Origin of the sequence: Paenibacillus kribbensis, from assembly GCF_001705305.1 — a bacterium.
In the GTDB taxonomy this organism is placed as follows: domain Bacteria; phylum Bacillota; class Bacilli; order Paenibacillales; family Paenibacillaceae; genus Paenibacillus; species Paenibacillus kribbensis_B.
Map to the genome: position 1 here is coordinate 1 of NZ_MCBP01000002.1, position 57671 is coordinate 57671.

At 42.7% G+C, this 57671-nt stretch carries 39 protein-coding genes, 1 rRNA gene and 1 pseudogene (1 of these 41 running past the window's edge); 8 read left to right on the forward strand and 33 right to left on the reverse strand.

Going from position 1 to position 57671, the window contains the following annotated elements; all coding sequences use genetic code 11:
• From BAZ21_RS03345 to rfbC, 11 genes are all read right to left on the reverse strand, one after another.
• Nucleotides 1-79 (reverse strand): 16S ribosomal RNA (locus BAZ21_RS03345); the annotation flags it as partial.
• Between the two features lie 390 nt (nucleotides 80-469).
• Entirely contained in the window at nucleotides 470-2485 is a 2016-nt protein-coding gene (gene ligA / locus BAZ21_RS03350) for an NAD-dependent DNA ligase LigA (protein WP_068497089.1), read from the reverse strand.
• A gap of 87 nt (nucleotides 2486-2572) precedes the next feature.
• Nucleotides 2573-4897: a DNA helicase PcrA gene (gene pcrA, locus BAZ21_RS03355; RefSeq protein WP_068497090.1), complete on the reverse strand. Its 2325-nt coding sequence runs from the start codon at nucleotides 4895-4897 to the stop codon at nucleotides 2573-2575.
• Between the two features lie 42 nt (nucleotides 4898-4939).
• Entirely contained in the window at nucleotides 4940-5650 is a 711-nt protein-coding gene (locus BAZ21_RS03360) for a heptaprenylglyceryl phosphate synthase (RefSeq protein ID WP_068497092.1), read from the reverse strand.
• 261 nt (nucleotides 5651-5911) lie between these two features.
• A complete protein-coding gene (locus BAZ21_RS03365; protein ID WP_068497094.1) occupies nucleotides 5912-7312 on the reverse strand; it encodes an undecaprenyl-phosphate glucose phosphotransferase in 1401 nt (466 codons plus the stop codon).
• On the reverse strand, nucleotides 7309-8217 hold the full coding sequence (locus tag BAZ21_RS03370; protein ID WP_068498000.1) for a glycosyltransferase family 2 protein: 909 nt from the start codon (nucleotides 8215-8217) through the stop codon (nucleotides 7309-7311). The genes BAZ21_RS03365 and BAZ21_RS03370 overlap by 4 nt, the downstream gene beginning before the upstream one ends.
• A 272-nt stretch (nucleotides 8218-8489) precedes the next feature.
• Nucleotides 8490-8582 carry a putative holin-like toxin gene (locus tag BAZ21_RS30175; protein WP_219727884.1) on the reverse strand — a complete coding sequence of 31 codons (93 nt, stop codon included), beginning with the start codon at nucleotides 8580-8582 and terminating at the stop codon, nucleotides 8490-8492.
• 186 nt (nucleotides 8583-8768) lie between these two features.
• Nucleotides 8769-9764, reverse strand: coding sequence for a glycosyltransferase family 2 protein (locus tag BAZ21_RS03375; protein ID WP_256019597.1), 996 nt, complete (start codon nucleotides 9762-9764; stop codon nucleotides 8769-8771).
• 97 nt (nucleotides 9765-9861) lie between these two features.
• Nucleotides 9862-10737, reverse strand: a complete 876-nt coding sequence (gene rfbD, locus BAZ21_RS03380; RefSeq protein WP_068497096.1) for a dTDP-4-dehydrorhamnose reductase — start codon at nucleotides 10735-10737, stop codon at nucleotides 9862-9864.
• 1 nt (nucleotide 10738) lies between these two features.
• Nucleotides 10739-11758 (reverse strand): dTDP-glucose 4,6-dehydratase, encoded by a 1020-nt coding sequence (gene rfbB / locus BAZ21_RS03385; protein WP_068497099.1) that lies wholly within the window; start codon nucleotides 11756-11758, stop codon nucleotides 10739-10741.
• Nucleotides 11759-11799: 41 nt separating this feature from the next.
• Nucleotides 11800-12345, reverse strand: coding sequence for a dTDP-4-dehydrorhamnose 3,5-epimerase (gene rfbC, locus BAZ21_RS03390; RefSeq protein ID WP_068497101.1), 546 nt, complete (start codon nucleotides 12343-12345; stop codon nucleotides 11800-11802).
• Nucleotides 12346-12428: 83 nt separating this feature from the next.
• Between rfbC and BAZ21_RS03395 the strand changes: the two genes are divergently transcribed.
• Nucleotides 12429-14303 carry a hypothetical protein gene (locus tag BAZ21_RS03395; protein ID WP_068497103.1) on the forward strand — a complete coding sequence of 625 codons (1875 nt, stop codon included), beginning with the start codon at nucleotides 12429-12431 and terminating at the stop codon, nucleotides 14301-14303.
• A 61-nt stretch (nucleotides 14304-14364) separates the two neighbouring features.
• Here the strand turns inward: BAZ21_RS03395 and BAZ21_RS03400 are convergent.
• The 8 genes and pseudogenes from BAZ21_RS03400 to BAZ21_RS03435 all read right to left on the reverse strand — a co-directional run bounded on the left by BAZ21_RS03400 (nucleotide 14365) and on the right by BAZ21_RS03435 (nucleotide 25430).
• A pseudogene (locus BAZ21_RS03400) lies at nucleotides 14365-15468 on the reverse strand (acyltransferase family protein).
• Nucleotides 15469-15535: 67 nt separating this feature from the next.
• Nucleotides 15536-16264 (reverse strand): sugar phosphate nucleotidyltransferase, encoded by a 729-nt coding sequence (locus tag BAZ21_RS03405; protein ID WP_068497105.1) that lies wholly within the window; start codon nucleotides 16262-16264, stop codon nucleotides 15536-15538.
• A 13-nt stretch (nucleotides 16265-16277) separates the two neighbouring features.
• A complete protein-coding gene (locus tag BAZ21_RS03410; RefSeq protein ID WP_068497107.1) occupies nucleotides 16278-17414 on the reverse strand; it encodes a hypothetical protein in 1137 nt (378 codons plus the stop codon).
• A 68-nt stretch (nucleotides 17415-17482) separates the two neighbouring features.
• Complete coding sequence (locus BAZ21_RS03415; RefSeq protein WP_256019603.1) at nucleotides 17483-21319, reverse strand: glycosyltransferase; 3837 nt, start codon at nucleotides 21317-21319, stop codon at nucleotides 17483-17485.
• Between the two features lie 42 nt (nucleotides 21320-21361).
• A complete protein-coding gene (locus BAZ21_RS03420) occupies nucleotides 21362-21775 on the reverse strand; it encodes an adenylyltransferase/cytidyltransferase family protein (RefSeq protein WP_007432629.1) in 414 nt (137 codons plus the stop codon).
• Entirely contained in the window at nucleotides 21772-23310 is a 1539-nt protein-coding gene (asnB, locus tag BAZ21_RS03425) for an asparagine synthase (glutamine-hydrolyzing) (RefSeq protein ID WP_068497110.1), read from the reverse strand. Before asnB ends, BAZ21_RS03420 begins: the two co-directional genes overlap by 4 nt.
• 13 nt (nucleotides 23311-23323) lie before the next feature.
• Nucleotides 23324-24631, reverse strand: coding sequence for an ABC transporter ATP-binding protein (locus tag BAZ21_RS03430; protein ID WP_068497112.1), 1308 nt, complete (start codon nucleotides 24629-24631; stop codon nucleotides 23324-23326).
• Nucleotides 24632-24641: 10 nt separating this feature from the next.
• Nucleotides 24642-25430, reverse strand: a complete 789-nt coding sequence (locus BAZ21_RS03435; protein ID WP_068497114.1) for an ABC transporter permease — start codon at nucleotides 25428-25430, stop codon at nucleotides 24642-24644.
• 149 nt (nucleotides 25431-25579) lie between these two features.
• On the opposite strand from BAZ21_RS03435, the gene BAZ21_RS03440 reads away from it, so the two are divergent.
• Nucleotides 25580-28039, forward strand: coding sequence for a Wzy polymerase domain-containing protein (locus BAZ21_RS03440; protein ID WP_068497116.1), 2460 nt, complete (start codon nucleotides 25580-25582; stop codon nucleotides 28037-28039).
• Nucleotides 28040-28153: 114 nt separating this feature from the next.
• On the opposite strand, the gene BAZ21_RS03445 is transcribed toward BAZ21_RS03440, so the two are convergent.
• From BAZ21_RS03445 to galU, 4 genes are all read right to left on the reverse strand, one after another.
• A complete protein-coding gene (locus BAZ21_RS03445; RefSeq protein WP_068497118.1) occupies nucleotides 28154-29494 on the reverse strand; it encodes a lanthionine synthetase C family protein in 1341 nt (446 codons plus the stop codon).
• Nucleotides 29495-29497: 3 nt separating this feature from the next.
• Nucleotides 29498-32707, reverse strand: coding sequence for a lantibiotic dehydratase (locus BAZ21_RS03450; protein WP_068497120.1), 3210 nt, complete (start codon nucleotides 32705-32707; stop codon nucleotides 29498-29500).
• Nucleotides 32708-32775: 68 nt separating this feature from the next.
• Nucleotides 32776-32952: an FDLD family class I lanthipeptide gene (locus tag BAZ21_RS30180; RefSeq protein ID WP_218061413.1), complete on the reverse strand. Its 177-nt coding sequence runs from the start codon at nucleotides 32950-32952 to the stop codon at nucleotides 32776-32778.
• A 100-nt stretch (nucleotides 32953-33052) separates the two neighbouring features.
• Nucleotides 33053-33943, reverse strand: coding sequence for a UTP--glucose-1-phosphate uridylyltransferase GalU (gene galU / locus BAZ21_RS03455; protein WP_068497121.1), 891 nt, complete (start codon nucleotides 33941-33943; stop codon nucleotides 33053-33055).
• A 187-nt stretch (nucleotides 33944-34130) separates the two neighbouring features.
• Here galU and BAZ21_RS03460 point away from each other — a divergent pair, with 187 nt between their 5' ends.
• Nucleotides 34131-35159 carry a glycosyltransferase family 2 protein gene (locus BAZ21_RS03460; protein ID WP_068497124.1) on the forward strand — a complete coding sequence of 343 codons (1029 nt, stop codon included), beginning with the start codon at nucleotides 34131-34133 and terminating at the stop codon, nucleotides 35157-35159.
• 62 nt (nucleotides 35160-35221) lie between these two features.
• Nucleotides 35222-35608 (forward strand): GtrA family protein, encoded by a 387-nt coding sequence (locus BAZ21_RS03465; RefSeq protein ID WP_256019960.1) that lies wholly within the window; start codon nucleotides 35222-35224, stop codon nucleotides 35606-35608.
• A 148-nt stretch (nucleotides 35609-35756) separates the two neighbouring features.
• On the opposite strand, the gene BAZ21_RS03470 is transcribed toward BAZ21_RS03465, so the two are convergent.
• The 3 genes from BAZ21_RS03470 to BAZ21_RS03480 all read right to left on the reverse strand — a co-directional run bounded on the left by BAZ21_RS03470 (nucleotide 35757) and on the right by BAZ21_RS03480 (nucleotide 42131).
• Nucleotides 35757-38267, reverse strand: coding sequence for a U32 family peptidase (locus BAZ21_RS03470; protein ID WP_068497128.1), 2511 nt, complete (start codon nucleotides 38265-38267; stop codon nucleotides 35757-35759).
• A 651-nt stretch (nucleotides 38268-38918) separates the two neighbouring features.
• Complete coding sequence (locus tag BAZ21_RS03475; RefSeq protein ID WP_068497130.1) at nucleotides 38919-40835, reverse strand: stalk domain-containing protein; 1917 nt, start codon at nucleotides 40833-40835, stop codon at nucleotides 38919-38921.
• A 48-nt stretch (nucleotides 40836-40883) separates the two neighbouring features.
• Complete coding sequence (locus tag BAZ21_RS03480) at nucleotides 40884-42131, reverse strand: S1C family serine protease (RefSeq protein ID WP_068497132.1); 1248 nt, start codon at nucleotides 42129-42131, stop codon at nucleotides 40884-40886.
• Nucleotides 42132-42441: 310 nt separating this feature from the next.
• On the opposite strand from BAZ21_RS03480, the gene BAZ21_RS03485 reads away from it, so the two are divergent.
• Nucleotides 42442-44067, forward strand: coding sequence for a nitrite/sulfite reductase (locus BAZ21_RS03485; RefSeq protein WP_068497134.1), 1626 nt, complete (start codon nucleotides 42442-42444; stop codon nucleotides 44065-44067).
• 112 nt (nucleotides 44068-44179) lie between these two features.
• On the opposite strand, the gene BAZ21_RS03490 is transcribed toward BAZ21_RS03485, so the two are convergent.
• The 3 genes from BAZ21_RS03490 to uvrB form a co-directional block, all read right to left on the reverse strand.
• The gene (locus BAZ21_RS03490; protein ID WP_068497135.1) at nucleotides 44180-45391 is read right to left on the reverse strand and encodes a hypothetical protein; all 1212 of its coding nucleotides are present in this window, start codon (nucleotides 45389-45391) and stop codon (nucleotides 44180-44182) included.
• Between the two features lie 411 nt (nucleotides 45392-45802).
• Nucleotides 45803-48664, reverse strand: a complete 2862-nt coding sequence (gene uvrA, locus BAZ21_RS03495) for an excinuclease ABC subunit UvrA (RefSeq protein ID WP_068497137.1) — start codon at nucleotides 48662-48664, stop codon at nucleotides 45803-45805.
• A 174-nt stretch (nucleotides 48665-48838) separates the two neighbouring features.
• Nucleotides 48839-50830, reverse strand: a complete 1992-nt coding sequence (gene uvrB, locus BAZ21_RS03500) for an excinuclease ABC subunit UvrB (protein WP_068497138.1) — start codon at nucleotides 50828-50830, stop codon at nucleotides 48839-48841.
• Nucleotides 50831-51037: 207 nt separating this feature from the next.
• Between uvrB and BAZ21_RS03505 the strand changes: the two genes are divergently transcribed.
• Nucleotides 51038-51868 (forward strand): flagellar motor protein, encoded by an 831-nt coding sequence (locus tag BAZ21_RS03505; protein WP_068497141.1) that lies wholly within the window; start codon nucleotides 51038-51040, stop codon nucleotides 51866-51868.
• Entirely contained in the window at nucleotides 51852-52664 is an 813-nt protein-coding gene (locus BAZ21_RS03510) for a flagellar motor protein MotB (protein WP_068497144.1), read from the forward strand. Before BAZ21_RS03505 ends, BAZ21_RS03510 begins: the two co-directional genes overlap by 17 nt.
• Nucleotides 52665-52901: 237 nt before the next feature.
• Here the strand turns inward: BAZ21_RS03510 and BAZ21_RS03515 are convergent, their stop codons facing one another.
• On the reverse strand, nucleotides 52902-53129 hold the full coding sequence (locus BAZ21_RS03515; protein WP_068497146.1) for an aspartyl-phosphate phosphatase Spo0E family protein: 228 nt from the start codon (nucleotides 53127-53129) through the stop codon (nucleotides 52902-52904).
• A 232-nt stretch (nucleotides 53130-53361) separates the two neighbouring features.
• A complete protein-coding gene (locus BAZ21_RS29485; RefSeq protein ID WP_068497148.1) occupies nucleotides 53362-54744 on the reverse strand; it encodes a DNA-binding protein in 1383 nt (460 codons plus the stop codon).
• 253 nt (nucleotides 54745-54997) lie between these two features.
• On the opposite strand from BAZ21_RS29485, the gene BAZ21_RS03525 reads away from it, so the two are divergent.
• Complete coding sequence (locus tag BAZ21_RS03525; RefSeq protein WP_068497149.1) at nucleotides 54998-55381, forward strand: helix-turn-helix domain-containing protein; 384 nt, start codon at nucleotides 54998-55000, stop codon at nucleotides 55379-55381.
• A gap of 83 nt (nucleotides 55382-55464) precedes the next feature.
• Here BAZ21_RS03525 and BAZ21_RS03530 read toward each other — a convergent pair whose 3' ends face one another.
• Nucleotides 55465-56862, reverse strand: coding sequence for a helix-turn-helix domain-containing protein (locus tag BAZ21_RS03530; protein WP_068497151.1), 1398 nt, complete (start codon nucleotides 56860-56862; stop codon nucleotides 55465-55467).
• 70 nt (nucleotides 56863-56932) lie between these two features.
• Nucleotides 56933-57671: the 3' portion of a helix-turn-helix domain-containing protein gene (locus BAZ21_RS03535; RefSeq protein WP_068497154.1), read on the reverse strand. 635 nt of this gene lie beyond the right edge of the window; 739 of the gene's 1374 nt are visible here — the last part of the coding sequence; the start codon falls outside the window, past its right edge; its stop codon occupies nucleotides 56933-56935.

Below are 57671 nucleotides of genomic sequence, written 5' to 3' on the forward strand. Positions count from 1 at the left end.
CTAAATAATCCCGCTCGACTTGCATGTATTAGGCACGCCGCCAGCGTTCGTCCTGAGCCAGGATCAAACTCTCCATTAAAGACCAACCGAGGTTGGTTATAGAAAGAGCGATTAGCTCATTTTTAATGCTAGCGATTCTTCTTTATAAAAAGAAGAAATCTTTATTTTCATCATCCATTTGTTCAGTTTTCAAAGAACTTGTCTGTTCTCGTCTGTTCAACGAGTCAGGAATTAGATCATATCATATCGGTCGCTTTCTTGTCAAATCTTTTTTTGATTTTCTTTTCAGCAACCTCTACTTTGAGAAAAGTTACTCTCAAAGCAACGTCTAATAATGTAACATGCCTAAAGCTATTTAGCAAGCATTTTTTGAAAACTTTTTATATAGCTTTTATGCCTACCTCTGAACAGTCAGTAACAAAACAGCCATCCCGTCCTCAAACGGAATGGCTACTCTCATTGCAAACTATTACTCTTGCTCCAGCAATCTGATGAATTCATCCTCATCTTCTATGGTTTCGATTCCGAGCTGTTGGGCTTTGGCCAGTTTACTCCCGGCCTTTTCACCAGCTATGACTAAATCCGTCTTTTTCGATACGGATCCAGCCACCTTGGCTCCCAGCGCCTCCAGTCTGGAAGCCGCTTCGTCACGCGTAAGCTGATGCAAGGTACCTGTAAGCACGACCGTTTTGCCACTGAAGAAGCTGTCTGTCTTCTTTAGCTGTGGAGCTTCAGGAGCTTGGGCCTTCACTCCCAGCGACAGCATCTTTTCAATCCCCGCCTGTGTAAATGGATCGGCGAAGAACGCAACGATGCTTTCGGCTACAATCCCTCCCACATCCGGTAGTTCTATCAGTTCTTCCACGGTAGCGGACATGACCTTATGCAAATCACGGTAATGTTCAGCCAGCATGCGTGTTGTCGCTTTGCCGGTATTCGGTATACCCAGAGCGTAAAGGAAGGAAGCCAAATCTCTTTCTTTACTCTTCTCAAGTGCTGCTAAGAGGTTATTGGCTTTTTTCTCACCAAACCGCTCCAGCTTCACTAGATCATCATATTGGAGTCCATACAAATCCGCAGGCTCGCGTACTTCCAGCTCGTCATGCAGCTGGATCGCTGTTTTATCGCTGAATGTTTCAATATCCATGGCATCACGTGATGCGAAATGGGAAATGCGGGCCACAATCTGTGGTTTGCACCCCAGCTTATTGTCGCAAAACAAGTGGGCCCCTCGCTGCTGCAATGGAGATCCGCAGGCCGGGCAATGATCGGGTACGACAATTTCCTCCCCATCATTTTCAGATGTCACCTTTCCCAATATCTCGGGAATGACATCATTGGAGCGGCGAATAAACACACGCGTCCCCAAAGCGAACTTCAGATTTTTACGCTCGATATCGCCAGCATTGTTCAGTGTACAATTTTGTACAGTGACTCCCGCCAGTTCTACCGGCTCCACCCTTGCCAGTGGTGTAATCTTACCCGTTCGACCTACATTCCACTCGACCGAGTTAAGCACCGTGGTGGTCTCCTCTGCTTCGAACTTATATGCCACCGCCCAACGTGGAAATTTATCGGTATACCCAAGAACCTCGCGTGTACGCATATCTGTAATTTTCAACACAGCCCCGTCAATAAGATAATCCAATCGGGCACGAGACTCTTCAATCTCAGCCAGTTGCTCCATAGCATCATCAAAATTGTCAAAGTAAGTCAGATATGGGTTCACCTTGAAATGATTACCACGCAGGAAGGCCATCATATCCTGGTGGCTATCAAACTGAATACGGTCCGCAAATCCCACATTGTAGAAAAACGCATTCAGTCGCCGTTCTGCTGTCACTTTGGGATTTAAATTACGCAAAGCGCCAGCTGCAGCATTACGTGCGTTTTTAAGGGGGTCCACAGCGGTCTCATTATATTTTGCCAGCACAGACAGATTCATTATGCCTTCTCCCTGCACTTCAATGGTTCCTTCCTGAAAGGGAATCGTGAGCGGCACGGATTTGATTGTCTTTACCTGTGCCAGTATGCCTTCACCCACGATGCCATTGCCGCGGGTAGAAGCCTGCACCAGCTTTCCATCTGTATAAGTCAGGTTCAGCGTTAGTCCATCAAATTTAAGCTCTATCGCATAGCTTGGAGAAGGCAGAGGCTGCTCCAAGTTCTTGGTATTGTAATCATTCACCAGCTTCACGACACGCGCGTTCCATGCACGCAGCTGCTCCATATTCTGTGCTTTATCCAGGCTCCATAACGGGGCCAGATGACGATGTGGCGTGAATCCCTTAAGCAACTCCCCACCCACGCGCTGTGTTGGCGAATCTGGCAGCACCAGTCCGCTCGTCTGTTCAATCGCTACCAGCTCGTCATAAAGCACATCATATTCTTTGTCGCTGACCATGGGCTCATCCAGTGTGTAATAATGATAGTTATATGTGTTCAGCTCAGCAACAAGCTGCTCCATCCTGTGCATTGGGTTCATGCAGTCGTATCCCTCCGGGAACTTCATCAGGGCAAAAGCCTAGGCACTCTGCCGCTGTGAGGCTCGAGATTTAATGATGTGTAAGATTTATTCTACTTTTGTGATAGGCGCAAAGCCAGCCAACAGACGTTTGACCCCGACCGGAGCCGGGAAGGCGATCTGAAGCTCCATATCATTGCCCGTACCTTTGACAGCCACAATGGTCCCGACTCCCCACTTGCCATGCTGTACCTTGTCTCCAGCAGCAAAAATAGCAGGGCCCCCTGCCGAAGCTCCCGGGGAAGGCTTAGGCGATGAAGATGTCGTTACGGTAACACGCGGCGACGCAGAAGCGGTTGAGCCACTACGGCTCATCGAATCAAAGGAACGCTCTCCGCCAAAGTTACTGCCACTGCTTTTACCCAGTCCACGCCCACCATAAGAGCCACCTACATTGCCTGAACGACGGTAGCGGTCCTGTTTGATGATCGTATCCTCTTTTAATTCATCTGGAATCTCTTCCAGAAAGCGTGACGGCGGATTGGCTGTTGTACGGCCAAACAAAGTACGCATTTGTGCGCATGTAAGGAACAGCTGCTCCTCTGCACGGGTAATGCCGACATACGCCAATCTGCGCTCTTCCTCAAGCTCTTCATTATCCAAAAAGGCCCTGCTGTGAGGGAATACTCCCTCTTCCATACCGACAATAAATACAATCGGAAACTCCAAACCTTTTGCGCTGTGCATGGTCATCAATACAACGGCATCACTTTGCTCGTCTTCATCGTCATTCATGGAATCTATGTCTGCGATAAGAGCAAGATCGGTCAGGAAGGAGATCAGCGATTTATCCTCTGCTCCTTTCTCAAACTCCATGGTTACCGACAGGAACTCGTCAATGTTTTCCAGACGCGCGCGTGATTCGAGGGTGTTCTCGTTTTGCAGCTCCAGTCGGTACTGGGTGGTTTCCAGCATTTTTTCCGTTAACTCCGTGACCGACAGATAGTCCACCATCCGACTTAAGCCTTCGATCATATCGTAAAACTCGACCAGCGCATTGCGCGTACGTCCGGCAAAGCCCAAATCGTCTACTACTTGTAGCACGCGGAAGATCGAAACTCCACGCTCCGCTGCGGCTGCCTGCAACTTACCAACGGTCGTGTCTCCGATGCTTCGTTTGGGCACGTTAATGATTCGCATCAGGCTGATATCGTCGTCAGGATTGGAAAGCAGGCGCAGATAGGCCAGCAGATCCTTAATCTCTTTACGATCGTAGAACTTGATCCCGCCAACGATCTGATACGGTATGTCCGATTTGATCAAAATTTCCTCGACGACCCGAGACTGGGCATTGGTACGATACAAAATGGCATGATGACTATAGGTTTTGCCTGCATTAATATTCTTATTAATTTCAGAGGCAATAAAGTAGCCCTCATCATGCTCCGAGTCAGCACGGTAAACTTTAATCTTGGCTCCGCCTTCTTTGTCGGTCCATAGCTTTTTCGGCTTGCGGCCTGTATTTTGTGCAATCACTTCATTCGCTGCATTCAGTATGTTCGAGGTTGACCGATAGTTCTGCTCCAGCAAAATGGTACGTGCTTCCGGGTAGTCCTCTTCAAAGTTCAAAATATTGCTGATATCTGCGCCCCGCCATCTGTAGATGGATTGGTCACTGTCACCTACTACGCAAATCCGGTGATGCTTATCGGCCAGCATTTTGCACAGCATGTACTGCGCACGGTTCGTATCCTGATATTCATCGACATGAATGTACTGAAATTTCTTTTGGTAGAAATCAAGCACCTCAGGTACTTCTTTAAAAAGCTGAATCGTTGCCATGATCAAATCATCAAAATCAAGAGAATTATTACTTTTAAGCCGTTGTTGGTACTTGGTATATACCTTCGCCACAATTCCTTCAAAATAGTCACCAATCTTGCGCTCATACATTTCAGGAGTGACCAGTTCATTTTTTGCCGTACTCATCATAGATTGAACCGCTTTGGGTTCAAATTTTTTGGTATCTATGTTCAGATCCTTCATGCAGTTGCGAATGACAGACAATTGATCCGTGGAATCCAAAATACTGAAATTGGAGGTAAATCCGATTCGCTCGATATCCCGACGTAAAATACGCACACACATCGAGTGGAAAGTGGATACCCACACGTCTCTCCCCTGCGGGCCAATCAGCTTGGATACGCGATCCTGCATCTCGCGCGCGGCCTTGTTCGTAAAGGTAATCGCCAAAATACCCCATGGAGCCGTCTTGCGGGTCGCGATGAGGTAGGCTATTCGGTGCGTGAGCACCCGTGTTTTACCACTGCCTGCGCCAGCCATAATCAGCAGTGGACCATCCACTACCTCCACGGCCTGACGCTGAGGTGGGTTTAGGCGGGCTACAGCCTCGTGTATATCTATTGATTGCATGCGTTCATGCTCCTTTCTCCGAACTTCCATAAAATAAACGTTCTAACCTTTCAATTTCACAGCCACCGTCTCCAGCGCTTTTGCCAAGTCACGGTAAATGATGTTTCCTACTACAATGGTGTCACAAACGGCAGCGGCTTGTAACGCGGTAGATTTATCCACGATACCTCCTCCGTACAGGACACGAGAGCGCTCTGTGCTGCGATGTATTTTTTGTACCAGCTCCATATCCCCGAAGGTACCGCTATATTCCACATATACAATCGGCAGATGCATGAGCTTGTCAGCAATCTGCGCATAGGAGGCAGCTGATGAAGCACTCAGCGATGTATCCGCTCCGGTAAGCTTGGCGACCGTAGAATCACCGTTCAAAACAATATATCCTTCGGTCACAAGTAAATCCCAAGGAATCATATAACCAAACTGCTCAATCGCACGCTGGTGCTGTCCTACGATCCAATTACTGTCCATGGTATTCAGCACCATGGGGATCATATATAGATCAAACCCCGGCACGACAGCCTCCAGATCGGACACCTCAAGCACACACGGCACCTCATAACGCCGAACCCGCGACAGTAAATCCACCGTATTTTCATAGGTAATGCCTGATGAACCTCCTACCATAATGGCGTCCGTACCAGACATACACACGGCGTCCAGCGCCTCATCGTCCAGTTCCTTGTCAGGATCAAGCTTAAATACATGTCTCCAAGATTGAATTGAATCTGCCAACACACATTCCTCCAGCATCCTATGCTTTTGTCATGATCCGTACAATCGGAATTCGATATCCAAAAGCGTTCTATGCTAAGTCTATGACAGTGCTCAAAAGGTGTCAATGTTCGTATTCAATGGGAACACTCAGTTCCCCTGTCTGACGCAAGCTTTCCACTAGAGCACCACCCGTCTGCGCAGTGGCACAAGCAGTCGCACAACTCAACAGGTAATTTTTAAGAACAGCTTATATAGACAGAAAAACACCCTCCGGCTGAACCGAAGGGTGACTCTGGATTAATATGCGTTTTTGAATCCGTTGCGAATCGTGCGGAAAATAATTTTAATATCGAATAAGAGCGACCAATTCTCAATATAGAAAATGTCATGCTTAATCCGTTCCTCAATGGACGTATCCCCACGCAACCCATTGCTCTGTGCCCAGCCTGTGATTCCGGGACGAACATGATGCTTCACCATGTACTTTGGAATTTCCTCACGGAACTGATCCACATAATACGGTCGTTCCGGGCGGGGCCCAACGACGCTCATATCTCCCAGCAGCACGTTGAAAAACTGTGGCAGCTCGTCGAGGCTCGTTTTACGGATAAAGGAACCGAAACGCGTGCGCCTTGGGTCATTAGCCGTCGTCCAACCTGTATCTTCAGTCCCAGGCGGCAGCACCTTCATGGAGCGAAATTTGTACATTCGAAAGGTACGACGATTCAAGCCTACCCGCTCCTGCTTAAAAATGATGGGACCTCTCGATGTAACCATCACACCAATCGCTACGGCCAGCATGATCGGAGAGGTCAGAATAATCGCGAATAAAGAGAATAAAATATCGAACAGACGCTTAAATAATCGGTTTCCTGCTACATCCAGCGGAATATCCCGTACATTGATCATCGGCATGCCTGCAAAGTTATCAAAATACGGCCGAGCCGGCAAATAGTCAAAAAAGTCAGGAATAATAAGTGTGCGTACCCCAGCCTTTTCACACATGTTGATAATTTTAGGGTACTTATCGTGGGCATCCAGCGGTAGAGCCAGAATAACCTCGTCAATCATCAGGCGCGACAGCGTTGCCTCCAATTGTTCTAATCCTCCGAGGATCGGACGGAAACGCATTTCCTCCTCTTCACTCCATTGGCGGTTGTCATCCAAAAAACCCACTACTTCATATCCCAAATCAGGATACTGTCCAAGATTATGATAAAACCGTTGGCCCAGAGAGCCTGCCCCGAGAATGAGCATGAATTGCTTATTGTACCCTTTTTGACGGAGAGCTTTAAGAACCTGTTTCAAAACATATCGGTAAAACAAAATCAGCAGCACATTCCCAACCATATAGATCGCTAGATAGGAACGCGAAATATCGATCTGCTTTACGAAAAACATGACACTCAGCAATACAAACAAGCCAACAATGTGGATCTGGGTGACACGAAATACGTCGTCTGCAAATCGCTTTTTGCGCTTGGGAGAATAGAGCGAGAATAACATCCCCAGTACCACGGCAATTAGACCATAGATTAAGCTCCAGCCTCCATAAACTTGAATAGGAAGCGGCTCTTTATAGGTAATCCATTCACTTTCAAATTTAAAGAACCAAGCGATCAGGAAAGATAACTGAATGACCGCGAAATCCGCCACAATATACAATTGGGTTAAAAATCGTTGATTTCTGCGTATCATGCTTTCACCTCGGTACGAGATTGTTCGTCGCTGTCCGGTTTGACCGGTGCAGACCATTTATTTTTCAAAAAGGCCATTCCAAATTTCACCGTAATCCCCGCGTATACAGCCACATTGGTGATCCAGCTATACTGCTGTTTGTAATGCTTGCGGTGAAATACCCACATGGCTCTATGAAACTCATAAATTATTTTTAGAGGACGACGGCGAGCACTGCCCCCTTTGATATGAACAATATATGTGCGCGGGTAGTAGTAAATGCCCCACCCTGCTTGTTTAATCCGGTAACACCAATCAATATCCTCACCATACATAAAAAAGGTTTCGTCCAGGCCGCCGACCTGCTCGATCGTCTCGCGACGCACCAGCATAAAAGCTCCAACCAGCACATCCACAGGATACTCATCATCCGGACTTAGATGTCCAAGCTGATATTGGTTATACTTCGGATTATCCGGGTAACGCTTCGACCAGCCGAAGGCGTAGTAAAAGGACGCAGACGGCGTTGGAAATCCACGCTTGCATGCCTTATCCAGCGAACCATCCGGCAAGATGACCTTGCAGCCCGATGCTCCCATTTCGGGATGCGTATCCATAAACTGAATCATCGTATCCAGTGTGTCCGGCTGCACCAGTGTATCGGAATTCAACAGCAATATGTAACGTCCGCTGGCCACTTCCATTCCCTGATTGTTCGCTTTGGCAAAACCTGTATTATCCTCATTGGCTATCAACATAATTTCCGGGTATGCAGCACGAATAGCCTCAACAGACCCGTCACTGGAATGATTGTCGATGACAATCACTTCATATCGATATTGCGTCTTGGACGCATACACCGACTGTAAACAATCCAGCGTCAATCGACACGTGTTATAGTTGACGACCAGTATGCTCACATCCATCATTCAAAACGCTCCTGACAAATTCAGTAATCTATTCTACTATCGACTATTATAGCATACGCCGCAGACCACGGGGCGCAAAAAAGCACATAACTTGTAACCTTACACAGCATGCAGGATTTTGCAAAATTCTTGAGGTCTAAAAATCATCGTGGTAAGATATACATGGAAAAAGGGCCGGTGCCAGCCAGCCCCTGCGCAACCGACGCTCCCAAGAGCGGACGGTTTTGGAACAATCAGGCCGAAAATAGACCCTTCCTTGCGGGGGCGGTCTATTTTCGTTTGTTAAACTCTAACAGTGTGACGATTAACGCCCCGAACGTCAGCATTAAACTGAGCGCCTCAAACACTGTCACAGGCTTCACCCCCCTCCTCGGGAGAGTTAGCCGACCGCCCTTGCCAGCCTATATCGGTTGCACATCTCAATTATACTATATTTTTCCATAAAGGAACATTCATTCGATGGCTTTTTATCTAGTATTCATTTGTACCTTTGATTATTTGACGCTTGTATCTGGAAAAAAGTTTCAATTTTTTTCTCACCTACACCTCTATAATTTCCCCAACAGGAAAACCAGCTTATAAATCCAGTTGTCTAACCTTGACTGTCTATAAAAAGGGGAGTGCCAAATGTATTTCATACGAGGAAATAATCCCTTTTGGTAGCTGTCCAGAAATAGTTCAATATCTTTATGCATCTGAGAAGGCAAGTCTTGTCCATAGAGTTGAATAAATTGCTGCGCTTGTTTACTTAAAATATAGCGGTTTTTCCCTTTTACAAATCTGTCTAGCCTTTTCCTCCACTTGCTAACCCAGCCGTCCGTAGAGCCTCCCAACACATTGTTCTGATGCTGCCGATACCAAATAGAAGGCTTAGGGTCAAAAACAACCTCACCAAAAGAGGATGTGCATAAATAAATCCACCAGTCATGCATAATAATGTTTTTCAAAGAAGCTGGCATTCTCTTTTTCACGAGTTGGAGTGTTTCTTTATTGATCACCATGGTACAGCCTACACAGACATTTTCAATGAGTGCATTATAAAATGATAATGGTCGAGAGATATCATCTGGCCATACCTTGAGAGGCTCCAACGTTTGAGAGACCATTTGTGTAGCAGAACAATACATCAGCGGCCGGTTTCCCTGCTTCTTCCTGAGTTGGGCTACAGCTCGAGCAAGCTTGTCTGGCATCCACACATCATCTTGATCGCAAAAGGCGTAAAATTCGAAATTCTCGGACGATCTTTGTATTAAATCAAAAAAGCTCGCAATAACTCCTACATTGCTCTCGGGGTATAAAATAATCTGTTGAGGATAACGCTGCTTCAGCGCATTCAACTTGGCAACCGTGTCATCTGTTGAGCCATCATCACGAATTAGAATCTGAATATTTACGTCTTTTTGATTTATCAGACTTTCTACTTGCTCATCTAAATAAGCTGCTCCATTATATGTAGATAACAAAATTTGTACACTAGGTTTGTCCAGAGTAAAGCCCTCCTTACAGCCAATTGTGAGTTGGATTAAGTTCCTCGTCTTATTCATTATAATGTCCTTTGGACTTGTTCGACACAGGTGCCCACATAATAAAATCTCCCAATCATAACATGATGGGAGATTACCTTAAATATATAGTCTATCTCTACTTATGTGAATTAGCTAGATACTCTTTTAAAAAATCCTGTAATCCTTCACGCCAATTGCGTAAATCATTCAGCCCATTGGTTCGAATCGCAATATGCTCCATGACGGAATTACGTGGGCGTGCTGCGGGCCTAGGGAATTGCTTCGTACTACATGGGTCCAGTTTCGCTGTAATCTTAGCACCTAATAGTTCTACCGCATCCTGAAAAATAGCTTGCGTAAACTCATACCAGGTGCAAGAACCGCTATTGGACGCATGATATACGCCATACTTCTCGGTCTGAACCAATTCCGCTAAAAAACGAGCCAAATCCACCGTATAGGTAGGCGAGCCTTTCTGATCGTTCACGACCTGAAGGTGCGGCTTTTCCTGCCCAAGCTTCAGCATCGTTTTAACAAAATTGTTCCCGTGCAATCCATATACCCAAGAAGTGCGAACAATAAAATATCTGGAGGAAAGTGTTTGGGCCAGTATCTCTCCGGCCCGCTTGGACTTTCCGTAAATACTCTGTGGATTTGTATTGTCATACTCATGATATGGCTGCTCCGATGTTCCATCGAACACATAATCCGTGCTGATATACACCAGCTTGGCTCCTACTTTTTCCGCAGCCAACGCCATATTGCGTGTTCCCGACGCATTGACTTGGTAAGCCCCATCTATATCAGACTCGGCTGCATCCACTGCCGTATACGCTGCACAGTGGATGATAGCATCAGGTTGGTACTGTCCCACGATCTTCACAGCCTGCTCCAAATTCGTTATATCCAGCTGTTCCCGATCGTATCCAAGAACATCATGTCCTTGTCCCTGAAAAACGTTCACTACATCTTGGCCAAGTTGACCGGATGCTCCAGTAACCAGCACCTTCATCTTACGCATCCCCCAAGCGGGAACCGTATTGCTTAGCATAATATTGTTGGTATTCACCGGATTGAATACGAGTCCACCATTCTTTGTTGTCCAAGTACCAACGGATTGTTTCTTTAATACCTGTTTCAAAAGAGTGCTTTGGCTTCCAGCCCAGCTCATTCATGGTCTTCGTTGGATCAATGCCATAACGGCGGTCATGACCCGGACGATCCTGTACATACGAAATTAGAGATTCTGGCTTGCCCAGCTCCTCTAATACCGTTTTGACAATATGCACATTCGTCCGCTCATTATTTCCACCAATATTGTATACCTCACCAAGTTTCCCTTGATGAATAACCAGATCAATTGCACTGCAATGATCCTCTACATACAACCAATCACGGATGTTCAAGCCATCCCCGTATACAGGAAGCTGCTGATCGCTCAACGCACGCGAGATCATTAGTGGAATCAGCTTTTCCGGAAATTGGTACGGACCATAGTTGTTAGAACAACGCGTAATATTCACAGGTAGACCAAAGGTTTCATGATATGCACGAACCAGCAGATCGCCACCTGCCTTGGAAGCAGAGTAAGGACTGTTAGGCTGCAGCGGAGTTTCCTCCGTAAACAAGCCTGTTTCACCCAGAGATCCGTACACCTCATCTGTCGATACCTGCACAAACTTGGTCACATTATGTTTCTTAGCTGCGTCCAACAGTACCTGTGTACCAAATACGTTTGTTTTCACAAACACTTCCGGCTCCAAAATACTCCGATCCACATGCGACTCTGCCGCAAAATTCACCACCACATCAATTCCCTGCTGCATCAACTGGTCAATTGCTTGCGCGTCAGTAATATCTGCTTTCACGAAGGTATGATTGGGATGATTTTCGATGGATTTCAAATTTTCCAGATTACCTGCATACGTAAGCGCATCGATATTTACAATTTCGTAATCCGGATGCTGTTTTAACATATACAATACAAAGTTACTGCCAATAAATCCGGCACCGCCGGTGACAAGAAGTTTCATACAGGCCTCCTAAAACTCTCACTAATACAATTTATTATCCTCTACCCAAAATTAATGTCTGCATCGGCCAATGTCGGATGCTTCTGATCCTTCTCTGAAAGAATAGCATGAGAAGTCGGCCAATCAATCCCCAATGCAGGATCATTCCACAAGATACCACGGTCATTTTCAGGTGAATAATATTCATCTACCTTATACAGCACTTGAGTATTAGGAACAAGTGTACAGAACCCATGGGCAAATCCTTTAGGCACCAGTAGCTGACGTCTATTATGTTCACTCAAGATCACCCCAACCCATCGACCGAATGTTGGTGAACTTTTGCGAATATCCAAAATAACATCGTAGATAGCTCCAGAAAGCACACGAATGAGCTTGGTCTGCGCTTTAGGATTAAGCTGGTAATGCAACCCTCGAATCACGCCAGCTTCTGCAGACAAGGACTGATTATCCTGAATAAAAGCATGGTTAATCCCGTTTTGTTTCATGATTTGATCATTGTAGCTTTCCATAAAAAAGCCACGGTGATCGCCATGAACTACGGGCTCAATAATTTTTGCACCTGAAAGTACTTCCTGTATTATCATTCATGAATCCTCCAACATCTTGAGTATATACTTTCATTTACGATTACTATAAAATTAATAAGCACACTACTTTGGGAGGGAATATGCTTTTGAATTTATCGCGAGTTAATAAAAATTTTGTTTGGTCTTATTTAATATTGATGTGGCTACTTATCCCTGCTCTAATACTGCTTAAAGTCAATTCGTACTATATTTCTATATTATTTAGTCTAAATATTGCGCAGTCGTTTGTCATAGGTGCTACATACATTTTACACATTAGTGGTATCTTAACATATGCCAAGAAAGAAATAATGGTGCAATATCTAGCTTTTGGCGGTTATCTCGTAGGAATTATATTCATTTACGCTTTCCTTCAAAGGGAACATTTCATTTATTATTGGGACTTCTCAGCCTATTGGAATACATCCATACAATTTAATAACCTTTTAAGTACAGATTTTATAGCAGCCTTTAAACAAATCTATGCAAGTATTTTAAGAGACGATTATTCCGTTTTCCCAACAGTCTTTCTAGCCTTACCTTTAAAATTTTTAGGTACAAGCTACATGAGCTATGTGTTGGCGATCTACACTTGCTTCTTGTATCCTTCGTGCCTGATTCTCTTTTTATTGTGCATCAAGATTGCTGACCAAATACAGTTAAAAACTAAATTGAACGTTTTTGTTATTTTTATACTTACATTTACTTTTCCAATTATGATAGCACCTATGCTAGGTGGATATTTGGATTCTATAGGACTTATTTTCATTGGTTTGTCCCTGGTTATATTATTTAATCATGATTTTGAACGCTTAAATTTAAAGGCCGTTTTGCTATTAGCTGGTTGCCTGGTACTACTAACATTCACAAGAAGATGGTATGGCTTTTGGATTGTATCTTTTTTTGGTTCAATCAGTATCGCTTTTCTCTTCAAATGGATTCTCGAAAAGGATTTCCGCTTCAAGCAGCTTTGGCAGGTTATACTGAATTTTTTCATTATAGGAGCTTCATGTGCACTATTTTTGATCATATTCTTCAATGAATTTATCCAAAGAGCCCTGACTAATAACTTTAAAAACGCCTATTCGGCTTATTATTTTGGTGACGTCATCAGTAACCTGCAGAATTTATTTTATCATTATGGAGCCTTCATTTTCTTTATTGCGGTTATCGGTTTCATAGGTATGTTATTCATTAGTAAAGCCAGATATTTTTCAATCTTTTTAGTTGCGAATCTATTCATTACGTACTTTCTTTTTACAAGGATCCAAAGCTTGGCTTCTCAGCATTATTATCTTCTTACAGTAAATATTTTAATTCTATTTGTTTGTGGCGTCATTCTTATACTAAACTATTTGTCCAAGTTAAAGTATGCAAAAAGTGTCTTCTTAGTTATTCTGACTTATTTAGTACTTTGTAATTTCTTGGTTACTTTCACCAATGTAAATGCACGACCTGTTACCTATTTCTCATCCCTATTCAGTGATTTCAAGCAAACACCTAGAATTAGAACGGATATCCCCGTCCTGAAGCAGTTGACGAATTATCTGAAAGAAGTTTCATCAGAACAGCACAAAGTATATGTGCTATCAAGCTCAGGTATTCTTAATGATGATATTCTCAGACAGATTGAAATGCCTGAAAATAACAACACGCTTCCATTTATGAACCTGACGCACCATGTTGATTTAAGAGATGGTTTCCCGGTTTCATTTTTTGATTCCGAATATGTTGTTGTCGCTACGCCCACCCAATACCATTTGGGTGAAAGTGGCCAAAAAGTGATAGGTTTACTTGCAGAAGAAGTCATGAACGGATCTCTTAAAAATAATTATAAACCTTTAAACAGCTATACTCTTGATAATAACGTAAAAGCCATAGTGTTGAAAAAAACATCCGAGATTTCAAAAGAAAAAGTTGAACTTATACGCTCTCAATTTAAGAAAATATACCCTGATAATCCCGATCTTTTCTAATTCAATCTTGAAGATATAAAAAGCCCTCGACTATTATTCGGGGGCTTTTTATAGTTATTTATCAAGCATTTTTTTGGGGAATTACTGTTGTTTTATTAGTACTACCAAAGCTGAATTTTTTACCAATCAGGAAAGGTAGAAGCCTATTAAATACCTCAATAAAAAGAATGCAGCTTAAAAAAACAAGTACATTAGAAATAACAACAAAAGAAATTCCATCTAAATGCATATTCGTTTTAACTGAAAATATCTCGTAAAAATTAATATTCTCCCAAAAACTAAGTATTAATCCATGTAAACCAAATATAACAAGAGAGTTTTTTCCAAAATATGATAGTACATTAGAAGAATCAATCTTTTTTGATAAGTATATATAAAATATTAAACTAGCCAATACAGATAGATAAAACAAAAGATAATTATGACCATAGTAGTTTCCTGACATACCTGGTTTGTCATTTATTAAAAATATTAAAAGACCAAGGAAGCCAGCGATGTAAGCAATATTAGGCTTATTAATTTTAATTTTCTCAATAAAAAATTGTTCATTCAACTTGAATATATAACCACAAATAATGAGGGAGGCTGCATTAATTGATGTACCAAGCGACCAAGGAAGTGCATGTGTATCAAGTTTACTCAAATATGCACCTAGAACGGTAAGCAATATCCAAAGTATATACATATGACTTTTTTTTGAAGAAATTTTCAAGACTAGATAGGAAATAATCTGTCCCAGGAAAAGACACGGTAGAAACCAAAGAGACATGTTTAGAATACCCAAGTGATTTCCATCTGCATATAAAAATGCTTCAATGACAACCATTGGATCAAGCGTTCCGACAATCCCCATCCAATGCATCCAACCAAAATACAACAATGAGCATATATAAAAGGTGGTATATGGTAAAAGGATTGTTTTAATTTTAGACTACAAAAAACTACTAAACTTATACTTCTGAAAATTAGAAGTAAATCCGGAAGCAAAAAAGAAAAGTGGCATATGAAATGAATAAAAATAGCCTATTATAAAACTTTTGTCCATCAATTCATTTCCTTTAAAACCATGAGGCACCAAATGTGAGAATACTAAAAAAATTATAGCTAATCCTTTTAGTACATCTACCCATTTTATTCTTATAGGAAGAGCATTCACGGAGTTCATTTAAAAAGTCTCACTTTCTAATGGTTTAGTAGAAGCTATACATGACATTTTGAAATTCTATAAAATACTAAGAAAATAGCTCATAATCCATCTCACTTACTAATTTATTGGCAAGTCTCAATGAACTATGTGTTCCCGCATCAGTCCACCAGTTCTCTAAAATATCGAATGTAAGCTGGTTTCTTTGAATATAAGTGTTATTTACATCTGTTATTTCATATTCTCCTCTTGCGGAAGGGGACAAAGTCTTGATGATATCGAATACAGAGTGGTTAAACATGTAAATCCCCGTAACCGCATAATCACTTTTAGGAGTCTGTGGTTTCTCTTCAATGTTTACAATTTTATCTCCTTGTAATTCTGGTACTCCATAGCGATTAGCGTCATGTACTTTATGAAGTAGCAATTTTGCTCCCGATTCCTGCAGTTTAAATTTTTCGATAAATGGTGATATATCATCTTTAAAAACGTTATCCCCTAAAATAACGGCCATCTTATCATTACTAACAAAATGCTCGGCTAAAAGCAAAGCCTGTGCAATTCCTCCAGCCTCATCTTGTACTTTGTAAGTTAGGGTAACTCCAAAGTCGACACCGCTCCCTAATAGGTTAACTACATCTCCCATATGTTCTTTTCCGGTAACAATCAAAATATCATTAATATTTGCTCTTTTAAGCTTATCAATTGAATAATAAATCATTGGATATTTACCGATAGGCAACAAATGTTTATTTGTAACTTTAGTAAGAGGATATAGTCTAGACCCTGTTCCTCCAGCTAATATAATCCCTTTCATAACTAACTTCCTCCTATTGAAGCTCCTTTATAAGCAACTCCAGAATGGTTTTTGCACGAGCCTTCCAATCATTATTGACTACGAAGTTTTCCAGTTGCCCTTGATCATAAAAAGGGAGTTTCAATGTATCTATATCAATTAAATATTCTCTTATTTCCTCTAAACTATTATATAGATAGACTCCCTCCTGGTTTAACAGTCTTGTTTCTTCACTTTCTACGGCTAAAGTTACTTTATTTAGACTTAAATATTCATAAATTTTAACCGGATTAATTGTATCAATTCTGTCCGAATTCCTCAGAAAAGGGTATAAGCATACATCAAAAGCCTCAATGATTGCACCAATTTCTGATTTGGGGACTGGCTCATAGTATTTAATTCTGCTATGCTGACCCAAATTATATGTCAAGTTGTTTCTTCCAACCAAACATACAATAAACCTTTCATCAAATTCAGTGATGGCTTTAATCATTTCTATATCAAACCAGTGGTCAATCGCTCCTACATAGCCAAAAATATGGTAGCCCTCATGCTTTAATCGTCTCAAGTCACTAGCAACCAAGCTATCTACATTTATGTTTAGTATAGCTGCATCCACAGCATTTTTCACTAAATAAGATTGTTTATTCATTGAGAGGGAATGCTTATGCAAATCATTACTCGTAGAAATAACAAGGTCCGCTTTGACAAGTAATTCAAGCTCCCACTTTTTAAGCAATTTTTTCATCAATGCATTGTTAGTTAGAAATACATAATCGTCCATTCGGTCAAACACAATTTTCTTATTATTAATGTGTTTAATAAGTGGATAGAAGACAGGACTTCCCAACCAAATAATATCCGCGCTGGAGACTAAATCTTGCAACTGTCTTTTTTCAAACCATTGATTCCAATGAAATATATCCAAGCTTTCTAAGCTTCTAGGTAACCTCAGGCTCCCAGAAGGTCTAAATATTTGGAGACTGTCGTTAACACTTTGCTCTCTTTTCTTATAATCCGAGTTTTGCCTGACTATACTGTTCAGTATGCTAATAGATGGTTCTACAAAAGTGATGTGAATCCCTAACATTTTAGCAAGCTCTTCAGCCAAGTGTTGCGGACGCTGCTTTAAATCACCCCAATAGATCGGAGAGAAATATAAAATTTTCAATTTAATCGCTCCATACTATTAAAGGCGCCCCCTATTTTTTTAAAAGAGGCGCCTTTAAAGTTTTATAATTATCTATACGCTCCTACTAACTGTCTTCGCAAATTCATATCATTTTCTTTTATTCGTATCAGCTCTTCATACGCTTCAATTGTATATTGTTTATACAAGATATCAATTTCTATGTCTCGATTTCGAGTCGGAAGCTTCTGCAGATGATCTAATTCAGCTTTAACAATTTCGAGATGATTCTTATCAGCTTCAAGATCTGATTCCATCGGGGCATATAGATCCTTTTGCAATTGATAATTAGTCAAAATACTGTTTCGCATTGTTTTTCTAACATGCTCTACCGTATATCGAGAGGTGTCCACATCATGAATGACTTTCATTTTAGGATTCAGCCCAACCTTGCAACCAATTTCTCGCATCGCAAAAGATACAACAATTTCTTCCCCTCCAGCGTAATTGTTACCTTTACGCCCATAAGCGCTTCTAAAGCCCCCAATTCGCATTAGCGCAGCATGTCTAACAGCAAAGTTGGCTCCATAAGGAAACTCCCACTGAAAGTTAGAATCTTTTATCTCTTCGCCTTCCACAATAAGTTGGCTCCAGAATGCTTCAGTTCCTGGTTTGACCACTTCAGGCCGCTCATCGTGTAAGTTGAGTATGATACTTCCACCCATTACCCCAATATCAGGACGATCCGAAAAGCCTTTAACGGTTTCCTCAAGTAAATTCAGACTTGCGATAGCATCATCATCAATATAGAGTATGACTTCTCCTTCTGCTCCAAATAAGCCAACATTTCGTGCAAAGGATAAACCTTTTAAAGGAGCCTCCATGTATCGCAAGAAAGATTCGTCGACATTATAGGTTGTTCTGAATTCACGAACCAAATGATGAATCTCATCATTCAGATAATCGTTATTGACAACAATAATCTCATAGTCTGCTTGATCCAGCGACTGCTCTATTGCAGATTTAATCACATTGGAAAGTTTCTCACTTCGCTGGTAAGTGCAAATAATAACCGATAATCTCCTATTATAAGCAGGTTCACTTTCAATTACCGCCTCAATACGGTATAGGTGATCGTTCTTAACTTTCGTATTTATAAGAGAGAACAGCACATCCATGTCCTGCGCAAAAAATTCATAGTTGTTATCGGTCTCACCATTCATTTTATCCTTTATTTTTAAATCCCAAGGATAATCCACTACAAATGTGTCAGTTGGCTGCTCTGATTTATCGATAAGCAGTGTATATAGAGATGCTGAAGCTTTAGAGCCAATCAATTCAAAATCATGGACTTCACCTGTTTTTATATATAAATAGCAAATAGGCGTTGCCAGATTAAGACCAATAATAGCATCTATTTCTTCTCTTCCAACCACTGTATGGCCTTTAGCTAAAACATAATTCTTAAATTCCTCGGCTTCAGTAGCATCCCCTTCGATGATCCATACTAATGGAGTAAGATAAAAATCTCTCCTAAAATCATCAAGCACCATGAGTTTGTATCGGTTTGATGTGATGCCAAGCTCTTGATCTAAAGCGGTCAGTGATTTATCATGCCAGCGGTAATCGTATATAGGCTCATCGAACGTCACATGCTTGAGTTCAAATAGAGAGTTCACTCTCATCCAATAGTCATAATCCTCAAGGGTATGCTTATAACTGGAATATTCACCCAACAATTTGGTTACCTTGGCTCTATACATAAAAGCCGCACCAATCGTATTGTTAGGATATACATTTAACTCCAGTGCAGACTTCGGCAGCATAACATTGCCACTGAACTGTGGCTCCTCATACCAGCCATGGTTGGAGATTACTTGACCATCAGCATCAATTAACCTCATATTGGCATACACCATTCCGATATTTTCATCACGTTTTAGATCTGCAACCATTTTCTCCAAGAAATTTTCGGGAAGAATATTATCTGCACTTGTCCAGGTATGATATTCACCATTAGCTAGTTTAAAGCCTCTGGATAATGTTCTTGGTATCTTGCGATTTTCCTGATGAACTACTCTAATACGATGATCTACTTTAGCATACTCATCAAGAATGTCTGCCGTATTGTCTTTTGAGCCATCATTAATAATAATAAGCTCAAAATACTTATAAGATTGCTGCAGAATACTATCAATGGCTTTTGATACATAATCCTCTCCGTTGTAAACAGGGAGAACAACAGATACAAGATCCTTCTCAAATTGAACCTCGAAATTATTGAGATCCAAAGAAAATGAATTGTCTTTAGCCAATTTATAGTTAAAAAATTTGTACTCATACCAAGTTAATAAGGAATTAGCATGTTCTACATCTTTCCATAAATCTACCGGCTGATCCAATGTCTTCGAATTTTTTAGTTTAAGAGATACTTTAGCTTTTATCTTTTTCAATAAAATGGTGGTGCCATAGCTTTTCCATACTTTATATCCTTTAACTACATAAATCATTTTGGACTTGTGTAAGATATGTTTAAGTTTATTCGCCATTTTCCACCTTTTAGAGTTATAAATATTGTGAAGCTCTGTAGACAACCTTCCATTATATTCTTCCAACTCGCTAAACTGGATTGTCAGTTCGTTATGTTGGCCAAATAGTTGTTTATATTGATGATTTAAAATTTCCAAACTGTTTTTCTCATCATGATAATCCTGCATGAGTTGGGCATATTTTTGTTCCAAGTCGTCTTTCTTTTCTGACAGAGCTTTAAAATCTGCCGATATGCTGCTTATTACTTTTTCCTGTTCATCTCGTGTTTGTATCAATGTGTTAATCTGATCCGAATGCTCGATAATTTGTTGCTTCTGCTGCTCTATCTCGTGTTTTTGAGCTTGATTGCGAGTTTGCAATTCATTAAACTCATTTTTCAAGCGCGTATGCCCCGCTCTATAAGCATGGTCTACATTGTCTTTTAGAAATTTGTCAATTACGTCCATACACTTATCTATCGTCTCTCTTCCTTTAACCGGAAACATCTCTAAAGTAAATTTCCTTCTTTTTTGTATTAGTTGATCATCTAAAATAGCATTAAGTAAAGTTTGCTTAATATCCCCATTATCACTCACAAAAGGGACAATGTTTTGCTGAACAATTTGTGCCTCCAAGGGTAAAATCCCCTCGAAAGATTCTGCTTGGGGGTGCTGGAATATTACAATTGGAGTATCAGTAAACAACGCATCAAATATAGCACCTGAGCCATCAGACAATATTACATCTGCTTCCTCTATTAAATTGACAAGGGAAGCCTTGTGATCAAGCACTTCAGGGATATGAGATTTAACTAGCTTAACTCGATCATGTTCCAAAAAAGATGTGCCATGATGCAGTTTCACCTTCATATTAAAGGCGTCTGAGATTTCGTCAATATGTTTCATAACAAGCTCAATAGACGACTCATCCCCATATGTCGGCAGATACAGTAAATTATACTTGTCCGTTTCACGCTTTTTCCTTTGGAAATTGGCGTATTTAATCATGCCTACGATGTCAGTCTGAGTGTACGCTGCCAAAACCGAAGAATCATATAACCCATTACAAAAGATAAAATCGAAATTCCGACTCCATGAATCCAGGTTCCAGTTCGGCTTAGCCATTCCATACTGGTATCTAAACTTATAATCCGACTTAACCTCTAAATAATAAGGAAGATAAGGATAGAATGCTATCTTATAAGCCTTATCAGGGACAGAATTGACCAAAGATACTTCTATACCATTGCTCTTCAAATAATGGTAAGTATCTAAGGACATGTCCCCCCAATCCTCTTCTTCAATTTGGGGAACATAAATATCACAAACGATCTGCTTTTTTTCACACTCCTCAATTAAAGGCCTTATCGTCTCATACAAAACAAGATTGTGAATGACAAAAGCTATAGATCTGTTCATATTCACTGCAAAACCTCTTCCTTTCAGGCAAAAATCCCGTACTTATTTTCTTAATTTTAGTAATGTTTCATTCAGTAAAGTCGATGATGTGCTCTTCGTATAGGGGAAATATATGATTTTCACCCCAACTTCTTTAAACTGTGACTCATACTGAACCCAGCGTTCATTTTGGAACCAATCATCTCCAACGAACATTACGTCATACTTTAATTTTTGCCAAACCTCAAATTTATCCATTGAGTCCTGAGGAATTACAGTATCAACAAAGCTGATGTTTCTGACGATCTCAATTCTTTCCTCAAAAGGAATTACTGCTTTTTTGTACTTGTACGAAACTAGCTCATCTGTTGTTACTCCAACAATGAGCTTATCACAGAGTGATTTCGCATTTCTCAACAAATTTAAATGTCCAATATGAAATAAATCGAAGACCCCGGAAGTATAGCCAATAATCATAAGATTTCTCCTAACGTAGTTAAATTGAAGTTAAACCATTTGTCGAATGTCGTCTTCCCTTCAATTTTTTCAGAAGATAGGACTCTTTCAAGTTGAACAGGAAAACCAACCTTTTTTCTGTTAACAATCTCCGCAGGGACAATATCTTTAAAAATTCTCTTTAGGGGAGCCTTAACAACCCCATCTTTCATTTTATAATTAGAGTCCACACCTGCAAGCCTTTCAATTAGTCTATAGTCCAAGAAAGGAGATCTGGCTTCTACCGAATTTAGCATTGAGGCGCTATCCAATCGTTTGAGTAATCCTCTCAAATGGGCTTGTTGAAAGAACGCAGCTACAATTTTTTGAGGAGACTTTAGCTTCATAAAAGGTGCCAATGCATCTTCAACAATCTCTATATCATCCTCAGACCCATAGGTGTAAAGATCGCTAAAGGCCCGGATATCAAAGTCTGTAGTACTACTAGCCCATCTGAAAATACGGTCATAGCCAAAGAAAAGCTCATCCGCACCTTCTCCACTTAATATAACAGTATTTTTAACAGCTGCTTGTTGAGTCATGTGATATAGCAGCACCTCGTTAGGCACAGACAGAGGCTCCTTTTTTACAGCAATAAGCTCGCGAGCTAATGGTAAAAAACGGTCTGGATCAAACAATATCGGATGATGAATAGTGTTGTATCTTGTTGCTGCGATTTCAGACCATGGAAACTCATTATAATCTTCAAAACCAACTGTCCAGGTATGCTCTACTTTGGCCAGTGCGGTAACAATCGTGCTATCCAAGCCTCCACTTAAGTAACTTCCAATTTCAACATCTGCAATCTTGCGATACTCTACTGCAGAACGAATTAAAGATTCAAGTTCCTCATCGGAAGGCGGTTCTTTCTCCGAGTAATCAATTTCCCAATATTTAATAAATTCCCCGTTCTCATAATAATATCCTGGTGGAAACTCCTTTATTTCATTATAAATAGTACGATCATTAAAGAAGCATCTCATCTTTTTATATTGTCTTACAGCTTCTTGATCTATAGAAGTTTTGCGAATAAGTGGGAGCAATGGGGCAATTTCAGAGCTAAAGATAAATTCTTCTCCATATCTGTTATAATAAAGCGGTTTTACCCCCATACGATCTCGTGCTGCAAAAAAGGATTTCTTCTGCATGTCTAAAACAATAAAACTGAACATTCCATTAAGCCAATTCAACATTTGGGGACCATATTGAATGTAAAGCTTCAATAAAAGTTCAGTATCTGAGTTTGTTCTCATTTGAATTGAATAAGCGGAGGCTAAGTCTTTATAATTATAGATTTCTCCATTAAATATAATCACGTATCTTCCATCATCAGAGAAAAAAGGCTGATCACTTCTTTGATCCAAATCTAAAATACTTAACCTGTTGTGCCCCAGCATAAAATTTTCATTCTGATATACACAAAGTGGGGCCGTAGGCCCCCTGTGTATCATTATATTTAACGAATTAAGAAATGCTTCTTTATTTATGACTACATTAGAAAACAATATCCCACACATTTTATCACCAGCCCTAATTAATAACTTGCAAATCTATCGTGTTATCTACAAATATTAACCCTGGTACGTAATTATTCTCTGGCTTAGGAACCTCAAACACAACAGCTATGCTTACACTATCCAGATAAACAGGCTCAAAAGGTTTGGGCTTTAGGCCAACAGAGATGGTGTACTTACCACTTTCAGATAATAAATTGCGAAAATTAAAGTTAACCTCAAGAATGCCACCCGCCGACATTTTCGGAACTAACTTTGCTTTATTATAAATATTCATTCCGAATACATCCACACCCGTATGGTTTCTAACCATGTAGCCAATGGTTCCCTCAGAATCGATATCCTTATAATACTGTGCTACTAAACGCAAAGTAACCATTTCGCCAAAAGGGACCTGGTTAACTACTTCCCCATTGACTAACAAATCTGCTCTTATAAAACGTGCATCTCCCGTTCCGGAGCGAAACTCGTTGGCACGTTTTTCAAAAACAGGATCCTCCTCCAACAGTAAAAGCGTACTTTCCTTATTGGCTTCAGAGTTTACAAACATATCCAAAGATTGAACGCGTTTCATGTCTGCAATTTCCTGGTTAATAATATTCTCGTAAATCTGCGCAACGCGTTTCACTGGACCAATCTCGACCATGTGTCCTTTATCGATGAGCAAGGCTGTATCACAAAAACTTTTAATGGTGTCCATAGAATGAGAGACAAATAAAACCGTACTTTTTTTAGAAAGCTCCTTCATTTTGGTGATACATTTTGCCTGAAAATAAATATCTCCAACAGACAGGGCTTCATCTACAATCAGGATATCCGGATCAACATTGATAGCCACTGCAAAAGCTAATCGGGCAAACATACCACTGGAGTACATCTTGACAGGTTGATTAATAAAGTCACCGATGTCAGCAAAGGATTTAATATCTTCGACCTTCTCATCCATCTCGGCTTTGCTATAGCCCATAAGCGTACCATTTAAAAAAATGTTCTCCATCCCGGTTAAATCGGGATTAAACCCAGCTCCCAATTCCAACAGAGCGGCAATTTTCCCATTCACCTTAATGCTTCCACTGGTGGGTGTAATCACGCCTGTAATCATTTTTAAAAGGGTGGATTTCCCCGAACCATTTTTACCGATAATCCCAATCGCTTGTCCCTTTTTGATCGAAAAGGATAGGTCGCTGATGGCTTTGAAATCAGAATGATATTTCTTTTTAAAAGGATGAATGGCCTCTTTTAAGCGTTCATTGGGATTATCATATATTTTATATATTTTAGTGACATTATTAACTTCCACAGCAATGGATTCATTCTGAGTCATACGTTTCTCCTCACAATACATCAGCAAAATGAGATTTCATTTTTTTGAAAATTTTGATCCCTATAGTACCTGCGACAATCACAATAGCCCAAAAGTAGAGCGTCATGAGTGGATGCTCCCAGAACCATTTGTGATTGATAAAAGTATCACGATATCCTTCAACGATATAAAAAACAGGATTTAATTTAAAGAAGAACTGATACTTCTCCTCAACAATATTCAAATTCCAGAAGATAGGTGTAAGCCAAAAGAAGAGTTGAATAAATACCCCTACAATTTGACTGACGTCCTTTACAAAAACAACCAATGTAGCTGTTATGTAAGAAATAGATAAAGTAAGAAAAATCGTAGCTAATAGATAATAAAGAACTTGAATGTTATAAATCGTAAACTCAACATTGTATATTTTGAACATGAGGAAAAGGACAATAATAAAAAATACATGTACAAAAAGAGCAGACAAGATTTTCACCATTGGTAGTAAGCTGACGCGGAAGACAATCTTCTTTACCAGATAGTTATTTTCAATAATGCTATTGGTTGCCGTTGACAAGCTTTCTGAAAAGAACAGCCAAGGCACCATCCCTGTTAATAACCATAGGATAAAGGGAGTATCTCCAATCGGCATGTTTTTAAAACCAACCTGAAATACAACCCAATAAACAAGTATGGATACCATAGGATGTATAAAGGCCCAGAGTACCCCCATAAATGAGCCGAGGTATCTGGATGTTATATCTTTTTTAGACAATTCCCATAGTAACTTTAAATTTTTTGAAAAGTTTTGAGTTAAATTCATACGAGTATGTCACGACCTTAAACATGTTTTGGTAGTCTCTTACACTACGTTAGTGTAAATTTTTGACATCTTCTTGCTTACGATATGGCTCATACAGCCACGATATGCTAAAATGATGACGTATCTACAAGAAAAGGAGATTGTAAACCTTGTCGAATCCAGTATACGGGAAACAAGCCCAAACGTCGACCCGTGACGATAAAAGGCCGGCTATATTTTGGGTGTTAATTGTTGGCATGATTTTGTTTTTAGCTTGGGCCCCCTTCCAGGCTGCGCTTTTTAATGGGCAAATGCTCGACTTTGAGAAGCCTCTGTATTGGGCCTTGATCATCAGCACGATTCTGCTGATTTTGGGAATCGTAACCTATTATAAGAAATTTAAGCTGGAAGAGCAAAGGGATTGGCTGGCTGTATTGGTGCTGTTACTTCCTCTGACTTATGTGCTTTCACTGACTTCAGCAGCTTCACATTACCTGGCCATGAATATGGTGGTGGTACAGTGCATATATGCCGCCCTGTTTATCATCTCAATCTATCTACTCCAGGATCGCTTAGGCAATAAGATTATTCACAATCTGATTATGACGGTTGCTTATGTCATTGTAGGCTTTGGCTTTATTAACTGGTTCGGACAGTGGGTGCTTGCCGGCAAGTTGGTAGGCTGGCTTAGCCAATATGTGTACCATGACCGCTATACCAATGCAACTATGATAGATACAAATGGACTCCGGCTGACATCAGTGTTTCAATATGCGAATACATATGCCGCTTTCCTGATGGCTTTCCTATTTGCAGCCGTATTTTGTCTGATGAAGTCAAAATCGTGGTATGGCAAAGCTACACATGGCTTCATGTTGGTGCCAATCCTGGTCTCGCTATTCCTAACTTTGTCACGGGGCGGCCTGGTTATGCTGCCAGTTGTATTCGTGTTGCTTTTGCTTTTCTTTAAACCGGCACGACAAATCATATGGATTATACATTGTGCCATTGCTGGTGCAGCGTCGATATCTATCTTAACACCGATCACGAATATGGGATTACAACTTGATAAAGCCTATAACGGTGGAGAGGCAGCCAAGGGCTGGGGATTGCTTATCGGGGTCTCCCTTGTTGTAGCTGTCGTCCTGTGGCTTGTTGAGCGTTATCTTTCGCCAAAACTGGAGAGCACCCTCAAGGGTTGGGCCTCTCGGAAGTTTTCTAACTTGTGGCTACCTGTCGGTTCAGTTGTAGTAATTGGCTTGCTGGCTTTTCTGCTTATTGGTACTGGCCTGCGCAGCGTACTGCCGGAGAATGTACAGGTCCGGTTAGAAAATATCAATTTCCGCCAGCACAGTGTACTGGAACGACTTGTATTCTATCAGGATGCTGCCAAATTGATTAAAGATCATCCCGTTATTGGCACCGGCGGCGGCGGTTGGGCTACTTTATACGAGGAATACCAAGATTATCCTTATAGTAGCCGTCAGGCCCATAACTTTTTCATGCAGTACCTGGTTGAAGTAGGTATTCTCGGTTTTGTAATTTTAATGTCATTCATCTTATATATTTTCTACAAATATATTCGTAGCTATATTAGACAAAAAGATGAAGAGCGGGATTCTCACTTTCTGTATCTTATTTTAGCACTCTCGATCTTACTCCATAGCTTGCTGGACTTTAATCTGAGTTACGTGTTCATGGGCATACTGGTATTTATGAGTCTCGGTGGTATGGCCGCTGCTATGGACAGCAAGCCTCTTAAACGCTTGTCCATGAGTGCCTCCGGTTTTCGGATCACGTACAGTGCAGTCATTGGTATCCTGAGTATCGTCGTGCTATTCTCAGGTCTTCGCTTTGTGCAATCGGCTAATGCTGCCTCATATGCCAAACAGATCATGGCGGTCAGCACATCTTTTGAGGAAATCCAAAGTGCTATTAATAAAGATCTTGAACTTCGTCCTACACACCCGGACTCGGTTCTGAGATTGGCTGCACTGTACAAGAATGTTTATGATCAAACGAAAAAAGAGGAATTTTATACCGCTGCAATAGAGGTACTAAATACGGGCCTGAAGGCAGAACCGTATAACAAAGCCATGTTCAACTCCAAAATTTCGCTTTTACAAATGAAAGGTGAGAATGAGCAAGCTTTCAGCATTTTGGAAAATAATATTTACAAATTTAACTGGGACAATGATTGGTACAATATGTTAATTACCCAAGCTTACTACCTTGGAGATCAGGCGCGTGGGCAGAAGGATACCGCCAAGGAACAGAAGTATTTCCAAGCAGGTCTTGCTGCTTATCAGCAGGTTCTGGATGGGGTAGCCCATATGAAGACGATTCCACCTGAAATTGAGTTGACACGTACCTTTGAAGTAACTCCAGGTATTGCGCTCAGTACTGGCAAGATTGAGTTCATGTCAGGTAAGCCTGCTGAGGCTGTCAACATCCTCAAAAACGGCTTGAAGGACGATCTGAGTGATGCTACGAATCGTGAGGTCGCTCGCTATTACATTGCTGCCCTACAACAGCAGGGCCAAAACGACGAAGCTTTATATAACAAACTGATTCAGGCTGATCCGAAGGAGAAGGAGCAAATTGAGCAGTTAAAGGCCTTAAAGCTCTAGGTATACCGTTTAGCATTGAACGCAAATACAGAGATGCACCAACAAAAAAAGGAACGCAGAAGTTTTTCACTTCTAGCGTTCCTTCCTTTATATCCTGAGTTTTATTTCCTCCCGCTATGTGATTAATAAACTCCTTCCCCAAACACTTTCCTCGGATTCAAGGGTATCCAGCAAAGTCATAGCAATACCTGAAACCCCATCCAATACTCCTACGAAATCCAAATGTTTGACCGATTGAGTATCCTTTACTATATCCCAAAAACCAAATGCTGCTCCACTATCGAACATTTCAACGACTTCTAGAAGCAAACCTCGGGCATATTCACGCAGCTCGACATCTCCCGTATCCAGATACATCTGATGGGTGAGCTTTATTAATCCCGAATAGCCATGACATACCGTTGGAGAATATATGCTCCAACGTTCACGAGGACGTGCATATATGGATTTGAAGGCATCCACAGCGAGCGACTTTAAGTCTTCGTTCTCCAGAGCCCTCCCTGCCAACCATAAGCTTCTAGCAACCCCTGGAGTTCCATAACACCAGGCTTCACGTTCTGTTTCATCGGGAATGATTCCGTTCATATACTCTTTGTAGCTTATATTATTGGGCCAATACCACCCGAAATCATTTTTTTGCTTCCAATGGTCCAGCCACGAACTGTATCGCTCTATAGCCTCTTTATGGCCTGATACCCTCACATTCTGATGCCAAGCTATCGACAGTAATGCCAACGGGCCGGGAATCCCATGAGCCAGCCCCAAATTAAAATATCCTTGAGGATACCTCAATTGCTCATGTGAAGGCAGATTGCGAACGGGAATATACCAGCCTGGAAGGAATTCACCCTTCCAAGCTCTCTCTTCACTTAACATGACAAGATATTCAAGAACATCTCTAAGGAGATCTCTCATCTCCGGTACATCTGGGAACAATAACAGGTATCTACCTATTCCACTCCATCCCGAAATGACATCATAATCATGAAAATTGACCCCTGTTTCTAGATTGTTTCTTGAGCTTTCCAACAGAGCTACGCCATAGCGAATGATTAAATGATTGATCTGTTGAATAAAACTTTGGTATTTACGAAGTTTGTCAGATAATGCATAAGCCGTAAACCCGATGCCCGACAGCCCGCTCCACAGCGATAAAGAGATGTTCTCCTCTAGTTTAAGTGCTTCTCTTGTATTTATAAGATATTGATGTGCATATCGTGTAAATGTATCCTCTTGAAATACAGCACCCAGCCTCCCGAACAGTAGACTCACTGCTGGATAGCCACTCGCAAGACTTATGTCATTCCATTTATAATCCTCTTGTAGAGCTGTTTGATTCGTCTTTGATGAGCACATAGCCTTTACGAATTCCGGATCTGCTAATCTTCTTGCAACCTCTTGTACAATCTCCAGAATAGTCTGACGCAAATCTTCCGATATTCCCATTGTGATCATACTTCAGCACTCCTTATTATTCATTCGCTTTGTGTACTTCTGAGCATGGTTCAGATGATAAAGAGCGTGGCTTAATAGTGACATTACTTTCGCCTCCTTCGCTCGATCCGTGCCCAATAATCTATTCAGGTGCATGTGGATGAAACTTTCCATAATATCCAACAAAGGCCCATCCCCGCATGTTTCCTCTTTTTCCTGGAAGAAGCTCTCCTTATATTGCTTTAGTTTCTCCCTGCGAGGTTGGAAGCGCTCTATCATAAATTCACCATACTCATAAGCTCTCAATGAACTCCATTGATCTGAAACATCGCATATTGACATGTACCATGTACGACTCTTTTGGAATGCTTTGGTATGATTGTTATGCCACTCTTTCTGTTGCGACCATTCAACCTGTTTAACTAATGAAGGCATCCATTGGTTTAACATATCAACAATACTGATTAATGCAATATCTTCCAAATCAATCCTTAACTTCTTGTTATATTGCAAAAAGATGAATTCGGAAGCGAGTTTGGAATCCTCGGCAAAAATCTCCTCTGCCAATTGAATGAAGCTGTCTCCGCCGTATCTTTCCGCCTCTGGCACGTATGTATCATACACAACCTGGTTCAGCAGTCCTTCCTGCTTAAGCTTGTTCGCCCACGATTGAATAGCAGGAATCAGTTGTGCACACAACATCGCTGCATCTCCATGAAATCTCACACGTACATGGTCATCAGGATCTCTATATCGAACGATAAAATATTGATCAATTATTTTTTGCTTTTCTGCCAGTTCACAAAACGGTCTGAGGTAATTCCCAATAAATTCTCTTTCCCGTTCAGACATGCCATACAGCTTGACGTAAAGCCATTCGTCCCCTGGGAAGTAGGCATTCATCATACTGGTGCTGATAGTGTTATGCATAACACTCGGCTGAACAAGATCCTTTAATCCAGATGGGACTACCCCATTCATTCTCACTAAAGGAATGACATACTCTGCAATGTGGTGTCCTTTCGTGGACTCTCCCCATACTTCATTCCATTCAAAACCGCATTCAGTCAACAATAGGGATGCTGAGCCTGAAAGCTTTCGATATTTATCATATAGTTCGGATATGCAAAAATCATGCGTAGTATCCATTAATAATCTGTTATCTGCAATGGTTATATACACGTATCGCGGAATACTCCACTCTTTCCTAAACCTTTCAAATGCATGACTCCAATCACTTTTGGTATGACACTCCTGAAAAGCCTCCATATCTGCATTTAAAGACCACATCGCTGGTGAAAGAATAGTATTACCGTACCTTATGCGGGGAAGGAACGGGAATCCCGAGAGGTTTCCCCATTGAAATAATGAAATGTTTCTTTGCCCCTCCTGTTGAATTTCACGTAAAAATCGATAAATATTAGGCGCTCTGTAATAATTCAGCATATTGGTGGCCACCGGGATCACTCTCTTATTCAAAGAACGTGACATTAAATAAAAAGAGTTGTGTGTACAACCTACATATAAATCGGATAAAGGAATGGTTGCCGCTCGATCATCTGTGTAATCATTCGTCCCAAGGATAATCTGATGAGTGCAGGATCGATTCGTTATAACGACGTTGGAATGCCTACTATTAATTGTAAGATAGATAAGTTCCGCAAAAATCACGTTTGGATCTTGATCAGGTTGTATTTCATAAATACTGGAGATTTGCCCTTGTGCAAGTTCATTTAGAATCGGACCAAATCTCCCAAACGCTTTGCCTGCACCTGAGTCTCCTGAATTGGGATTTACAATCAATTTATATCCCTTCTTTTCCAGATCGTTTGCATCCGAAGCGGCGATGGTAACATACATCTCCAAGGATGGCGGAGGCATAAGATCAGATGGCACGCATTCTATTTTTTTGATTTTTTCATCTGTAAGCTCAATTTCGATACTACCTCGTTTGATCGCTTCTGCAACCCAGCGTGCTAATTGTTTATCTCTGTCCGTATTGGCAGCAGGCATTTCCCAGCTACGTTTGCTCACAGGATATTTATAATCTGGAGGAGCTCCTAATCCCATATCTTCATCCAACAGTTCTAACAAGGGAATCTGACGATGTAATCCATATTTCTCAATAAAAGCACTCCGATAGGTCTCAAGATGCGGATTGCACACATCATTCGATAGTCTCCATAAGATTTCGGCAGCTTTAGCAACCTCTTCCGCTATATCGTGGCTTAAAGTCGCGCTTGTTATAGCTGTTTCCATGTCAATTTGGAGCGGATCTTTGCTGGGAAACATTTCATTGATGCTGCTGCATATGTTCGTATATAGCTCTTCCCCCTCACCTACAGAGGTTTGATTATATTGCTGAATGTGGTTATGGATCTTCTGAATGGAGGCTTTGAGATCGTCTATGCCTGTTATCGATGCGAGTTGCCTTTTTATATATTCAAACGGCATTTCAGAGTTACGCATGGATAAGGGGGGCCTTAAATGACTTATTAAAAACTCTTGCTCTATTAACTTCATTAAAAAATCAAATAGCTGTTCTTGATTCATAGTGGGGAACTCTTCTTGCATTTTGTTCATTAGCGTCTTTATAGGAACGGGCTTTTTCGCACAGTGAATGGCATAATCCACAAACTTGGAAATGCGGATTGAACTGCTTTTCATTTCATCAGTGGAATCACTATGATCTATATAATTGAGATAAGGTAACTTCACACGGGAGCCGGAAACATACAAGATCGGATTCGTACGAACTTTGACTTGTTCAACGACATGCCTCTTACGTTCCAAACCCTTTACGAGATCCATTAACCATTGCATATCTGGGCGTGCTATTTTTCGATTACAGCTCAAATCTCCTAATACAAGTTTGTTTTCACTTTCAAAAGAACCCATGGCAACTCCAGCAAAAACACCGTAAGGGGTAGCCCGTGTTGAAAGCCTAATCATATAATGAGCTAAGGCTTTGATAATCTTATCTACTTTCTTTAAATTGGGATTGTCCAGTATTTGATTAACAGAGCTCATTAACGAGGGACTGGCAATTGAAAGCGCTTCACGGATAATCGGATCTTTTACGATATGGAACAGCTTGTTCTGCAAACCTTCATCCGAAGGTTCAATAAATAATTTTTCATACACTTCAACAGGCAACAACGGAATTCTAACTAAAAAAAATTCCAAAGCTCTGAACATATTCATATCTGTATTCCTGCTCTCAGCACTCTTCATAGCACATAAACCTCCTTAACATAAAATAACCCCAGATATACGAATCATATCTGGGGTTGTTTTTGCAACTAAACACAGCAGTTACAAGTCACATAGTTATTCCAACTATAGCAAGAAGAAGCAGAGCAGGAAACAGTGCTGGTAACGCTACATTTAGGTGCCGAATTAGATGATAAAGCACTAATCTGCAAGTCCAAATCAAGGGTGTCTTTTTGTTGCAAAGTGAATAGTTCTAAAGGGTTCATCTTTATACCTCCTTCGCAAAATAAGATAATATTTGGAATATTGCTCTCTTATTTTAATGGAGGAACTTAAAAATCCAAAATTTCATTTTATCGCATACAATTACAATTTTGTTACATTTACATCAATTTCTTCAATAACCTTTCTCATATAAGCCAATACTTCATCTTTAATTTCGTTATGCTGCAAGGCATAATGGATGGTTGTTTCAATGAAGCCCAGCTTTTCACCAACGTCATGGCGATTGCCATCAAATTCGTAGGCCAAAATCGGATTCTTTTCTCCCAGTTTGGATAATGCATCCGTCAGCTGAATCTCTCCGCCTACGCCAGCAGATTGCTGACCCAGGATATCAAAAATATCAGGCGTCAGGATATAACGCCCCATGATCGCCAAGTTGGAGGTTGCTTCTTCTTTCTTCGGCTTTTCTACCAAACGTTCTGCTTCTGAGATTTTGGTGGTAAGTGCATGACCTTCAACAATCCCGTACCGATGAACCTCGTTCCAATCCACTTGCTTTACACCTACAACAGAACGCTGATACTCATCAAAAACGTCAATCATCTGTTTGAGACATGGATTCTCAGACTCAACGATATCATCACCCAAAAGTACGGCAAAAGGCTCATCCCCAATAAACTTGCGTGCACACCAGATCGCATGCCCCAAACCTTTAGGCTCCTTTTGACGAATATAGTGGATATCTGCCATCTCGGATGGTTTGCGCACTTCATTCAGCAGATTCCATTTTTCCTTCGATGTCAGATTATGCTCCAGCTCAAAGGAATAGTCAAAATGATCCTCAATTGCTCTTTTACCTTTACCAGTAACGATAATGATATCCTCAATACCAGATGCTACAGCCTCTTCAATAATATATTGAATTGTTGGTTTGTCTACGATCGGAAGCATCTCTTTGGGCATCGCTTTCGTGGCAGGCAGGAATCGGGTTCCCAGTCCAGCAGCTGGAATGATTGCTTTACGGATTTTCATAGGTTAAACTCCTTTTCAACAAAACTTACTAAATTATTCAATAATTTGAGTAGCGCTTGTAAATTACTAATAGTTTATTATAGCACTTCGTTATTGCAATGTTATATAATTTAAGTAAACCATATTATAGATTAAAAAAGATAGGAATTTGAGTACCAGTTAAGCCAAAATTTGAGGAGAGAGTTCTTTGGATTCAATAATTAGTAACCCCGTTTTAACATTAGTTATTCCCTGTTATAACGAAGAAGAAGTATTGCCTGAAACGATAAGCAGGCTTACGGTCATTCTTGAGGAGTTAGCAGACAGTCAGCTCATATCCAGACATAGTAAAATGTTGTTTGTTGATGATGGCAGCCGTGATAAAACATGGGACATCATAGCATCATATAATCAGAAAAACCCTTTTGTCAGTGGTCTCAAATTGGCGAAAAATGCGGGTCATCAAAACGCTTTATTATCTGGGCTAATGGAAGCTAAAGAAACCTCCGATTGCGTAATATCCGTTGATGCAGACCTGCAAGATGATCTCAATGCCATCCAAGAATTTGTTATCAAGTTCAAAGAAGGCTATGACATCGTGTATGGAGTCCGAAAAAGTAGAGCTACCGACACATTTTTCAAACGTTCAACTGCTCAAGGCTTCTATCGTATTATGAGTAAGATGGGAGTCAACATCGTATACAATCATGCTGATTACCGTTTGATGAGTAAAAGAGTTCTCCAGGAGCTTAGCAACTTTAAAGAGGTTAACCTCTTTTTACGAGGGCTGGTTCCGTTAATAGGATATCGATCTACTGAAGTGTATTATGATCGACATGAGCGCTTTGCAGGAGAGTCCAAATATCCGTTAAAGAAAATGCTTGCTTTTGCTTTCGATGGAATCACCTCGTTTAGTGTAACCCCAATCCGACTTATTTCGGCTGTGGGTTTTGCAATGTTTGGAGTAAGCTTATTAATAGCTGCTTATACCATCATTAGCAAGTTCCTTGGTACCACCGTCTGGGGCTGGTCTTCATTAATGCTGTCGATCTGGTTTATAGGGGGTCTACAGCTTGTTGCACTCGGACTCATTGGCGAGTATATCGGTAAAATATATAAAGAAGTAAAACAAAGACCTAAATATATTATTGAGACCATTTTAGATTCCCAAAGCACCCTGGACGCTGAAAAAACAAAAGTTAAAAATAGCGAAAGGGAAGCTGTGGCTGTCCAATAAACAGATGCGAACAGGTGAATACATTGACTTTATTTCAGAATAGCTTCTTCCGTTTTCTTGTGGTGGGTGTTTTAAATACACTATGCGGTATGTCCGTCATGTTCTTGCTTTTTAACCTGGGGACTAATTACTGGTTATCGACCTTTATTGGTAATTCTGTGGGTGCTACCGTCAGCTACTTCCTAAACAAAAGGTTTACTTTCAAAAATAGTGCAAGCCACGGGCAGACCCTTTGGAAATTTATATCTATCATATTGATATGCTATTTACTATCGTATTGCCTCAGCTATCTAATCAGTCACTTCCTTGTCTCTAATTTAGACATCAAAAACAGCGGAGTTCTAGGCAATCTCTCCATCCTCATCGGGAATATTTTTTATACTTTAATTAATTATGTTGGACAAAAGTATATTGTTTTTTCCCGAAAAACGAAAGCCCAAAAGGTATAATGATACGAGGTTTATAGCGATTAATAATAAACTCATGGTTAAAAAAGCAGGGTATGTGCTCTTGATGCACATACCCTGCTTTTTGCTTTTTCTACATTCAAATATCAAAACTAATATGAAAATGCTGTGCTAGCCTATTGCCATCCTCTTACTTCACCAGCTGCCCACGTGTAACACCCAATTGGTTCGTCGCCTTGAGCGTCTTCCAAACCTGCGTACCGCTGATTTCTCCACGCAGGGCACGATTGTAGAGATCGATGACCTCGTGTACTTGCTCCGGTGTCTCCTCCAAAAACTCTACGCGGTAGCGGGACACACCCAGCTCCATAAAGTTGGACAGGTACTCGGCACCGGATTGCTCGATAGCATTGTATACCGTATTGCGGCAGCCTTCGTCCACGCGAACCGGGTGAGACATGCCAATCCGGTCACGCAGGGAGGCACGGTGATCCTCACAAGGACGACCACAGTTGGTGTAGTCCGTGCCTTCACTCATGAAGGTACAGTATACGCAGTGTTCGGTATGGAACATCGGCATATGCTGCTGGATGACAATCTCCAGCTTGTCGGTACGCGTTCGTCTCAGCATATCGACCATCTGCTGGATGTTCAGATCATACGACGGCGTAACAAGATCACAGCCGGAATCCAGGAACAGATCAGCCGCCTTATGGTTGGCAACATTAAGAGAGAAGTCACCAATCAGCTGCGGGTGATGTGCGTCCGGGTTCTCCAGGCGATGACGCATGTAGAAATACAGCGCACCCGGATTGCGCACCAGCACAGCATCCGGCTTCAGGCGCAGTATGTTGTTGTGATAGCCGTTTTCACCCGGCATGTGAATACGCGGGGTTACCAGCGCAATTCGGCGTCCTGCGCCGTGCACAGCCTCTACGGCTGCCGGGAATTGCTTGATGAACTCGAAGTCGGCGTAGATGAACTCCACGCCGGCCTCCAGCGCAGCCTCAACCTGCGGGAGGCTGCGGCACAGCGCGGTCAGCTCCGCCCGACCGCGTACCACAGGCGATGCCGGAACGGATGCATCGCCATACACCTCTACCGCCCGCTTCGTGTACACGGGCGGTTTGGGGCGCTCGCCCGCGAGCAATTCCACCGCCTGACGGCGGATGCTGTTCAGCTCGCGCATCGGCACGATGACGTCCCCATGCAGATGGACGTCCAGCTCTTCCAGCTGGAACACCGTTCCGCCCAGTCGGCCGAACTGCTCCTCGAGCAGCTCGTGCGTCATCGGACGCTTCTGGGCGATTTCCAGTTCCAGCTCGGAATCCACGCGGACCGTTGTGCCCTTCTGCACGTCGGTCCACCAGGTCGACAGCGGCTGCCCTGGGGAGCCGCTGACACGCACATGTACCGGGAAGACACGGTACGGCTTGTCCGTTTCGTACGACTGGCGCAGACGCTTGTCCAGCGCCGGGTCGTTGGTCTTCCAAATGCGGTCGCCCACGTGTACACGGCGCAGATCCACATCGTTGCGTCCCGCTACGATGTCGATGATCCAGCCTTCTCCGGCTTCGCCTTCAATTTTCACGCCCTTGCGGCGGATATCGTATACGCGTCCGCCCTCTTCTTTTTGTGTAGGATCGCCCGCATCGAATACAATACCATCGCCACGCTTCAGCGGTGCATCAATACGGCAGACTACACCATCACGAAGAATTTGCTCCACTCGGCCCAGATACACCCCCCGGCTTTTCGGGAACGTACCGTCAACCAGCTTTTTGTTATTCGTTCCTTCCAGAAAACCGTGCGTAAAGCCGCGTGAAAAGCTCTGCTGCAGCTCACGGATATCCTCTTTGCTCGTCTTGGACATATCGCCATCAAAATACTTGTCAATGGCCTTGCGATACTTGCTGACCACATTCGCCACATATTCAGGCGTTTTCAGTCGCCCTTCGATTTTAAAGGAAACCACACCTGCGTCGATCAGCTCAGGTATCAAATCAATGGCCGCCAGATCCTTGGGGGATAGCAGGTATGTCACATCGGCCATCGGCTTTTGCTCTCCATCCACCATCAGATCGTAAGGCAAACGACATGCCTGTGCACACTCACCACGGTTAGCAGAGCGTCCGCCCCACATTTCCGAAGTCAGGCATTGACCTGAATAAGATACGCATAACGCACCATGTACAAACACTTCCATCGGAAGTCTCGCCTGATCGCCAATTTTTTGAATCTGTTTCAGATTATTTTCGCGACCAAGCACGACCCGTTCCATGTTGTACGGCTTCGTGAACTCTACAGCCTCCGGCGAGGTAATTGTCATTTGGGTAGAGCCATGGATCGGAAAATCCGGTGATATATCACGAATCATTTTCACCAAGCCCATATCCTGAACAATTAAGGCATCGACTCCGGCATCAATGCAGGCATCCACCAGCTCCTTGGCGTCCTCCAGCTCATTCTCAAATACCAATATATTGAATGTCAAAAAGCCTTTAACCCCGTAGCTATGCAAAAACGCCATAATTTCAGGCAGTTCATCCATGCGAAAATTGTTCGCCCGTGCTCGCGCATTGAACTTTTCGACTCCGAAAAAGATTGCATCGGCTCCATTCGCTACCGCCGCACGCATACAATCCCAGTCACCTGCTGGTGCCAGAAGCTCGACATCTTCTCTTCGTACTGCTGATTTCATTATTGTCCTCCCTATATGCTGAAAACGAGTGATCCCCATTGGCTAATCATTGTTTTCAGGGCAGCTATGCTGCTTACTTGAATCCTGTCTGTTTCTATCATCCTGTCCGATCATCCACACTCTGAACCATCGGTTCCTCGCATGAATTACATCCAACTCAAAAAATCCGCATCACAAACATCTGCGGCATAATCATTCTTATCTTGTAACTAATCTAGTGTACCAGACTGCGCCCCAAGCTTCTACACTTTCCAAGCGATTCCTTCAAAAATATCATACTAAAAACAAAAAAAACACCTCCATATCCGTCAAGCGGTGCTTTGGAGGTGAGTCATATAAAACTAGAAAGAGCGAAGTAAATATCGCTGCTCAGACTACTTCTTAAAAAAGGAAAATTAGGTAGGATAGGCAACCTAGTAAAACGTGCAGCCTTTGTTCTTCTCTGCCTCTATCCCCTCCTTGAGAAATTAGCACTCTTGTGGCGGGTGCCAGCGAAGCGGGCCATTTGAATCCGTAGAAGCGCAGCGTTCGCCTTTGACCTGGGATTCTTACATATAAATCACTTATACAATCCAAGAATCCCGGGTCAACAGCGATCGCAGGATCAAATGGCACGCGCAGCGCTCCCCACATAACTGCCTAATCTTTTCCCTATTTCACAAACATAAACGAATTCAGCGTCGAATCCAGTGCATTGGACTGCACAGCCGTGTTGTTCGCATCATTCAACGTTGTTGTCACGGTATATGTTTTCCCATTATGCTCCAGAACGATTTGGTGGCCTGTATAGCCGATGCCTTCCTCTACACGGTGGAATGTAAAAGACACAGCTGGAACACCAGCAAACGTCACGTCCTTAACCTCCTCAACCTTGAGGTTTTTATAGTTTTTACCTTGTTTATCATAAAAGTCCTTGAGCTGGGACACTGTTAACTCAAATGATTGATCATTGTCAATTTTGATGGAAAAACGACCGCCAGTAAACTTGTATTCCACATCGCCTAATTCAAATTGGTCGCTGACCGCTGTCCAGTACCGCGGAATATTGACCGAATATTCATAGGCTTTGGATGTCTTTTTGACCGTTTTCGTTTTGTCTGTCAGATAGTCGTCTTCTTCCAGCTGTCCGAAGTTGCTCGCTACGGTCTGGAAATCAATTTGAAGCGAGGAAATGAGTGCGTTGAACAGGTCATTCCCTTTGCTTACTTTTTCCGGCACCGCGTATTCCGCCAGATAACGGTATCCATTTTGCTGAATCAGCACATTGTATTCCTTAACCCATCCATCACCAAAATTATATCGGTACTCCTGGACCAACCCTTCAACGCCTGCAATCTTCATTGGATACGTCTTCTGTGCCTCATAAGCTGTGGACACAAATGAATCACTCAGCCATTTTTGCAACTGCTGACTCCAGCTCTCCAATTTACCATCCGCAGGAGCTGAGGTGACTTTCATATGGAAGCTCGATCCATCATTGCTCTCATACTGCATCCGCTGATCATCTATTTTCCAGCCTGCGGGGATGCTCAGTGACACACCGTAGTCCGAATTCCCGGCCTCGCGTGTGCCTCCTACGACGGTGGACAGGTCTTTGATACTCTTATCCTGCGCATTAAAGGAGGTTTTGAAGGAATTTAATAGTACCGCATATTGGGCCAGATCTTTATAGTTTGTGGCTTTGGCATCGGAAAAATAAACCACATATAGTCGCCCGTTATCATAATATTGACGATTTTCCCACAATACGCCGTCCGCATCCTTCGTAATGACACGAGCATAAGGCACCTTTGCTTTCGGGAAGGATTTTCGATCTACGACAGTTTCTCCCGTTTCTTTGGCATTCTGCACCAATTGTTGTAACAGATCATCCGCATTCAGTGGAACCGGCTGTGATGCTGCATGGACTTCCATATAATACGCGCTATTTTCGTCCATAAAGGTGGAAATACTCTCATCTCCACCTCCCTGACCAATGACGAGTCCTGTAGGATAGTTCATGGACCATTCGTAGTAACTATTCCCGATCTGCGTCTTGCCCTCATCGTTATCAATGTTCGGCGTCTCTTCAGCTACCGTGCTCGCCTCTTCTTGCGCTTCCATCCGAATGATGATACCTGCACCATTCTTCTCCAGCTTGCCGCCAAGTCCTTCCGCTACTTGACGCAAAGGCACCATGAGGATACCTGAAGACATTTCCGGCGGAGCAGGAAGGGTTACCTTGTGGCCTCTCACCCAGGCTGTACGGCTACCAATGGTCAGCGATACGATGCGAGACCCACTGCTGATTTTGACTACATTATCTTCAGCCAGCCGAATTTTGCTGTTAAATGCCTTTTTAAACACACCAGCAGGAACCATAAGTGCCCCACTCTTCGAGTACGGCTTCGTAATATTCGCATTCTGACCGTTCACGATGGCTTTATTGCTGCCGCTTTGCAGGCGCAGCTCCAATATGGTTGTATCACTACTATCTGCTGCGACTGCTGGCAAATTGGAAAGCAGAAGGGACAATGCGACAGCGCCGACCCCCAGCTTGCGCATCATTTTTCTTTGAATATGCTTCACGGTAATCTCCCTTTAGCTGTATTTGATAGATTCAAGATCCGTTTTCGTTCACTTTCCAGTAACAGCGGACTCTTGAACTGACTCTGATGCTTCCTTGGAAGGCGCTTTGCCGCCATCTTCGACGGAACCCGATTCATTCGAATCCTCAAGATCTTCCCCTGACTGAATGGAATCATAGATTTCACCATTATCCTGTGTCAATACCAGCTTACGCTTCACAATGTCACCGTCCGACTGCATAAGTACACTCACCGTTTGACCCGGCTGATAGCTTTTAAGCAACTCATTGACGTCGATTGCGGAAGCTACACGCTTGCCATTAATACTGTACAGCTCATCGCCTTCCTTGATTTTGGCCTGGACAGCGTTCGCCGAAGTAATTTTCGTAACTTTCAAAGGGTCCTCGGTAGGCAACCCGACGATAGCTGACCAGCTCTCTTCCAGCCCCAAGCCAAGACTGGCACGCCGAACCTCGCCGTATTTGAAAAATTGACTGATGACGTATTTTACCGTATCCGACGGAATCGAAAAGCCCATATTTTCAATACCGACCGCCGAAAATTTCATCGTATTGATCCCGATGACCTCGCCTTTGAGATTGACCAGCGGACCGCCGCTGTTACCGGGATTGATCGCTGTATCACTTTGGATCAGACGATAAGCAGCGTTGACACCACGGTTCAGTCCGCTAACGACACCCGAGGTTGCCGAATTACGAAGTGAGAACGAGATCGGCGTACCGATAGCCACCACCTGCTCACCCACCTGCAGACTGTTCGTGGAAGTCGCCAAGGTAGCAGGCTTGAGTCCGCTTGCCTTGATTTTGACTAATGCCAAATCACTGACCGGATCGCTGTAGCTGTCGGTGATTCCATAGGATTTTCCGTCCGAAGTTACGACCACGGCATCACCTAATCCTTCAATAACATGCGCATTCGTGACAATCCATCCATCTGTCCGAATGATGACACCCGTGCCATGAGCCAGATTGTACCGATCTCCTCCCGCCACTGTTTCTCCTGTGGCTGAACGGCCGATGATACCAACCACGGAAGGAGACACATTTTTAATGACCTGCGGCACACGATCTGCCGTTAATGTATATGTACCATTCGCGCTGTTATATGCGCCGCTAGTTCCCAATGCTTTATTCATATCGCTTACGTTGACATAGACCCCGCCATTAATGACTTTGGCCTTCAAAGCAGCTCCACTGCTGGCTGCACCTGCTGTTCCAGAAACACACAAAGCGCTGCCTAAAGCCAGAACGATCGCCCTTTTCCCCATCTTACGCATATACTCACCATTTCCTCTCTAACATAACCCTGTTCTATCAACTAGTCCAAATCTACCATAGAGGGGACATGCATACAAACGCTTTAAGCCCTATCTTTTTCTTAAAAAGCGCCGTTTGTCACAGCCCTATCCTCTCATACTATTTATATTATAAAATTACCAAATCCTTATATCAAAAAAATAAGCAAAAACGATAAATAATCGTTATACCGTTTGGGCCATTCCTTCGTTTACGGGCACAACCAATTGTGATACCATCACATTATATCTTAGTTATATTGTCGGAAATAAAATGAAGGAGGCTAACAGGATGGCCTACGAACCAATCTGGACTGCTCATCCAGATAAGTTAAACAAATTTGAGCTGGTCAAGCTGGAAAAAGACGGGCTCGACGTTATACGCACCATTATCGAAAACTATGCAAACGAAGGCTATGACTCGATCTCTGCGGACGATATGGACCGTTTCAAATGGGCGGGTGTCTATCAGCAAAAGCCCAAGGATGGCCACTTCATGATGCGTGTCCGCATCAACACAGGTATTATGACTTCAGCACAAGCACATGCGCTGGCCGACATATCCACGCTATATGGACGCGGTCTTGTGGATGTCACCACTCGTCAGGCAATTCAATTTCACTGGCTGACGGTTGAAAGCTTGCCCGATATTTTCGAGCGACTGGAAAAAGTCGATTTGTATTCCTTTGAAGCCTGTGGGGATTGCCCGCGTACCATTGTCGGCAACCCGCTGGCTGGCATTGACCCCAATGAATTGGTCGATACCAGAGAGATTGTCGATGAGGTGAACCGTTTTTTCTTGTTGAATCGGGACTTCTCCAATCTGCCGCGCAAGTACAAAATGTCGATCTCCGGCAATACGTACAACAACGCACAGGCTGAAATTAACGACTTGTCCTTCACGCCAGCCACCAAGATCATTGACGGGAAAGAAGTTGTCGGCTTCCATGCGATGGTTGGGGGAGGTTTATCCGCCAAGCCACACTTGGCACAGTCACTGGATCTGTTTGTTCGCCCTGAGGAGGTACTAAAGGTTGCTATTGCCGTCACAACCATTTTCCGTGACTATGGCTATCGTGAAAAACGGCATCATGCCCGTCTGAAATTCCTCGTCGCCGATTGGGGTCCGGAAAAGTTCCTGACTAAGCTTACTGAGTATATCGGCGAAATGCCGGGACGGGGTGAGGACAAAACAATAGGCTGGCAAGCCGCCTATTTTGACGGTGTACATCCTCAAGCCCAGAAGGGCCTGAATTATGTCGGTTTGAACGTGCCTGTCGGCCGTCTGAGCGCTGACGAGCTGCATGAACTGGCTGATTTGGCTGATCGCTATGGTGATGGACAGATTCGTACCACCATGTCGCAAAATATACTGCTGAGTGGCGTCCCTGACGACCAAGTGGATGAATTACTGAAAGCTCCTGTATTGCAGCGCCTGACACCACAGCCCAAGCATTTTATGAGCCGAACGATATCATGCACAGGGAATGAATTCTGCAATCTGGCAATTGTCGAAACCAAAAAGCGGGCGGTTGACGTGGCCGAGTATTTGGATCAGCATGTCGATTTGGATGAAAAAGTGCGTATTCATTTTATCGGCTGCCCAAATTCCTGCGGCCAAAAACACATTGCGGACATCGGCTTGCAGGGCTCGCTTGTTAAAACTCCCGAAGGCATGGTCGATGCGTTCGACATCGCTGTTGGCGGAGCACTCGGCTCGGGTGCCCAGTTCAACAAGGCGCTTAAGGGCCGCGTGCGCGGGGATCAGGTTGGACCTGTCCTGGCAGAGCTCATTCTGTACTACAAAGAAAACCGGAATCCTGGTGAAAGTTTTTATACGTATGTACAACGTGTAGGCATTCCGGCTTTCCAGGAAAAACTGTCTGACATTTTACAATCCAGCATCGTTGCATCCTAGATACAATATCCAGTACCAGCCTGTTTGTGTTTCATTTACAAGCAGGCTGTTTTTTTATTGTCATACAGCTATACAAGATCGCCCTCGGAGACTCATAAAAAAAGACACCGGATTACTCCGGCATCAATATTTTCGCAAAATCGAGCACTGTTGGTTTCCGGGTACCTGATGTAGAGGTTACTACCGCGTAGCCTGATGGTATTTTATATATCAAGCCCGTATCATATCGGATACCAAAGGAATTGTCTTCCTTATAGTGAGTCGTCGTTTCCCACTTCTTCGTCCCGTTTCCTTCCAAGCCTGTGATGGTGATTCCATGCATCTTCGTGGTTTTTCCCAGTGGATCATATTGATCACTGAACTGAACGTACAGCTGTTCTTCAGGCAAGTACACCCAGTCAGCCGGATAGTCCTCTGTGGTGCCAAACAATTGCAGACCATTGCTTAAAACCTGTGTGCGCTTGCTGTTTCCTTTAAGCCCCGTTACGGCAATATGTCCACTGGACAGCTCACGTACGGCTGCAATCTCCTTGCCTGAGCCCAAATCCAAATGGATATTACGGATATCGCGACCATATACATCTGCTTGTACCCCTACCGGGCCAGCTGAGCTGTTCATAAGCGAATAAAATCCATTGTAGCTGCCGACCAGCCAACCCGAGTTTACCCCGGTCGTCGTTCGATTCCATTGGATATCGCCATCTTCTGTATATTTGAGTACAGTGAAAGTCTGCTCCGCACGGTTCAGAGAGGAGACCAGAAAACCTCCGTCCGCAAGCGGCTCCAAACCTGTCCGAGAATTCTGTCCACGGGATATCAAGCCATCTGTTGGCAACGTTTTGGACCACACAGCATTTCCATCGTTGTCCAATCGTGTAGCCTGCAAATCCTGTACTCCGTTCGGTTTGGTATAGTCAGTCAGGAACAACATGCCACCATCTGACGTTTCCCGCTGGACTCCCCTGCTGCTCGTTCCCGGCTGCACGTTCAAATCCTGCTGGTGCTTCCATACGCTCTCCAGAGAGCTGTCCAGCTTGCCATATGTAACATGCACTACACTTGCCTCTATATCGTCCTCGATATTCAGAAATAAAAATCCACCGTTCGCTGCGGGCTGGATATAATCGTGGGCGTTGTCTACATCCTTAATGCTTCCAAGCGCCGCACTGGTTTCAATCTCGGCTTGCTTGGGCACAAGTGCCTGAGATACCTCTGAAGCATAAGATGGTGAAGCACTATATCCCATCACACATGCCGCCAAAGTAATTCCTGCTGCCCATGAATATACACGTGTACGTAGAACTCTATTCTGCATAATCTTCAAAACGTTCCAGCTCCCTTCATGACTTTACCTCAGAGATGTTTTATAAACCTTGGATGTGATCAAACTACAGACGGTTTCGCTTCAACTTGGAATGGTTGTCACGTGGGCACGGAGCTTTGTATGATGCCATATACTTATGAGTTAAATATTTACCTCTTCAAGTCCGAGCCTAAACATTCGCAACTCCAAAATAGAGAGACTACTCAGAACTTTCTGTCGATGAATATAAACTATAGATTTATTATTCCAGCGCTTGGAAAACTAGCTGTCACATGCTTTAACGCAAGAAATTGATAAAAGTTTTCTTTTTTCCAAAAAAAATAAAGCCCTGCCAAGGGAAGACATAAATACGCTAATTCGTATTCCGCCTTCCTGCCTGTGCAGGGCTTCCAAAATGTACGCTAATCCTATCTATAGATCAACGGTCTGAAGCGCTTGGCTGCGCTGCGTATCCCGTTCAAGAATCGGTTTTAAATATCGGCCTGTATACGATTCCTCCACTTTCACGAGCTGTTCCGGTGTTCCGGTAGCCAAGATCGTTCCACCGCCGCTTCCGCCTTCCGGTCCCAGATCAATCAAATAATCGGCTGTTTTAATCACATCCAGATTATGTTCAATAACCAACACCGTCTCTCCTGAATCAACCAAACGATGCAGTACCATTAATAATCGGTCAATATCGTGAACGTGCAGACCGGTTGTCGGCTCGTCCAAAATATAGATCGTTTTGCCTGTGCTGCGACGATACAGCTCAGAAGCCAGCTTCACGCGCTGAGCTTCACCTCCAGACAGGGTAGTCGCAGGCTGACCCAGCTTGACATATCCCAAGCCTACATCCATCAGCGTCTGAATCTTGCGATGAATCTTCGGGATATTTTCAAAAAACTCTGTCGCATCCTCTACCGTCATATCCAGTATATCAGCAATACTTTTGCCCTTGTATTTAACCTCTAGGGTCTCACGATTATAGCGTTTGCCCTTGCACACTTCGCATGGAACATATACATCCGGTAGAAAATGCATCTCAATCTTGATTATGCCGTCGCCTTTACAGGCTTCACAGCGACCACCTTTAATGTTAAAGCTAAAGCGGCCTTTTTGGTAACCTCGGATCTTGGCCTCATTTGTTTTTGAAAACAAATCACGAATATCATCAAATACGCCGGTGTAGGTCGCAGGATTGGAACGCGGCGTGCGGCCGATTGGAGACTGGTCAATATCAACGACCTTATCGATATGCTCAAGCCCGCGAATCTCCTTATGTTGACCTGGACGCACTCTCGCCCGGTTCAGATCACGCGCCAGCGTTTTGTACAGGATTTCGTTGACCAGCGTTGACTTGCCAGAACCGGATACGCCAGTAACAGCCGTAAACACGCCTAACGGAATTTTAACATTCAAATTTTTGAGGTTGTTCTCCTTGGCCCCGCGAACCTCCAGCCACTTATCCGCAGGCTTGCGCCGTTCGGTATTGACCGGAATGAACTTGCGCCCGCTCAAATATTGCCCTGTCAAGGAGTTCGGATCTTCCATGACTTCCTGCGGGGTCCCCTGTGACATGATCATCCCGCCATGGATTCCTGCTCCCGGTCCAATATCAATGATATAGTCCGCCGCCATCATTGTATCTTCGTCATGCTCCACCACAATCAACGTATTTCCGAGATTCCGCATATGCTCCAAAGCACTAATCAGGCGGTCATTATCTCGCTGGTGCAGTCCGATGCTAGGCTCGTCCAAAATATAAAGTACCCCCATTAGACTGGACCCGATCTGTGTCGCCAGCCGAATACGCTGTGCCTCACCACCGGACAACGTTCCTGCGGAACGGCTTAATGTCAAATATTCCAGACCGACATTGACCAGGAAGCCTAAACGGCTGTTAATTTCTTTTAAAATGAGATTGGCAATTGACTTCTCCTTCTCACTCAGCTCCAGCGTTTGAAAAAAGTGAGCCGCTTCTGTGATGGACAAATCAGTCACATAGGCGATATTGTGCTCCTGAATGGTTACCGCCAGACTCTCTTTCTTCAGACGGTGTCCCTTACAGGTGTTACATGGTTTGGCACTCATGAAGCCTTCAATAAATTCACGGATACCATCAGAAGCTGTGTCACGATAACGACGCTCCAGATTCGGAATGATTCCCTCAAAGGTCACATGGGCTTCCTTGCGTTGACCAAAATCATTTTCGTAACGGAACCGGATCTTCTGGTCAGCCGTTCCGTGTAAAATAATGTTCATTTGCTCCGTGGTCAATTGGCTAACAGGAACATCCTGCGGAATGCCAAAATGCTCGCATACCGACTGTAAAAATTGCGGATAATAAGTGGAAGTTCCACCACTCCATGCCTGAAATGCTCCATCTTCCACGCTCTTTTGAGGATCGGGAATGAGCAAATCAGGGTCCACTACCATTTTAGCACCCAATCCATCGCAATCCGGGCAAGCACCAAACGGATTGTTAAAGGAGAACATGCGCGGAGTCAGCTCATCTATGCTGAAACCGCAAATCGGACATGCAAAATTAGAACTAAATCGCAGCTCTTCTTGTCCCATAATATCCACAAGCAGCTGGCCACCTGACAGTTTTAGAGCCGTCTCAATCGAGTCGGATAGACGCGCACGCACATCTTCCTTGACCACGATCCGGTCCACGACCACTTCAATCGAATGCTTCTTATTCTTCTCCAGCTCAATCTGTTCAGACAACTCACGCAATTCGCCATTGACACGTACCCGTACGAAGCCCTGCTTGGCTATATCCGCGAACAGTGTTTTATGCTCACCTTTGCGTCCCGATACCAATGGAGCCAAAATTTGCAGTCGTGTCTTTTCAGGATACTGCATGATGCGATCCACCATCTGTTCAACGGTCTGGGATGTGATCTCAATGCCGTGTTCAGGGCAATGAGGGTGACCCACTCGCGCAAACAACAACCGCAAGTAATCATAGATTTCTGTAACCGTACCAACGGTAGAACGCGGATTCCGGTTGGTAGTTTTTTGGTCAATAGATATCGCAGGAGAAAGACCATCAATCGAGTCGACGTCCGGCTTCTCCATTTGTCCGAGGAACTGACGTGCATATGCAGATAGAGATTCCACGTAGCGCCGCTGTCCTTCCGCATAGATCGTATCGAAAGCCAGTGACGATTTACCCGAACCACTAAGCCCCGTAAGAACGACAAATTTGTCACGCGGAATCGTCACGTCAATATTTTTGAGATTATGCGCCCGTGCGCCTTTGATGATGATGCTTTCATTCGCCAAATGTTTCATCTCCTTAGCTGTAGTTCAAGTCATGCTATATTCCATTGGGTTATGGATGCAGGTGATATATCGCAAAGAGAACGACCACATGGGCCGCCCTCACTATTGTTAAAAACATTCAAATATTTCATTTTCAATGTGCTTTCGTTTATAGCCTATTCTTATACTACATGCTTAATCGGCCCGCAGTTCCAGCAAAGCGTCACGCAACTCGGCGGCCCGCTCGAACTGTAGATTCTTGGCGGCATCCTTCATTTCTGCTTCCAGACGCTGAATAAGCGATTGACGCTCCTTCTTGGAAAGTTTACCCGTCTCACTAGGAAGGTAATCATTCCGTGCTTCTGTCGCCTTAGTTGCTTCAATGACATCACGAATCTTTTTGCGGATGGTTTGCGGCGTGATTCCATGCTCTTCATTATACTGAATTTGAATCGCACGGCGACGTTCGGTTTCTTTGATCGCCTTATCCATAGAATCGGTAATCTTATCACCGTACATAATAACACGACCATCGCTATTCCGTGCTGCCCGTCCAATCGTCTGGATCAGAGAGCGTTCGGAACGCAGGAAGCCTTCTTTGTCCGCATCCAAAATCGCAACCAGAGATACTTCCGGTAAATCCAGACCTTCCCGCAGCAGGTTGATCCCGATCAGCACATCGAAGGTCCCCAGGCGCAGATCCCGCAAAATGGCCATCCGCTCCAGTGTCTTGATCTCAGAGTGCATATATCGGACCTTGATACCCACTTCTTTTAAATAGTCTGTCAAATCCTCAGACATCTTCTTCGTGAGTGTGGTGACCAGCACCCTTTCTTCACGCTCTATGCGAAGCCGTATCTCATTAATAAGATCGTCAATCTGTCCCTTGCTTGGACGTACTTCAATAACGGGATCAAGAAGCCCGGTAGGACGAATAATCTGCTGCACCATCGTATTGCATTTCTCCAGCTCGTAGGGGCCCGGGGTAGCTGATACGTAAATAATCTGATTGACCTTGTCTTCGAACTCTTCAAATTTCAACGGACGGTTATCCAGCGCAGACGGCAGGCGGAAACCATGCTCCACCAGCACATTTTTGCGTGCTTGGTCACCATTGTACATGGCTCGAATTTGCGGCAGTGTAACATGGGATTCGTCAATGACGATTAGCATATCATCCGGAAAATAATCCATCAGCGTATACGGCGTCGCTCCCCGCTCGCGGAATGTCAGCGGACCCGAATAGTTCTCGATCCCGGAGCAAAAACCGACCTCTTTCATCATCTCGATGTCATAACGAGTACGTTGCTCCAAACGCTGCGCCTCCAGCAGCTTACCTTGTTCCTTCAGCACCGCCAGTCGCTCTTCAAGCTCACGCTCAATGTTGACCAGTGCTACCCTCATCGTATCCTCATGAGTAACGAAGTGAGATGCCGGGAAAATGGCAATATGCTCGCGCTCACCGATTAATTCACCCGTAAGCACATTAATCTCGGTAATCCGTTCGATCTCATCCCCAAACAGCTCTACCCGTATGGCGTGTTCCCCATGGGAAGCCGGGAATATTTCAATCACATCTCCCCGTACACGGAAAGTACCCCGCACGAAGTTGATATCGTTCCGCTGATATTGAATATCGACCAAGCGGGACAAAATCTGATTGCGGGGTTTCTCCATACCGACTCTAAGCGAGAGCAGCAGGCTTGAATATTCTTTCGGCGACCCCAGACCATAAATGCAGGAGACACTCGCTACGATAATAACATCACGACGCTCAAATAGAGAGCTTGTGGCCGAGTGACGAAGTTTATCAATCTCCTCATTGATGCTGGAATCCTTCTCAATATACGTATCAGAAGACGGAATGTACGCTTCCGGTTGATAGTAGTCATAGTAGCTGACAAAATAATCGACAGAGTTGTTTGGAAAAAACTCCTTAAATTCACTCGCCAGTTGGGCAGCCAACGTCTTATTATGCGCAATAATCAGCGTAGGCCGATTCAGCTTGGCAATGGTTTGCGCGATGGTAAATGTCTTACCCGTTCCCGTAGCACCCAATAGCGTCTGATACTTCTTTCCTTCTGCAATCCCCTCTACCAGTTCAAAAATGGCCTGAGGCTGATCGCCTTGAGGTTGGAAATCCGACTCAATTTCAAAAGTCTTGTTGCTAACAACGATATCACTCATTGCCCTGCATCACCCTTATCGTCTAAAATGGAAACATCATGTTTCTACACCAGTCGAGCTGAATGTCTTTGCCTGTAACTCTATGTCAATATTTCCCGAGCAATGATACTTGGGAAATATGGTTGGATAAGAATGTTTGTTCCCGTATTATACCTCTTTCTTACTGTGGATGCAAACGATAAGTCTTGAATAGGAGTGAATTGTATTTTGGATATCACCATCGTATTGGGCATCATCGCAGGAATCATCGCATTAATTGGTGGCTTCTTATGGGAGGGCGGCGAATTTTCAGGGCTGCTCCAGGGTACATCAGCTCTGATTGTATTTGGCGGAACCTTCGCCGCAGTTGTTATTAGCTACCCCGCCTCCAAGCTGAAGACCATACCTACTGCTCTTCGGATGGCATTTAGCCGTGAGGACAACCCTACCGAGCAATATATAGAAGATTTGGTTTCCATGGCTGCCACCTCCCGACGGTCCGGCGTACTTGCGCTAGAGCGTATTTCCTCGGAGCATCCGAATGCATTTTTGCGTGAAGGTCTTCAGTTGGTCATCGACGGCACCGAACAGGAACAGATCAAACAGATATTAGAGCTTGAGTTAGATACCACTGAACAAAAGCATGAAGGATACGCCAAAATATTCGAATCCGCAGGCGGCTATGCCCCTACGATGGGGATTATTGGTACGGTAATGGGTCTGATCCATGTATTGGGCAGTCTGACTGAGCCTACTGCGCTCGGACCGTCGATTGCTGTCGCGTTTATCGCAACACTATACGGCGTAGCCAGCGCCAATCTGATCTTCTTGCCTATCGCTTCAAAAATAAGAGCATGCAGTGAAAGAGAAATCTCCACCATGGACTTGCTGCTGCAAGGTATTCTGGCTATTCAGAACGGAGAGAATCCGAAGCTGGTACGCAAAAAGCTGGAGTTCTTTATCCGCTCAGAACAAAATCAGGATTACAAACCGCCACGGCGCACACGCATAGAGATCACCACTCCAAAGGAGGACTCCTTCCATGAGAACGCGCGCTAAGCGTCGTGGACGTAAGGAGGGCGGAGACCATCGTGACCGCTGGATGATTACCTATGCAGATCTAATCACCCTGCTGCTCATTTTTTTCGTCGTGATGTACGCCATGAGCAGCCTGGATGCCAAAAAATATGAGGTCGTTGTTCACTCCCTCCAGGATACCTTCCGCAAGGGTGATTCTATTTTGGAGCAAGGTTCGGGCATCACGGGGACTGCGGATCGCTACACCAGCAAAAATCCGCCTGCGGCCAAGCAACAGACATCCGATAAAAAAGAAGCGGGGTCAACCAAGCTAAACGAACGTGAACAGGCATTTCGCAAGCAGGAAAAAGAACTGCAAAATCTCATGGGTGTCATTCAGAAGTATATTTCGGAAAATAAACTGGAAAACCAGATTTTCGTGTCAGATCAACCGCGCGGAATTGTCATTACGCTGAATGACCGCTTTTTATTCGATCAAGGCAGAGCGGCACTCAAACAGGGCTCGGCCAACACGCTATCCAAGCTGGCCAGTTTGTTCAGAGATTTGAAAACGCCCATCAGCATCGAGGGACATACGGACAACATTCCGTTCACTCGCACCTCAAGCTCATCAATCTACAAGGACAACTGGGAGCTTTCCGGCGCACGGGCGTTATCCGTACTCCGATTCTTTCTGGATAGAGAACAGCTGTCACCCTCTGGATTTCAGTATGCAGGCTATGCAGATACCCGTCCGGTTGGTGACAATAGCACCGAGGCTGGACGTCAAAAAAACCGGCGTGTCGAAATCACTGTATTGCGTCAGCTTCAACAGTAAATGCCAAAAACCTCCTGAGTCACGCAACAACGTGAATCGGGAGGTTTTTATTGGACACACATCATCATGTTACATGGCTTCCGCTCTGATGTAGACGCAGAACAATAAACCGTACGAACAACGTGTAAAAGAGCGGCGTACGAGGTACAATAGAGATTATTTTTGTTTAGTCTATATCCCTACTATGTATTAGAAGCCAAGGTGAAGTTAGGTAAATCTGGTCATGTTGCTTGAAGATCAATAAGATAGAACAAGCTCGTGTTGCTTCTCTTCCATCTGTGAACTTGGGGGTATGCTCTGTTGTCTACGATAGCTATATTTCCAGTCGCTGTACTTATTCAGGAGCCGATCCAACTCCATGGACTTGGTCAACACCCGCCGATCCTTCAATCCCACCTCGTTCGCCAAAACATTTAATTCTTGCCGCTTTTCTTCGATGCAGTCCTCCAATTCTTGCAATTTCACATCAATAAACCTCCTGTTTGGTGTGGTATTTACATTTATTTTACAAGCTGATACCTTCCCCACAGGTTAAAAATATAATAAAACCCATTTCATCCCTTTAACGGAATGAATCAAAAAAACAGCCTCACACGGGCTGTTTTTGGATAACTGTTAACCTCCTGCACCATGTCCAAAAACAATAATATTATGGGAGAATGCTAAAAAGCTAAAAAGCCCTATAATTAGCATGTATTTAAGGTTTTTTACTCGCATTGACTAAAACCTCCTCCATAATACTTTCATATTCTGATTTTTGGTCTCTTGTCGCTTTGTTTCTAAATCTTTCAAACAATGCTGTACAAATCATAAACTTTTCTTTATTGCTGATTTCCAAACATTTTCTCAAGCTTTTTAAAACATAATAAATACCTTTTTCATGGGAAAGGTTATTAAACATATATATAGCCAGTTGGTAACACAAATCAGCATATGTGTCGTAACTAAACGACTGTTTATAGTAGCTGGTTTCCATAGATAATTCATTATTAAATGAGGTCAATTCATGAGAAAACTGTTGAAGAATATGTTCAATTAAAAAACCATGCTTGTTAGCCGACTCCACTATCGTTAATAAACCTAACAAAATCTCGGGTGGGTTATTCTTCAGGAATTGAATATACATCGGGAAACTGCTTGTATCACCCATAAGAATTTTCAAATTAAGTTGATTAGCATCAGCCCAAAGGGTAAATTTTTGCACTTCTTTTTGTCCGATTTCTCCCAGATCTTTAAACCAACTCAAATCGGCATAGCCAGAAATATACTTCATGGCTTCTTCATATCTTTCTTGTTTTTCCAATGCAATTCCCTTCATCAAATAACCTTGACCATAGTAGACGACTAAATGTCTTTCAGTTTTCAATGTAAAATTCTTTTTATTAGTTTCTCTGCTTTTACAAACAATAGTTGCAAGAGCTCTTAATTCATCTGCATAACGCTCTGCTTCTTTCCATTGATGCAAGTTGTGATAAAGATTTAACAGTTTAAGCAAACCATCTAAATGATAATCTAAGGGTACCCGGTTTCTAAAGGGTACGAATCTTAGTGCAGCTTCCAAATTTATCTTCATAATTCCACTAACAGAAATTGAAAAAATTCTATAGTGACTAATTGCCAACCTCTCAGAATGTTGATACTTCTCATTTTCAATTACACATTCATAAAAAGGAATTGCCTCTTGCAACTTCCCTTCATCATAAAGATCCTCTGCCAAGGCAAAAATTGTAGGGATGTGATTAAGATCCTCCATTAATCGAGATAGTACTTTCTCTACACACCTCAGATTTCCTACTTCAACACAACGAATCAGGAACGGCTTAACCCTTTTCCAATGGGGTCTTCCATCATAAAAGCATTCATCAACGTATAGATCATACAACCAGTCCTCTGGATAATTAAGCGCTTTAGTAATCAAGTCCATTTGTCTCACAGAGATTGGTTTAGGCGGATTGCCGTTAAGCATAGCACTAAATATACCCCGATTAAGCCCTGTAGCTTGTCCAAAACTATTAAACGTATAGCCACCAAGTTTTAATTCTTTCTCAATTTCCGAACGAATCGTGGTTGTATTTTCCAATAAAGACACCTCCCGGCGTATTCAGATGATTTTAAAATCACCCTCCTCGACAACCAATTACAATATACTAGAAATTATATGAATAAATTGGATTGTGGTCAACCCCTTTTCTGCACTGTTTTAATATATTATGGAATTTAATGTTTATAAATAGTCCTTGTAAGGACTTAATAATGAATTATTCAGGCAATCCAATTACCTCCACGCTTGATCTACCTTTGTCTACACTCATAGTATAGGAGTGTGGACGTCTATGGAAACAACAAAACTCATAGGAGCGAAAATCCGCCAATTTCGAAAATTGCTTGGTATTACACAAGAACAACTTGCAGAAGCATCCGATTCAACAGGTTCATATATCGGGAAGTTGGAGCGTGGCGAGGTCAATGTGCAGATCAAAACATTGGAGAAAATAGCCGAGGCACTGGACACAAACGTGTTTGCATTTTTTGACTTCGATTCATATGAAGAACTTAAAAGCCAGCCCTGGATATGGGGATGTATTCATATCCTTTCCCAGCAGAGTGAAGCAGCGCAAAATAAAGCTTATCGCATTCTAAAGGAACTATTTACCTCTTCAGAAAGCGAGCTTCTAGAGAATAACTCTGATACCCCTAATGCACACGAGGAATTTTAATTCACTCGATTAATATGCACGTAAAAATTAAAAGAGCTGTGTGATCTCCTACACTAGGTAGAGAAACATAGCCCTTTTATGCTTTAAGAAGTCATTTGCTTGATGTTATTTTCCACTGCTTTTATCACTTTTTCATATTCTGTCCGTTGTTCTTCGGTCGAATGATCCTTATATTTCTCAAACAATAGCGTGATGGACTTGATATAGTAAGTCTTATCGTTTAGCTGTGAGGATGCTTTTAAACTAATCAGCATACTGTCTATTGCCTCGGTATAGCTCCTTTTATTAAAATAGTATCGACTAAGCTCAAGAAAAAAACGAGAATAGTTCAACATATTAAAATCCAAAGGGTAATAAGAAATGTTTCCACTTAATTCTCTAAATTCATCAATCTGCTCAGAAAACAAGATTAAAATATCATCTATTGAATAATTATATGCATTAGCCGATTTCACAATAGTTAACAGACCATGCAAAATTTCTGGCGGATTATTTCTAATTAGTTCAACATAGGAGGGAATACTAACTTGATCTCCCATTAGAATTTGTATATGCAAAAGGTTGGCTTTCGCCCATAATTGAAATTTCAGGGCTTCCATTGTTCCTAACTTATCAAAAGCTACCAAGCCCGTTAAATTAGAGTAATAAGGAATTGTTTCTAAAGCCTGTTCATATAAGCCTTGTCTCTCTAAAGCACTTCCCTGCAATAGGTATGCTTGACCTAAGTAAACGATTAAATGCCTTTCTGTATCAAGATCCTTAATCTTATAATTATTAACCTTTTTGCAAGTGTACTGCTTATAAATGTTTGTAGCTAGTATTTTCAATTCTTCAGTATAGAATATAACCGTTTCAAATTTCTGAAGTTTCAAATAAGTATTTGCCAGCTTTAATAGCGCATCCAGTTGATGATTTTCAGGCAAATTCTTGCGAAATTGAGCAAATACTGTAGCTGATTCACGATTTTTCTCCAAATCATCTCCTAACGAGTAACAAAACAAGCGATATTGGCTAATAGCTAGTCGTTCTGCATGGTAATATCTTTCGTTTTCTACTACACACTCGTAAAAAGGTATCGCTTCCTCAACTTTGCCTCCTTTATGTAGCTCTTCTGCAAGTTCAAATATCGTTGACACATAGGATAAGTCCTCTGTTAGTCTCGACAATACTTTCTGAATACAGTCCTTCCTTCCTAACTCCACACAACGCAATAAAAAAGGCTTGATCCGTTTCCAGTGACCTTTTCCTTCGTAAAAGCATTCATCTATGTACAACTCATACAACCAGCCCTCGGGATATCCCAATGCCTTGGTAATGAGGTCCATCTGCCGAACAGAGATCGGCTTGGGCGGGTTGCTGTTCAGCATGGTGCTGAATGTACCACGGTTAATACCGGAGATCTTACTAAAGCTGCTAAAGCTATAGCCCCTTTGCTTCAATTCTGTCTCTATCTTCGAGCGGATCGTAGGTGTGTGCTTCATATTAACACCTCATTTCGAATAATACTATTAAATCAAAATCGACTTCATGTTCCTGATTGTTGACTATTTATTAGAACGCAAAATTAAACTCCTTCTCAAATTTCTCTTTGTGAATTGTAAATTCAGTATACTGACTCTTTGTAGCAAAACTATTATATTTCTCAAACAATATAATAGTTTGTGCAAATACATTTGAACTATTTACTAACGTTGCTAGTTTTAAATTCCTAAGAATTGTGTTTATTCCCTCAGTATAATTTTCGCAATTAAGTTGATACATAGAAAGTTGTAAATTAAAATTGCAATAATCATCCATATATAAAGCATCCTCGTTCTCGGTAAATTTTTGAATATAATTACTAAAATGCTGTAATATATAATCTATATCAAAAGAATGTTTATTAGCTACCTCTAATAATGTGAGAATCCCTGGCAATATCTCTTTCTCATTCTCCTCCAGTAATAAAATATAGTTTTCCAAATTGCTTTTATCCCCCATTAATAAATCCAATACATATCCATTAGCTGTTGCATACATTTTTAATTTTTCAACTTCTCTTTGGCCAACCTCATCCAAACCTTTGAACCAACTCAAATCCGCATATTGGGAAACAATTTTTTTAGCCTCCTGATACAATTCTTGCTTCTGTAATGAGAAAGCTTGCATTAATAATGCTTGCCCATAATAAACCACTAATGAGCGTTCGCTAAAATATGGCTCAAGATCGTTATAATTTTTATTTTCTTGAGCTACTCTATATTCATATATATGCATTGCGAGTTCTAGCAATTTCTTGCTATAAAAAATG

Bases quoted from the DNA above. Each gene is read 5' to 3' on its own strand.
- ligA (WP_068497089.1), bottom strand. From the start codon at position 2,485: ATGAACCCAATGCACAGGATGGAGCAGCTTGTTGCTGAGCTGAACACA.
- pcrA (WP_068497090.1), bottom strand. From the start codon at position 4,897: ATGCAATCAATAGATATACACGAGGCTGTAGCCCGCCTAAACCCACCT.
- BAZ21_RS03360 (WP_068497092.1), bottom strand. From the start codon at position 5,650: ATGCTGGAGGAATGTGTGTTGGCAGATTCAATTCAATCTTGGAGACAT.
- BAZ21_RS03365 (WP_068497094.1), bottom strand. From the start codon at position 7,312: ATGATACGCAGAAATCAACGATTTTTAACCCAATTGTATATTGTGGCG.
- BAZ21_RS03370 (WP_068498000.1), bottom strand. From the start codon at position 8,217: ATGGATGTGAGCATACTGGTCGTCAACTATAACACGTGTCGATTGACG.
- BAZ21_RS03375 (WP_256019597.1), bottom strand. From the start codon at position 9,764: ATGAATAAGACGAGGAACTTAATCCAACTCACAATTGGCTGTAAGGAG.
- rfbD (WP_068497096.1), bottom strand. From the start codon at position 10,737: ATGAAGGTGCTGGTTACTGGAGCATCCGGTCAACTTGGCCAAGATGTA.
- rfbB (WP_068497099.1), bottom strand. From the start codon at position 11,758: ATGAAACTTCTTGTCACCGGCGGTGCCGGATTTATTGGCAGTAACTTT.
- rfbC (WP_068497101.1), bottom strand. From the start codon at position 12,345: ATGATAATACAGGAAGTACTTTCAGGTGCAAAAATTATTGAGCCCGTA.
- BAZ21_RS03395 (WP_068497103.1), top strand. From the start codon at position 12,429: ATGCTTTTGAATTTATCGCGAGTTAATAAAAATTTTGTTTGGTCTTAT.
- BAZ21_RS03405 (WP_068497105.1), bottom strand. From the start codon at position 16,264: ATGAAAGGGATTATATTAGCTGGAGGAACAGGGTCTAGACTATATCCT.
- BAZ21_RS03415 (WP_256019603.1), bottom strand. From the start codon at position 21,319: ATGAACAGATCTATAGCTTTTGTCATTCACAATCTTGTTTTGTATGAG.
- BAZ21_RS03420 (WP_007432629.1), bottom strand. From the start codon at position 21,775: ATGATTATTGGCTATACTTCCGGGGTCTTCGATTTATTTCATATTGGA.
- asnB (WP_068497110.1), bottom strand. From the start codon at position 23,310: ATGTGTGGGATATTGTTTTCTAATGTAGTCATAAATAAAGAAGCATTT.
- BAZ21_RS03430 (WP_068497112.1), bottom strand. From the start codon at position 24,631: ATGACTCAGAATGAATCCATTGCTGTGGAAGTTAATAATGTCACTAAA.
- BAZ21_RS03435 (WP_068497114.1), bottom strand. From the start codon at position 25,430: ATGAATTTAACTCAAAACTTTTCAAAAAATTTAAAGTTACTATGGGAA.
- BAZ21_RS03445 (WP_068497118.1), bottom strand. From the start codon at position 29,494: ATGATCACAATGGGAATATCGGAAGATTTGCGTCAGACTATTCTGGAG.
- BAZ21_RS03450 (WP_068497120.1), bottom strand. From the start codon at position 32,707: ATGAAGAGTGCTGAGAGCAGGAATACAGATATGAATATGTTCAGAGCT.
- BAZ21_RS30180 (WP_218061413.1), bottom strand. From the start codon at position 32,952: ATGAACCCTTTAGAACTATTCACTTTGCAACAAAAAGACACCCTTGAT.
- galU (WP_068497121.1), bottom strand. From the start codon at position 33,943: ATGAAAATCCGTAAAGCAATCATTCCAGCTGCTGGACTGGGAACCCGA.
- BAZ21_RS03470 (WP_068497128.1), bottom strand. From the start codon at position 38,267: ATGAAATCAGCAGTACGAAGAGAAGATGTCGAGCTTCTGGCACCAGCA.
- BAZ21_RS03480 (WP_068497132.1), bottom strand. From the start codon at position 42,131: ATGCGTAAGATGGGGAAAAGGGCGATCGTTCTGGCTTTAGGCAGCGCT.
- BAZ21_RS03485 (WP_068497134.1), top strand. From the start codon at position 42,442: ATGGCCTACGAACCAATCTGGACTGCTCATCCAGATAAGTTAAACAAA.
- uvrB (WP_068497138.1), bottom strand. From the start codon at position 50,830: ATGAGTGATATCGTTGTTAGCAACAAGACTTTTGAAATTGAGTCGGAT.
- BAZ21_RS03510 (WP_068497144.1), top strand. From the start codon at position 51,852: ATGAGAACGCGCGCTAAGCGTCGTGGACGTAAGGAGGGCGGAGACCAT.
- BAZ21_RS03525 (WP_068497149.1), top strand. From the start codon at position 54,998: ATGGAAACAACAAAACTCATAGGAGCGAAAATCCGCCAATTTCGAAAA.
- BAZ21_RS03530 (WP_068497151.1), bottom strand. From the start codon at position 56,862: ATGAAGCACACACCTACGATCCGCTCGAAGATAGAGACAGAATTGAAG.